Annotated in this window: 35 protein-coding genes; 7 read left to right on the top strand and 28 right to left on the bottom strand. The window is 33.7% G+C overall.

Translation table 11 applies throughout. The annotated features are described in order from the left end of the window. The first annotated feature begins 290 nt into the window (after positions 1 to 290). Genes MVY38_RS01910 through MVY38_RS01895 form a run of 4 tightly spaced genes read left to right on the top strand, consistent with a single transcriptional unit; the run spans position 291 to position 6133 of the window. Positions 291 to 2030, top strand: coding sequence for a TolC family protein (locus MVY38_RS01910; RefSeq protein ID WP_297482961.1), 1740 nt, complete (start codon positions 291 to 293; stop codon positions 2028 to 2030). A gap of 1 nt (position 2031) precedes the next feature. After that, positions 2032 to 2820 (top strand): efflux RND transporter periplasmic adaptor subunit, encoded by a 789-nt coding sequence (locus MVY38_RS01905; protein WP_297482958.1) that lies wholly within the window; start codon positions 2032 to 2034, stop codon positions 2818 to 2820. A gap of 11 nt (positions 2821 to 2831) precedes the next feature. Next, a complete protein-coding gene (locus tag MVY38_RS01900) occupies positions 2832 to 4418 on the top strand; it encodes an efflux RND transporter permease subunit (protein ID WP_297482955.1) in 1587 nt (528 codons plus the stop codon). Then, positions 4418 to 6133: an efflux RND transporter permease subunit gene (locus MVY38_RS01895; protein WP_297482951.1), complete on the top strand. Its 1716-nt coding sequence runs from the start codon at positions 4418 to 4420 to the stop codon at positions 6131 to 6133. Before MVY38_RS01900 ends, MVY38_RS01895 begins: the two co-directional genes overlap by 1 nt. Before the next feature lie 76 nt (positions 6134 to 6209). Here the strand turns inward: MVY38_RS01895 and MVY38_RS01890 are convergent, their stop codons facing one another. The 8 genes from MVY38_RS01890 to pheS form a co-directional block, all read right to left on the bottom strand. Then, positions 6210 to 7205, bottom strand: coding sequence for an IS1595 family transposase (locus MVY38_RS01890; protein ID WP_297482948.1), 996 nt, complete (start codon positions 7203 to 7205; stop codon positions 6210 to 6212). Between the two features lie 252 nt (positions 7206 to 7457). Next, positions 7458 to 9044 carry a phosphoglycerate dehydrogenase gene (gene serA / locus MVY38_RS01885; RefSeq protein ID WP_297482946.1) on the bottom strand — a complete coding sequence of 529 codons (1587 nt, stop codon included), beginning with the start codon at positions 9042 to 9044 and terminating at the stop codon, positions 7458 to 7460. Position 9045: 1 nt separating this feature from the next. Then, a complete protein-coding gene (locus MVY38_RS01880; RefSeq protein ID WP_297482943.1) occupies positions 9046 to 9525 on the bottom strand; it encodes a hypothetical protein in 480 nt (159 codons plus the stop codon). 13 nt (positions 9526 to 9538) lie between these two features. Beyond that, positions 9539 to 11200, bottom strand: coding sequence for a 30S ribosomal protein S1 (locus tag MVY38_RS01875; RefSeq protein WP_297482940.1), 1662 nt, complete (start codon positions 11198 to 11200; stop codon positions 9539 to 9541). Between the two features lie 122 nt (positions 11201 to 11322). Further along, positions 11323 to 12153, bottom strand: a complete 831-nt coding sequence (locus MVY38_RS01870) for a 4-hydroxy-3-methylbut-2-enyl diphosphate reductase (protein ID WP_297482963.1) — start codon at positions 12151 to 12153, stop codon at positions 11323 to 11325. A gap of 131 nt (positions 12154 to 12284) precedes the next feature. Further along, positions 12285 to 13568: a 3-phosphoshikimate 1-carboxyvinyltransferase gene (gene aroA / locus MVY38_RS01865; protein WP_297482937.1), complete on the bottom strand. Its 1284-nt coding sequence runs from the start codon at positions 13566 to 13568 to the stop codon at positions 12285 to 12287. Continuing rightward, positions 13568 to 15904, bottom strand: coding sequence for a phenylalanine--tRNA ligase subunit beta (pheT, locus tag MVY38_RS01860; protein ID WP_297482934.1), 2337 nt, complete (start codon positions 15902 to 15904; stop codon positions 13568 to 13570). Before pheT ends, aroA begins: the two co-directional genes overlap by 1 nt. Then, complete coding sequence (gene pheS, locus MVY38_RS01855; protein ID WP_297482931.1) at positions 15901 to 16893, bottom strand: phenylalanine--tRNA ligase subunit alpha; 993 nt, start codon at positions 16891 to 16893, stop codon at positions 15901 to 15903. The genes pheT and pheS overlap by 4 nt, the downstream gene beginning before the upstream one ends. Positions 16894 to 17004: 111 nt before the next feature. Here pheS and MVY38_RS01850 point away from each other — a divergent pair, with 111 nt between their 5' ends. Next, complete coding sequence (locus MVY38_RS01850) at positions 17005 to 17361, top strand: histidine triad nucleotide-binding protein (protein WP_297482927.1); 357 nt, start codon at positions 17005 to 17007, stop codon at positions 17359 to 17361. A 30-nt stretch (positions 17362 to 17391) separates the two neighbouring features. Here the strand turns inward: MVY38_RS01850 and MVY38_RS01845 are convergent, their stop codons facing one another. The 18 genes from MVY38_RS01845 to MVY38_RS01760 form a co-directional block, all read right to left on the bottom strand. Beyond that, on the bottom strand, positions 17392 to 17856 hold the full coding sequence (locus tag MVY38_RS01845; protein ID WP_297482924.1) for an OsmC family protein: 465 nt from the start codon (positions 17854 to 17856) through the stop codon (positions 17392 to 17394). A gap of 1 nt (position 17857) precedes the next feature. Then, positions 17858 to 19243, bottom strand: a complete 1386-nt coding sequence (argH, locus tag MVY38_RS01840) for an argininosuccinate lyase (protein ID WP_297482921.1) — start codon at positions 19241 to 19243, stop codon at positions 17858 to 17860. A gap of 110 nt (positions 19244 to 19353) precedes the next feature. Beyond that, the gene (locus tag MVY38_RS01835) at positions 19354 to 19689 is read right to left on the bottom strand and encodes a cytochrome C (RefSeq protein ID WP_297482917.1); all 336 of its coding nucleotides are present in this window, start codon (positions 19687 to 19689) and stop codon (positions 19354 to 19356) included. An 87-nt stretch (positions 19690 to 19776) separates the two neighbouring features. Continuing rightward, on the bottom strand, positions 19777 to 21591 hold the full coding sequence (locus MVY38_RS01830; protein WP_297482914.1) for a menaquinone biosynthesis decarboxylase: 1815 nt from the start codon (positions 21589 to 21591) through the stop codon (positions 19777 to 19779). 43 nt (positions 21592 to 21634) lie between these two features. Next, positions 21635 to 22846, bottom strand: a complete 1212-nt coding sequence (locus tag MVY38_RS01825) for an EAL domain-containing protein (RefSeq protein WP_297482911.1) — start codon at positions 22844 to 22846, stop codon at positions 21635 to 21637. Further along, positions 22847 to 23806: a hydroxymethylbilane synthase gene (hemC, locus tag MVY38_RS01820; RefSeq protein WP_297482908.1), complete on the bottom strand. Its 960-nt coding sequence runs from the start codon at positions 23804 to 23806 to the stop codon at positions 22847 to 22849. Further along, positions 23806 to 24639: a thioredoxin domain-containing protein gene (locus MVY38_RS01815; protein WP_297482905.1), complete on the bottom strand. Its 834-nt coding sequence runs from the start codon at positions 24637 to 24639 to the stop codon at positions 23806 to 23808. Before MVY38_RS01815 ends, hemC begins: the two co-directional genes overlap by 1 nt. After that, positions 24593 to 25027: an FxsA family protein gene (locus MVY38_RS01810; RefSeq protein WP_297482903.1), complete on the bottom strand. Its 435-nt coding sequence runs from the start codon at positions 25025 to 25027 to the stop codon at positions 24593 to 24595. Before MVY38_RS01810 ends, MVY38_RS01815 begins: the two co-directional genes overlap by 47 nt. Next, on the bottom strand, positions 25028 to 26731 hold the full coding sequence (locus MVY38_RS01805; RefSeq protein ID WP_297482899.1) for a proline--tRNA ligase: 1704 nt from the start codon (positions 26729 to 26731) through the stop codon (positions 25028 to 25030). A gap of 3 nt (positions 26732 to 26734) precedes the next feature. Next, positions 26735 to 28012, bottom strand: a complete 1278-nt coding sequence (hemA, locus tag MVY38_RS01800) for a glutamyl-tRNA reductase (protein ID WP_297482887.1) — start codon at positions 28010 to 28012, stop codon at positions 26735 to 26737. Beyond that, positions 28012 to 28899: a polyprenyl synthetase family protein gene (locus tag MVY38_RS01795; RefSeq protein WP_297482885.1), complete on the bottom strand. Its 888-nt coding sequence runs from the start codon at positions 28897 to 28899 to the stop codon at positions 28012 to 28014. The genes hemA and MVY38_RS01795 overlap by 1 nt, the downstream gene beginning before the upstream one ends. Before the next feature lie 12 nt (positions 28900 to 28911). Further along, positions 28912 to 29304: a hypothetical protein gene (locus MVY38_RS01790; protein WP_297482882.1), complete on the bottom strand. Its 393-nt coding sequence runs from the start codon at positions 29302 to 29304 to the stop codon at positions 28912 to 28914. Between the two features lie 27 nt (positions 29305 to 29331). Continuing rightward, a complete protein-coding gene (locus MVY38_RS01785; RefSeq protein ID WP_297482880.1) occupies positions 29332 to 29619 on the bottom strand; it encodes a DUF2018 family protein in 288 nt (95 codons plus the stop codon). A gap of 87 nt (positions 29620 to 29706) precedes the next feature. Beyond that, on the bottom strand, positions 29707 to 31155 hold the full coding sequence (locus tag MVY38_RS01780) for a HAMP domain-containing sensor histidine kinase (RefSeq protein ID WP_297482878.1): 1449 nt from the start codon (positions 31153 to 31155) through the stop codon (positions 29707 to 29709). Further along, positions 31145 to 31555 (bottom strand): hypothetical protein, encoded by a 411-nt coding sequence (locus MVY38_RS01775; RefSeq protein ID WP_297482875.1) that lies wholly within the window; start codon positions 31553 to 31555, stop codon positions 31145 to 31147. The genes MVY38_RS01780 and MVY38_RS01775 overlap by 11 nt, the downstream gene beginning before the upstream one ends. After that, positions 31555 to 33444, bottom strand: a complete 1890-nt coding sequence (locus MVY38_RS01770; protein WP_297482872.1) for a hypothetical protein — start codon at positions 33442 to 33444, stop codon at positions 31555 to 31557. The genes MVY38_RS01775 and MVY38_RS01770 overlap by 1 nt, the downstream gene beginning before the upstream one ends. Further along, positions 33445 to 34608: a response regulator gene (locus tag MVY38_RS01765; RefSeq protein WP_297482867.1), complete on the bottom strand. Its 1164-nt coding sequence runs from the start codon at positions 34606 to 34608 to the stop codon at positions 33445 to 33447. It abuts the gene before it with no gap. 79 nt (positions 34609 to 34687) lie between these two features. Then, on the bottom strand, positions 34688 to 36370 hold the full coding sequence (locus MVY38_RS01760) for an EAL domain-containing response regulator (RefSeq protein WP_297482864.1): 1683 nt from the start codon (positions 36368 to 36370) through the stop codon (positions 34688 to 34690). A gap of 240 nt (positions 36371 to 36610) precedes the next feature. Between MVY38_RS01760 and MVY38_RS01755 the strand changes: the two genes are divergently transcribed. Continuing rightward, the gene (locus MVY38_RS01755) at positions 36611 to 37156 is read left to right on the top strand and encodes an HdeD family acid-resistance protein (protein WP_297482861.1); all 546 of its coding nucleotides are present in this window, start codon (positions 36611 to 36613) and stop codon (positions 37154 to 37156) included. A 1-nt stretch (position 37157) separates the two neighbouring features. After that, entirely contained in the window at positions 37158 to 38447 is a 1290-nt protein-coding gene (locus MVY38_RS01750) for an APC family permease (RefSeq protein ID WP_297482858.1), read from the top strand. On the opposite strand, the gene MVY38_RS01745 is transcribed toward MVY38_RS01750, so the two are convergent. Both MVY38_RS01745 and MVY38_RS01740 read right to left on the bottom strand, forming a co-directional pair. Continuing rightward, entirely contained in the window at positions 38430 to 39320 is an 891-nt protein-coding gene (locus tag MVY38_RS01745; protein WP_297482854.1) for a tetraacyldisaccharide 4'-kinase, read from the bottom strand. The genes MVY38_RS01750 and MVY38_RS01745 overlap by 18 nt on opposite strands. Before the next feature lie 6 nt (positions 39321 to 39326). After that, positions 39327 to 40457, bottom strand: coding sequence for a DegT/DnrJ/EryC1/StrS aminotransferase family protein (locus MVY38_RS01740; protein ID WP_297482850.1), 1131 nt, complete (start codon positions 40455 to 40457; stop codon positions 39327 to 39329). Positions 40458 to 40515: the final 58 nt, after the last annotated feature.

Raw genomic sequence — 40515 nt, 5'->3', positions numbered from 1 at the left:
GAGTAGAGGTATGTAATCACTAAAATAGCAACAAAAAGAGCGTTAAAACGAGAAACATTAGAATCTACCTTTGTAAAATTCAATGGACAAGTATTTGACATAAAAAATTCACCTTAAATAAAATAATAATCACATAATAGTATAAAATACTTAAGATTTAAGTATTTTATTTTCTTATATCTTAAAAGAACTTTTTATTTATAAATTTGATATTATTGTAATAACATAAAAAAATTTATATGTTATAATTACAAGTTAAATATTTTAAGAAAAAAACGAAGGGAAAAATGATGATAAAACTTTTAACTACACTATTTTTTCTCACTGCAGTTGTAAACGCAGCCTCAAACAATAGCGAGACTTGTTACACTGTCCAACTACTCAGCAGTTACAAATCACAAGCAAATAGTGGTTTTAGTGAGGAAGAATATCCAAAAGATTGTAAAGTTATGACACTTAATAAAACACAAACGGTAAGATGCGGATGTTATGACAAATATGCACCTGCAGAGGCACGCTTAAAAGAGCTTAAAGGTGAGTATAAAAAAGCACTTGTTGCTATGACATATAAACATAGATTTGATGGTAAAAATATTGCATATTCATTAACACCAGACAGTATTGTTCAAGGTACTGCACCCAAAGACGATCTCTCTCTTGATGATATTCAAGAACAAAACACAACTATAGACACTTCAAAATATACACTCACTAATGATGATTTAACAAGTGGAGAAAATGGTCTTGCACTTGATGCGGCTTTAGAAATTTTAAAAGCACAAAACTTAGAAATAAAAGCGGCAAAAATAGATGTAGAAGCAGCAAAAGCCAATGAGGGTACAGCATCAGGAATGAACTGGGGTAAACTTACATTTCAACAAGATGTAGCTCGTTCAAACGATGCGCTTAGTGTTTTTGGATTTAAACTTAGTTCGCGAGAGGCAACATTTGGAGATTTTGGTTTTTCAGAATTCAGTAATACAAACCCAAATATTTTGAATGTACAACCAAAAGATTTAAACTATCCGGGATATAGAAACTTCTTTCAAAGTAAACTAAAATACGAACTACCACTTTTTACAGGATTTGCAATTTCTAGTTATGAAGACATCATGAAAGAGATGTCCAAAATGAAAAAACTTGACAAAGACAAAATAGAAAATGAAAAAATATACCAACTAAGAAAAAGCTACTATGATGTAGCACTACTTGACACATCAATAGCACATTTAAATATAGTCATGAATAATATTAATATTTTAGAAAACACTACAAAGACAATGATAGAAGTCGGGTATGCAAAAAAAGTTGACCTTTTAGAAGTGCAAGCAAAAAAAGGAAATGTTACAAGACTTTTAGTACAAATGAAAGCAAATAAAGAACTACTTTTGCAATACATTAGCTTTTTACTCAACAAAAAAGTAACTGAAATTAGAACACCTAAAACAGATGTTCCAATGCCTGCTTATACAGATGCACAAATCTTAAAAACTAACTTAGACATTAAAAGGGCGACAGAGGGACTTGCAATAAGAAAATCAATGCAAGGTGCAGCTGAGGGTGCATTTTACCCTACAGTTGGTGCATTTGGAGAGGTTTCAACTGCAGACAATACTTTCTTAGGAGATGCAAGTGACCACAAAGCCTATACAATAGGTGCAAGACTTACATGGAATCTTTTTAATGGTGGAACAGATAACTCTAAACTAGAAAAAGCAAAACTAGACCGCCTAAAAATGAGTTCTCAAGTACAACTCGCAAAAGAAGGAATAGCACTTAAAATTGCAAAAATAAGAACAAAAATCAAAAGTATAAATGTTGAGATAGCTTCACTTGAAAAAGAGCTCGCGCTGGCAAACGCAATTTATGAAAATTATGAATACAGATATAAAGAGAAACTTGTCTCTATGAGTGATGTCATTATCAAACAATCTCTTCAAATAGAGAAAATTTTACAACTGCAACAAGCAAAAAACAAACGCACTGAAGCGGTTTTTGCTTTAGAAAAATTAGCAAACGGAGAAAACTAGAATGAAAAAACTACTAATACTACTGGCACTCAGTGCCTCACTTATCGCAGAGACACTCACTCTTTCTGGAACAGTTATATCTGATAACAAAAAGATGATTACAAGCCGTTTCATGGGCTTTGTAACACAAGTAAATGTTTCAGAAGGTAATTCTGTTAAAAGAGGGCAACTCCTTTACAGTATTGATTCAAAAGAGATAGATGCAGCAAAGTCACAGGTAGAACTTGCAATTTCTCAAGCACAACTCTCTTTGCAAATGTATCAAAACCAATTTACAAATGTAAAATTAAATCTTGAGCGAAATAAAAGACTTCTTGCTAAAGATATGGTTTCAAGATATGAAGTAGAAAATCTTGCACTTGCAGCTAAAAATCTTCGTGATTTAGTTGAAATTTCTCAAAAACAAGTTGAACAAGCAAAAGAGAGACTCAAAGAGGTAAAAAATCAATATAAATACTTAAATGTTACTGCTCCAAATAACGGAGTTATAATCAAGGTTAATATTCGTGTTGGTGAGATGGCAATGCCAGGTATGCCCGCTATTATTCTTTCTGACTTAAGTGATTTAAAAGTTTCTGTGGAAGTTGCTGAAAGTGACTTGCATTTACTCAAACGCGGAAAAAAAGTCGTAATCAATATTCCATCACAACATATTCAAGAGATTGGAAAAGTTACTGCAATTATTCCAAATTCAAACCCAATGACACATACATTTAAAGTAAAAATCTCTTTTAAATCACACCATAGATCTGTGTATCCAGGTATGTATGCAACAGTATCTATAAACTAAGGAAAGTAAATATGAAACATCATAAAATTTATGAACCTGGTGACTCGGCAGGAAAACTTGCCAAGACTTTTTTACGAAATCCCTTAACAATCGTTTTAGGGATATTTTTATTGGTACTTGGGTATCTTTCTCTTGAAATTATGCCCCGTGAAGAGAATCCTCAAATGGTTGTCAGTGGATCAACTGTTATTGTTGCCCTTCCTGGTGCAAGTGCAAAAGAGGTAGAAAAAATCATTGTACAACCTTTGGAGAGAAAACTTAAAGAGATTAAAGGGGTTGAGCATATTTATGGAACTGCTATGGACAATGTTGGTGTGGTAAACGCAGCATTTTTTATTGGACAAAAGAAAGAAGCTTCCAATCTAAAAGTTTATGATAAAATTATGCAAAATTCAGATATGTTTCCTAAGGGAGCTAGAAATCCTATTATCAAACCACTAGATATTGATATTGACATTCCTATTTTAAGTGTTGCATTCTATTCTGATGGAATATTAAATCAGACAGAACTCTATGATAAAGTAAAAGAGATTCAACATAAAATAAATGGTCTTAAAAATGTTGCTGTAACTGCACTTAAAGGTGGGCATAAACATCAATTTAATATAGAAGTTGATCTAAATAAACTCTCTGGTTATAATCTTTCTATGGGACAGGTTATGCAAGCTGTTCAAGCGCTAGCATACAATGTCCCTGCAGTAAAGAATAGAACAAAAGACAATAAAATAGTCATGGTTGGTGTTGAAAATGCGATTGAGAGTGCAAAAGATGTTGGAAATATTATAGTAGCACAGTATATGGGTTCTCCAATATATCTTAAACAAGTAGCAAATGTTAAAGACTCTTATGATATTCAAAACTTCAAATCAGCACTCATTGCAAAAAGAGAAGGCAAAAATAAATTTTCAAAATTTGACAACCAAGTCACCTTAACAGTATCAAAATTACAGGGTACAAACGCAGTAAATATTGCAGATGAAGTGAAAAAAAATCTTGAACAATATAAAGATATTTTAAAGAAGAATGGTATTAGTTATGTAATTACAAGAAATGATGGAGTAAGAGCTGATGATGCAGTAAATGAGCTTGTAATGCATCTTGTACTTTCTATTGTAATTATCGCAATCTTACTTATTTTTGTACTTGGCTGGAGGGAATCGCTCATCGTTACATTTACAGTTCCAGCTATTTTAGCAGTCACTCTTTTTATAGCATATTTAAGTGGGCAGACAATCAATAGAATTACACTTTTTGCATTTTTGCTTGCACTTGGACTATTAGTAGATGCAGCCATTATTGTTATTGAAAACATACATAGACATTACCACTCTGTTGAATCAGCACATCTCAGTGACGATGAGCTTATGATTAAGGCAACAGATGAAATTGGTGCGCCAACAAATATTGCCACTTTAGCAATCATTATGACTATGGTTCCTATGGCATTTGTTGGAGGAATGATGGGTCAATTCATGAAACCAATTCCTGAGAATGTACCTGTAGCACTTATTGCTTCACTTTTTATCGCCTATATTTTCACCCCTTACCTTGCAGTAAGAATACTCAAACGCCCAGACCTTACTAAAGGAGAACATTAATGTTTAAAAAATTTGAAAACCTTGTGCGTGAGGGCATACAGAGCAAAGCAAAAAGAAGACTTATTCTTTTTGGTACGCTTGTTGCCTTTATAATATCTATCCTTATGATTGCTCCAACAGAAATAGTAAAAGTAAAGATGCTCCCTGGTAAAAATAACGATACATTCAACATTTATGTAACACTTGCTAATGGAGACTCTGTTGAGCAGACAAAAAAAGTTACCGAGTGTGTTAGCCGTTATGTAGTACAAGAGAAAGAAGTTCTTAATACTGAAGTATTTTTAGGGATGGGTTCACCACTTGATTTTGCCGGTCTTATTAAGGGAAGTCAGTTTAAAAACTCTGAAAATGTGGCAGAAATTGTTTTAAATCTTACAAAAAAACATGAGAGAGAAGAGCCCTCATTTATGATGGTTCAAAGAATGCGTCCTGTCATTCAAAATGCATGTGAAAAGCTCTATCCAGATACACATATTTCATTTGTAGAACCACCAGCAGGTCCTCCAACTCTTTCAGCTATTGTTGCAGAAATTTATGGTGACAATACACAAGGCATACGAAAATTGGCAGGAAAAGTTGAAAAAGTTTTTAAATCTACAAAAGGTCTCGTAGATATTGACACTATGGAAGATGAGATATACTCTACTTTTGATTTAAAAATTAATACAATAAAAGCATCTAAATCTGGAATCTCTGTAAAACAGCTCAACAATATTATCTATCTTGCCTTTGAAGGTATGGATGTAGCTGTAAAAAATTCAGCAAAATATAATGAACAGATTCCTCTCTTTTTAACATTATCACCAAAATCAAAAAGATTTACTAGAAAAGATTTGGACTCAGTTAGAGCAAAATTAACCTCTCTAAAACTTATGAATAAAAGAGGTATGATGATTCCTGTTACAGAACTTGTAACAATTATTCCAACAAAATCTCATCCTAAAATTATGAGTAAAGATTTGCATCAAATGACAAATGTTATGGCAGAAACTGATATGGTTTCACAAGTTTATCCTCTTCTTAAAGCAAGAGATAAAATCTTAAAAACTTTCACTAATGAGTATGATATTACTAAAACAGGTCTTTTTGATTTATCATTAAAAGATAAAAAAACAGGTGATGTATATAAACTAAAATGGGATGGTGAGATGAAAGTTACACTTGATACATTTAGAGATTTAGGAGGTGCATTTATTGCAGCATTAGTCCTTATCTTTTTACTTATGGTTATTTACTATAAAAGTTATACCATTAGTGGCATCATTCTACTTGGTTCATTCTTATCTATTATTGGTGTGATTTTTGGTCACTGGATAATGAATCTCTTTACTGCAGATACATTTTTTCTAACAGCCACATCACTAATTGGTTTTATTGCCCTTATTGGTATTAGTTCTCGTAACTCATTACTACTCATTGACTTTACAAAATCTCTTATGGATGAAAAAGGTATGCATAAAGCAGAAGCTATTGCTTATGCAAGTGCGACACGTGCAAAACCTATTTTCTTAACTGCAGTTGCAATTATGCTAGCTTCAACACTCCTCGCTAGTGATGCTGTATTTGGTGGACTAGGAGTTGCACTTATTTTTGGTACAGTGACGGCTGTTATCGCTTCACTCGTTGTTGTTCCTGTACTATTGTATATGATAGATTTAGAAACTCACTTTCACTTTCATGAGAAAAAAGCTGTATCGGTAGAAGAGCCTGTTTAGGTCTCTTCTCTTTATAAGTGCCAGAGCATAATAAATGGCACTTATTAACACATAGCATATTCTGTAAACGGGGTAGTTACTTAGCTCCTCCTAGATTTTTATCCCAATCATATCCATAAGTCACATCTTTCTTCATAACAGGATGCGTCCTTATAGCTTGTTCTAAAAGTCGTCGAAAAACAAGTCCTCTGTTCTTTGATAATCTTCGATTAAAACGAAAAGTAAACTCTTCCAAATATGATTGTAAATGCTCTTGTGAAAATGAACCTTGATGTGTACCGAGTAGCCATCTTTTTAATAGAGAAGCTATTCGATGAACTCCAGGCATCACTACATGTGCTTGATCATTAGAGTGAGCCATAACTGTTACATCATGATTATAGCCAAAAGACTCCAATGAGGTATATCCAACCCACCCGTCTGTGCAAACAACACTTTGGGGTTCTATTACATCTTGAATAAAAGCTGTTAAACTTTCACTTGAAGCATCTGGAATATAACGCATCCTAGTCCGTCCAAAACCTTTTGGTTCATGTAACTCTACAGCGATGACAACAAGGCTCTTGCTGGAGCCACGACCTCGTTTACCGCCTACATCAACACCACCAACTTGAGTTTCATCAACTTCTACTATACCTGATAACTTTTCTCTTTCAGTATTAACCATAGCAACTCTATATCGTTGGAGCATTGTCCATGCTGTATTGTATGAAACTCCTAAAGTTTGCTCAATAGTTTTTGCTGACATCCCATTTTTCGCTGTTGTAATATGCCAAGCAGCTTCTAACCAAGTTGTTAATGGTGTTCTTGTCTTATCAAATATTGTTCCTGCCGTAACTGTAGTTTGATAACGACAATGTGGACATACAAGTCTTTTGTGAGTTTGTTCCCATGGGCTGGATGAGGCTTTACATTTCGGACAAATAAAACCATCTTTCCATCGTAATTTATATAAAAATTCTCGACAACTTTTATCATCAGGAAACATAGTCACAAATTCTCTATAAGTGCGAGGATAATCCTCTCCTGCAACTAATATTTCATTTTTATATGTACTTTTTGCTGATTCCATGCATAATTATAGCATAGGAGGAGCTAAGTAACTACCCCGTTTCTGTAAATCTAACTCCTAATACTTTTCCCCTCTCCTACTTTCTTCATCTATTCTTTTTACACAAAACCAATATTACCTCCACAAAAATTCACTGCGTTTTGATAGATAATATATTACTGCGTTTGAGATAAATAGATAAAAAAAAAGGAAGTAAAAAAGGAGAAGACAGACCTCAAAAAAGGTCTGTGTTAAAAAAAGTTTGAAGGTCTCTTATAGACGTGCGTAATTAACGCTATTACAAGCTTCTAAGGCTGCTAATTCATTAAGAGCAGTATCATTTACTGCATTATCAACAAGAATGACAGCAAGAGCTTCTTTGCTCTCATTTCTAGCTAATGAAAAGTCTGCAATATTTACATTGTGATTTGCAAGAATAGTCCCTACACTTCCAATTACACCTGGAACATCACTATTTTTGAAGAGAATCATATCACCTTTAAGTGCTACTTCATTATCAAAGCCATCAATAGAGACAACACGCTGCAAGCCATCTTCTAAAATTGTAGCAGAAATAGATGTTGTACCCTCATTTGTAGTAAGTTTTATAGTAATAAGATTTTTATAAACCTCAGAATCTCCAAGATTAACACTCTCTACTTCAATCCCACTCTCTTTTGCAATAAAGTCTGCGTTTACATAGTTAATTGATTCATTAGAGTGACTCATAGCACCAACAGTTACAAATGTTGCAAGAGAATCAACATAGTTTGCTATTTCACCTTGTCCTTTTACTCTTATAGAAACAATTTTAGACTTGTTTATTTGAGATTCTAAAAATCCTATTTTTTGTCCCATCTCTAAAAATGGTTTTACAAATGCAGGTATTTTAGACTCATCAATTGGTAAATTCATGGCATTTGGATATGCAATTCCTTTTGCAGCAGCAATTGCATTGCCTGCTGCCTGTGTACCAATGTTATATTGAGATTCATAAGTATTCGCTCCAAGGTGAGGAGAGACAACAATATTATCTAAATCAAGAAGTTTGTTATTGATTGCAGGCTCTTTTCCAAAAACATCAATTCCAGCAAAACGGATTTTTCCAGATTTAAGACCGTCATAAAGTGCATCTTCGTTATATAAATCACCTCTTGCACAGTTTACTAAAACAACACCATCTTTCATTTTAGCAATCTCTTCTTTATCTATAATGCCAATTGTCTCTTTATTTTTAGGAGTATGAATTGTAATTACATCACATGCTAAAATATCATCAAAGTTCTTTGTATATGTCATATCAAGATCAGTAACTTTTGAAGGGTTGATATATGGATCAAACGCAACTATATCCATTTCAAATGCTTTTGCGCGTTTTGCAACACGAGAACCAATATTACCAAATCCGATAATACCAAGTTTTTTGCCCTTAAGCTCATAACCATACCACTTCTCGCGCTTCCAAATTCTTTTATTTTTCAGATGATCATGAGAGTATGGAAACATACGCATACATGAGAGCATATGTGTCATTGTAAGCTCAACTGCAGCAATTGTGTTTGCTGTAGGTACATTCATAACGATTATACCTTTTTTAGAACACTCAGGAATATTTACATTATCTACACCAACACCGGCACGAACAATAGCTTTCATATTTGTCGCATGTTCTATAAAAAAGTCATCAACATCCGTTGAACTTCTTGTAATTGCCACATCAGCAGTTGGAATAATCTTTTCAACTAACTCTTTTTTATCTACATCTGCTGCCATAACAAAGTTAATGTTTTCATCATTTTCAAGCATATCTAAACCTGCTTGATGTATATGGTCACAGACTACTACAGTATATTTTTGCATTTTAATAATCCTCTTTATATAACTCAACTTGAGCTTTTATTTTGTAATCTTTTAGTACTTTGACTAAATTATTTAATTTATTAACATTTTGCGAATAAATAAGTAAATATACACCTAGTTTATCTTTTTTTAGAAAATATTTCAACTTATATCGTGCCAGTTCTTCTTTTAAACAAAACAGTTGGTACGGATCTTGAATATTTACAGATAGTTTATAGGTAATAGTTTTAGTTATTTTTTCATCTAAATCCATTTTAAGATAGATTTCGTTTACAGGGTAAGAATAAGCTAATTGTTTACTTTTAGAAAAATGATTCAGCCAACTTTTTTCTACATTTGCTTGCTTCACTTTGTCTTGAAATCGCAGAGGTTCATTGTCCAAAAGAGCCGTTTGCGAGTTAATTGAAATCAAAAAGTAAGTTAGAAAAATGGCAACACCTATTGCAACAATAGGAGCAAGCCATTTTATCAACTTTTGCATTAAAATAAATTACTTATTTATTCAATTTATCTTTAATTAAATCACCCAAAGAGTGTGATTCGTTATCATTTATTTCTTCAAGCATTGCTTGATTTTTAATGTAGTCTAATTTTTTAACAGATAAACGGATACGGTCACGGCGAGTATCAATATTTGCAATTGCAGCTTCTATCTCTTGACCTATTTCTAATTCTTCTTTATTTAATGGAGTTAAATCTTCATCACGGATAAGTGCATCAACGCCATCTTCAAGTGAAACAAATACACCAAAATCTTTAATATCACGAATAGTTCCAGTTACTACAGAGTTCACCTTGTGAGTTGTAGCAAATTTATCTATTGGTGATTCAAGTAAAGTCTTGCGGTTCAATGAGATTTTTTGATCTTCTGCATTGATTTTAGCAATTTTAACTTCAACTTCTTCTCCAGATTTCAACACTTCTCTTGCTTTTGTATTTTTATCCCAAGAGATATCTTGATTGTGTAAAAGACCTTCAACACCATCAATACGAACGAAAGCACCAAAGTCAGTTAAAGAAGTAACGGTACCAGTTACAACATCGCCTTCTCTGTAGTTTTTCAAAAATTCATCAAATGGTTTTGGAAGTAATCTTTTTAAAGAGACACGAAGCTTATGAGTTTTTGAATTAATTTCAATAACTTCAACATCAATCTCTTGACCTACTTCTAAGTAGTCACCTGGATTTTTTACATTTTTATTCCAAGTAATTTCAGAAATATGCAAGAAACCTTCAATATCATTTCCAAGATCAACAAATGCACCATACGCTTCTACATTAGAAACAGTTACAGTAATTGTATCGCCTTCATCAAGTTCTGATTCAACTTCAGCCCATGGGTCTGGTTGTACAGCTTTAATAGAAAGAGATAAATGTCTTTTGTCTTTATCGTAAGAGATAGCTTTTACTGTTACTACATCACCTTCATTATAAAGTTTAGACGGATTAACCGGCCCTTTATAAGAGATTTCGTTATAGTGAACAAGACCATCAACACCACCAACATCTACAAACATTCCGTAGCTAGTGATTTTTTTGATAACACCTTCAACAATAACATCTTCTGCCATAAGTTGATCAATGATCTCTTTTTTCTTTTTACGCTCTTCATTAAAAAGTTTACGACGAGAAAGAATGATTGAGTTCTCTTCTGGATCAATTTTAATAACTTGTGCTTTGATTTTACGACCAACTACATCGTCTGTATCTTTAAACGCAGCTAATGAACGAGGCATAAAAAATGAAACTGTATCAGCCTCTACTACATAACCACCACGATTTTTCTTAGTAATAATACCTTCAACTACTAAATCTTCAAAATCGTCTTTGTTTGCATCAATAAACTCAATAGTTTTTTCTTGCTCTAAAACTTTTTTGTGTGAAATTTTAGGACGCTCATTATAGTATCCCATAACTAGCACTTTGATTTTATCACCAGTAGTAAACTTAAGCTCACCATTTTCATCGCGGATTTCATCAAGGCTTAAAATACCTTCAAGTTTATCACCTACACCTACTAATGCTCTATTCTCATCAGCTTGTATTTCTACTATCTCACCTTCTACTGTGCGACTTTTTTCCTGTTGTTTTTCACTTGCAGCAAACATCTCTGCAAAATTTTCTTCTTCTTCAAATGATTCGTTATCGAACGCCATTACCTATCCTCTGTTACATAAAAATTGTCGTGATTATATCTAATATTTAATTATATTGGTATTAAATTAAAAGAGAAATATGAAAAAAGCTGAAAAAGGGGGAATAGTATTCTGTGAGAGAACTACACAATACTATTTTTTATACTATTTATAACATTTTGAATAATCCAATCAGGAGTAGAAGCACCAGCACTTATACCACAAAGTGTTTTATTTTTAAACCATTCACTCTCTATTTCAGTCTCATCTTCAATATGATAACTCTCACTACAATTCTCTTTTGAAATGCTAAAAAGTTGTTTAGTATTTGATGAGTTTTTCCCACCAATTACAATCATCACATCTGCTTTTTTTGCAAGCCTACGAATGGCTTCTTGATTTTCAAAAGTTGCATTACATATAGTATTAAATATTCTTAGCTCTTTATGTCGAGGAATAAGATAATTTGCAATAGACATATAATCTTCTACTTTTCGCGTTGTTTGTGCGATGAGGGCCACGCGTTCATGCAGTTTAATACCTTTTACATCATCAACAGAACTGACTACAATTGCACCATGCGTTGCATAAGATTTTACCCCTTTAATCTCTGGATGTTTTTCATCTCCAAAAATTACAACACTATAGCCTTTTTCACTCATTTCATGAGCAATCTCTTGTGGTTTTGTAACAAAAGGGCATGTGGCATCAACAACATCTACCCCATTGCGTTTAAGAGCTGCTAACTCCTCTTTCACTATTCCATGCGTACGAACAATGGCTTTATCGCCAGACTTAAAGGTAGTAAAATCTTCTACAAGTCCAACTTTAAAATCTTTGTCGAGTCTCTGTATCTCTTTAGAGTTATGAATAAGTGGTCCATAAGTTGCTGCGTTTGTATTCTCTTCTGCTATTTTAATAGCACGCTTCACACCAAAACAAAATCCATAATTTTCTGCAAGTTCAATTTTCACTATTTCTGTCTCCTTCATAAAGGAAGTAATTCCTTTATAAATTCCTCTCACTTCTGGCCTAAAGGACGATGCAGAAAATAACTAAATTATTTTCTGTAAAGCTACACCTAATGGTGAAAGAAATTTTTCGCTTAATTTTTAAATTCTACATGAGTGAGTTGTTGGAACAACTCAAAAAAGTTTGGAAAAGAGGTATTTATACACTCTAAATCACTCACTTCCATACCACATCGTAAGCCTGCAATAATAAAACTCATAGCTATTCGATGGTCACCATCACTATTTACAGTCGCTTTACTTAAAGTGCCACCACTAATTTTGTATCCATCTTCATACTCATCTACTTCAATAGAACAAGCGCGTAGACCATTTACTACAGTCGAGATTCTATCACTCTCTTTTACCCGTAACTCTTTTGCATTTTTTACTATACTTTCACCATCTGCACAAGCCATGGCGATACTTAACGCAGGAAGTTCATCAATAAGCCATGAAATATTATTTTCTACTACAATTGCATGCAGAGGTGCATATTTTACATAAATATTCCCAACTGGTTCATATTTATTATCGCTAAGTTCATAGCTAATATTTGCACCCATTCGCTCTAATGCTTTAAAAGCTTCAATACGAGTAGGATTGAGTGTAACACCCTCTAAAACAACATCTGAATCAGGAGTAATAGCAGCAGCAACAGCAAAGAAAAATGCAGATGAAGGATCAGCTGGAACTCTAATTTTTAAAGGGGAAAGTAACTTTTTAAGAGGGTCAATAGTAGTTGTAAGACCTTCAACTTTAAGTGTAGCACCCATACCTTGAAGCATTCTCTCAGTATGGTCACGAGAGAGTTCAGGCTCACGGTATTGACAGACACCATCCGCGTTTAAGGCAGCAAGAATCATACAAGATTTCACTTGTGCAGAAGCTATTTTACTCTCATAGCTAAATGCTTTTAGCGATGCACCACGAATAGCAAGAGGTGCAAGATTTCCATCTTCTCGTCCATCAATTTTTGCACCAATAGTTCTAAGAGGTTCAGTAACTCGTTTCATAGGACGACGGCGAAGATATTTATCACCTGTAAGCACAAAGTGTCCATCTGCAGAACTTAATAGACCACAAAAGAGACGAATACCTGTTCCTGAATTACCACAATCTAAGACTTCAAAAGGTTCTTTTATACCAGAAGAGCTGATTTTAATGATTTTTCCATCATCTTCAACTTTTGCACCAAGATTTTTCACAATTTCTAAAGAGTTAAGCGTATCTTCTGCGCGTAAAAAATTCTCTATCTCACTCACGCCATCTGCCAACATTGCAAACATTACGCTTCTATGCGATATAGATTTATCTGATGCTATAGTAGCAATTTTTACAGAAAATTTCTTTGCAGGTGATACAACTACGCTTTTCATTATCTTAAACCAATTCCAAGTTCTGAATCTAACTCTTGTAAAATTTTGTCCATTACGGCTGTAATATCTTCTTCTTCAAGCGTTTTTTCATCCGACTGTAACACAAAACGCAGACTAAGACTCATAGTATCTCCAAGTGTCTCATCTGTATATCGATCTACTGGATAAAAACGGATAAGATTTGGAATTTCACTTGCTTGAATGAGATTTTTTACTTTTTCATACGACATATCTTTTGGCATCAAAAGACTCAAGTCTCTAAAAGATGCTTGATATTTTGATGTTTTTTTCGCAATTTTCAAGCCATAAAATAGTTTAGAAAAATCTAGTTCACATAAAAATGTTCGTTGTAAGCCATACTCTTTTTCTACTTCAGGATGCACACGGAACAACTCTCCAAGCACCACGCCATTTTGCAACACTTGTGCTGTTTGGTATGTGTGTGAAAGCTTATGGGCTGTTTTATACTCTTTTAACTCAACATCACCAACTACATCTGCTATTTTTTGCGTAAAGTATGCAAAATCAACTTCGGCAGGTCTGCCGCCATTTGTTAAGTTTTCATGCTCTTTATTACCACTCATTAAAAAGGCTGCGTTTAAAGACTCCTCTCTTAAGGGAGTAAAGACAGAACCTATTTCAAAAAGAGAAACGCCAGCATATCCATTTTTTACATTTTGTGATGCAGCTTTCAAGAGACCAGTTAGTAGTGTTGGACGCAAGGTATCAAGTGTTTGCACAATAGGATTAAGAAGTTCTAACTCCTCTTTTGTAGTTTCAAAACCATACTTTTGTAAAACTTTCTTCTCATCAAAAATAAAATGTACAGATTCAAAGAAGCCACTTTGTGCTCCACGATGTCTATAAATAGAACGCTTTTTATACTCAAAATAGTTATCTTCAAGTCTATTTTCTTCTTCAAGTAAAAATGGTTTTGATGGAATGTTGTCAATACCAACCATACGCACAATCTCTTCAACAATATCCTGTTTATTTACAATATCATGTCTAAATTGCGGTACATGAATAACAAATACATCTGGAGAAGATTTTGATGTGTCAAAACCAAGGTTTTTCATAATTTTTGTTACAACAGATTTATCAATATTAGCACCGATTATTTCATCAATCTCTTGTTTTGTTACTTTTACAATTTTTTCTTTAAAAGAGTAAAGATGTTCAATGCTACCACCATAAGTAGAAGAAGATGAACAACTCTCAATAAGATCAACACAGTAAGAGAGACCACCTTCTAATTCAGGTTCACTTCCCCTTGATGTTCTGTAAAACATTGCATCAGCTTCTACTTTATTATCTGCCATTTTTTTAGAGATAACATCAGGTGGAATATAACTCGCTTCTAAAAAAAGCGTACTATTTTCATTTTTTACTTTAGAATCATCACTTTGATTGACGCCTATTACGGAAGCAATTTTATTTGTAGATGACTTAATGCAAGCAAATGCTTTGGCATCTTCACTTACAGTAAGTTTTGCTACACTCTCTTTATCAGATGTAAAGAAGTCTCGTGCATAAGCTCTTAAAATCACACCTGTACTTTGCGTAACATAATAAAGAAGAGACTCTACATCGGTATCTCTTTTTTCCTCAATTTGTGCTAATCTTAAAGTTACAAGCATAGGAAGAGTAAGCTCTTTTAAATCAAGTGCTTTGTATCTTAAATTTACGCACAAAGAGTGTTCATGTGTAAGCGCTAAAATCCTGCCTACGCCTCTTTTTTCATCATTGTCTGTAACTACATACTCTTTTACAGGTCTGTCAAACGCAGCGCTCAAATCGCGAGCAACACCACGAATACTAAGACAGTCTCCTCTATTTGCAGTCAGTTCTATTTCTATTAAATCATCATTTAAAATAGTGTTTTCACTTACTTCTTGACCTATTTCATATTTACCAATACTAGCATCAAGTTCCATAATACCTTTGCCCAGATCAGGAAGCCCTATCTCACCAGCAGAACATATCATACCATCAGATGCAATACCACGAAGTTTTACCGGCTTAATAGCAAGACCAGAAGGCATAACCGCACCAACAGTTGCCACTACTACATCTAAACCAGCTCTTACATTTGCAGCACCACAAACAATTTGTCGAACACCTGAGCCAATATCTACTTTACAAACATTCAGTTTATCGGCATCAGGATGTTTTTCACACTCTAAAACTCTCCCAAAAACAATCTTTTTTGGTACTCTATACTCATGCACTCTATCAACTTCCAAGCCGATGGAATTAAATGTCTTTGCAATATCTTCAGTTGAGATACCACTTAAATCAATCCACTCATTTAACCAACTTCTTGTAACTATCATTGAAACTGCTCCAGTAATTTAATATCGCCCTCAAAGAGTGAACGAAGATCTCCAATTTGATGGATAAGCATAGCAAATCGCTCAACGCCAAGACCAAATGCATAACCACTAACATTTTTGTATTTTACTGCTTCAAAAACGTTAGGATCAACTATACCGCATCCCAAAACTTCAAGCCAACCAGTGTGAGAACATACTCTACACCCCTCGCCTTTACAAAATACACAAGAGATGTCAACTTCAGCAGAAGGCTCTGTAAATGGGAAGAATGATGGACGAAAACGTACATCGACATCACCAAACATATACTTCAAAAAGTCTTCTAAAATAAATTTCAAGTTTGCAAAAGAGACTGTTCCCTCTTTATCAACCAAGAGACCTTCAACTTGATGAAACATCGGAGTATGTGTCAAATCGTAATCACGACGAAAGACTGCACCAGGTGCTATCATACGAATAGGCGGTTTACTTTCAAGCATCGTTCTAATCTGAACAGGAGAAGTGTGTGTACGCAAAAGCATCTCATCTTTAAAGTAAAAAGTATCTTGCATATCACGAGCTGGATGGTATTTTGGAAGGTTCAATGCTTCAAAGTTATGAAAATCATCTTCTACAATATTTCCAGTTTTAACACTAAAGTTCATAGATGAAAAATACTCAACAATTCTATCCATAGTCTCCATGACAGGATGTAAAGCTCCTGCTGCACTCTTCGTTGAAAACATAGAGACATCTATTGCCTCTGCTTTCATCGCCTCTTGAAGAGCCTGCGTTTGCAGTACAATTTTCTTTGCAGAAAACTCATTCATCAAGTTTTGCTTGTGTGCATTCAACTCTTTGGCGAATGCTCCTTTTTGCTCATTTGGAACATCTTTCATTTTTGCGAACTGTGCTGCTAAAACACCTTTTTTTCCAAACAGAGCAATGCGTATCTCTTCTAAAGCATCAACAGAATCTGTTTCATTTATTTTATCGTACCACTCTTTCAATTGAGAGTCTCCATAAGTGTAAAATTTTAATTGGATTATAGCGAAATTAATTTATATGTAGCTTCATTAAGGTTTTGGTATGATATAATAAAATAAAAAGAAGGAATGAGAATGTGTCTATTTTGTAAAATCGTAAATAAAGAGATAAATGCCAATATTGAACTAGAAAATGAAAACTTTTTAGCTTTTCACGATATAAATCCAAAGGCGCCTACACACCTTTTAGCAATTCCAAAGATTCATGTAGATAGCTTTAATGAGGTAAGTCCAGAGACAATGACAGGAATGACTGAATTTATTCAAGAACTTGTTAAGCAAGTTGGCATTGATAAAAGTGGATACAGAGTAATAACAAATGTAGGAGATAACGGCGGACAAGAGGTAAAACATTTGCATTTTCACGTTTTAGGTGGAGCAAAATTAACATGGGGACACTTTAGTGATGCAGATCCTAAAGACTATCTCTAACAAGCAGCAGGGACATTATGTCCCTACAATCTAACTACAACAAGCGTCAATTTCACCCAAATCAATATTAGAACCGCCACCGCTAATGACTTGTTCATTTTCACGAACTAATTTTCCATTATGTGTCACAGAGTAAGAGATTTCTGTTGTATCACGAATTGTATTAATAGTTGAGCAGTATGTCTCAATAGAAGCTGCAACCCAGCGAGCTGCTTGAACATCCTCTCCATCAGAATTAAATTTATAATCTAAAAAGAGCTTTGTAAATTTTCTTGGATGATCTTCCGCTCGGGTTGCATCACCCTCTACTTGCAAATCTGTTACAGTAAAACCTTGATTTTTTGGTAAAAGTACAATATCTGTTGCACTACAAGTGATGATGCCTGAGAGAAAATACTCTACAGGTGATATAGTAGGACAATCAATAATAAAACTGCTTTTTGTACTCTTTACTTCAAACTTCATTGCTTCTTTATGTGTTACTGTCATTTTCATTTTATTTGCTCTCTTGTAAATAGTTGTGAATATACTCTAACTGCTCTTTCGTTCTAGTCGTTGCAGTTCCACCCTCAGAAGTTCTTGCATTCATAGAGTGACGCAGTTGTAAAAATTCCATTACATCTTCGTCTATCCGTTCATCTATCTCTTTAAGATATTTAAAATCCATTTTAGATAAATCAACACCCAAATCTTCCCCTTTCGCTACAGCATGACCTGTAATGAAGTGTGCTTCACGAAATGGTATATTGCATTTTTCAACTAAATAATCAGCTAAATCTGTAGCACTCAAATGTCCAATAGCACACGCTTTTTCCATATTTTGTGCTTTTACCTGCATAGTTTTAATGGCTTCTTTTAAAATTTCAAGTGAAATTTCAGCAGTCTCTACAGCATCAAAAACGCCCTCTTTATCCTCTTGCGTATCTTTGTTGTATGCAAGAGGCAGACCTTTCATTACAGTTAAAAGCCCCATTAGTGATCCATAAACTCGTCCCGTTTTTCCTCGTAAAAGCTCTGGAACATCAGGATTCTTCTTTTGAGGCATAATTGAACTTCCTGTTGAATACTCATCTGAGAGTTCAACAAAGCTAAACTCATACGATGACCACATAACAAGTTCTTCAGAGAGGCGTGAAATGTGCATCATCATTGTTGAGATATTAAACAAAATTTCTAAAGCAAAATCTCTGTCACTTACAGTATCAAGACAATTTACGCTTACACTATCAAAACCTAAAAGTTGTGCAGAGTATTCTCTATCTACATTATGAGGCGTACCTGCAAGTGCTGCACACCCAAGAGGGGAGATATTATTGCGTTTATAAGAACTCTCAAATCGTTCAATATCTCGTTTAAACATAGAGAGATAGGCACCTAAATGAAAACCAAAGTTAATTGGTTGTGCATGTTGCAAGTGTGTCATCCCTGGAATAAGCGTTTGTGTATGTTTGTTAGCAACTTCTAAAACAACTTCCATAAGTGCTTTTATTGCTTGGCTAATCTCTAGATTTTTGCGTAGAACATAACGGCGAAAATCCACAGCTACCTGATCATTTCTACTTCTTGCAGTATGAAGTTTTTTTCCAGCATCACCTATAAGCTGAGTAAGGCGTTTTTCTATGCCCATATGTAAATCTTCATCAGAGATATTCCACTCAAATTCGCCTGATTCTATCTCATGCTTTACTTGATTTAAACCCTCAAGAATCTGCTCTAACTCATCTTGCGTGAGAATGCCCTGTTTTGCAAGCATTTTCGCATGAGCTTGTGAGCCCTCAATATCTTCACGATATAATTTTCTATCGTACATAATTGATGCATTAAATTGGTCTAAAAGGTTTGAAGCAGATGCCGAGAAGCGGCCTGACCACATTTTTTCCATTACAGTTCCTTAGATTATAAATATAGTATTTAAAAAGTTTGATATTTTATCTAAAAAGAGGCATTTTACAAAATGAAGAGGGAGTAAAGCATGAGCTTTACTTTGAAAAACTAGTTACAAGCTGGAACATTCCCACTGTCTTTGGCATATTCAACAAGAAATTGTCTGAGATGTTTTGACTTTTTTGCATATCTTTTACTTTTAAAATATTTCCATGATTTTTTTGCTTTTTTGCTTTTTAAGTGCAATTGGGCAAGTGGCTTTCCTTTTTTCTTCATCAATTTTTTCCAATGTCTCATCTTATATTTAGAAACAAAGTTTTGTCCATCTTTGTGACAAGGCAAACATTTTTTAATAAAAACCCTCTGTCCCTTATAAATAGCTGCGTTTGCAGAAGTTAAAGAAAGAATCATAATAGAAAGAAATAGCAACACAAATTTATACATATAGATCAACCTTAATAAAAAGTAAATCCATCTTACACTAGAAATAATTACACTTGGCTTATATCACAAGCTTTTGATAAAATTTTCTTATAATTGAAACTTTTTAAACAATTTATCATCAAAATCCCAAATACCCTTTGCTTTTAAACGCTCAACTACACTAGGCGTACAATCCACATCGTCTGGCCACTCTCTAGTGAAACCATCAAGTTGCGTTTTATTTGTTCCATCAATACCAACCATTAACCCCGCACTATAAACATCTCTGAGTGCATCCATATTATTTGTTACACGCCAAATAAGCATATAAGAATTGCGTATATCATTTTTATACTCATCTACAAATACAACTATCCTTAAATGCGGGCTAAGCTCTACTAATGCATCAAAATACTCTTTTACATTTTTAGTTTTTTGAACACTTATCACAGTTATAGGATTATTTGTGCGTCTCATAAACTGATGTAAATCAACTGCTTGAGGTACCAACTCTTTTACTTTTGCTAAAAGTTCAGCATCACCTAAAAGTTGTGGTGCCTCTACCCTGTTTGCCAAAGTTGCATCTATGCCTAGTTTTCCACCAACAAGTGTTTCGGCAGATGAGTGATCAAGTGCATCTAAAATTCCCTCTGTAATAAACATGGATTTTGGTGTAAATCTATTTAAAACATATGTTGCGAATACTTCATAATTTTCCAATTTAGGAGCATTTTCATCAACAAAAATGGCATGTTTAACAAAACTCATCTGTCCTGCACCCCAAAAAGCGTGCATAAACTGTTTAGCATGTCCTTTATAAAGTGGCTGCATTTTTGCTAGTATTAGATTATGAAAACCTGCATTTTCAGGCATATGATAATCAAGTAAATCAGGTACAGTAGTTTTAAGCAAAGGAAAAAAAATTTTACCTGTTGCCCAGCCCATATATTTGTCTTCTAAAGGAGGTTTGCCTACAACAGTTGCTAAAAATGTTCTATTTTTTTTCATAGTAATTGCACTCACTTCAAGCACAGGGTACGGCTCTTCAAGCGTATAGTAACCAGTATGGTCACCAAAAGGACCTTCAATTTTCATCTCGCTAGGATCAACCCAGCCCTCAATGACATAATCAACATCTTTAGGAATATAAAGCGGTGTTGTCAAAGATTTTACAAGTTGTGCCGGAATTTTTGTGATAAGCCCATACATTAAGAGTTCATTTACACCGTAAGGAAGCGGTGCCGTTGCACACCAAGTGTAGAGTGGATTACCACCTATTGCAATACTTACAGGCATCTTTTTTCCTGCTTTTTGATACTGATCAAAAAAGTGTGAAGAGTCTTTATGAATCTGCCAGTGCATTCCCAAATGGTTTTTATCATACACTTGTAGTCTATACATTCCAAGATTTGCCATCTCTCCATCAAGACTTTGCGTATAGACCTGCCCCATAGTTATAAAAGGTCCGCCATCTTGTTCCCATGTTGTAAGAACAGGAAGTTTATACAAATCAACTTCCTCTTTAAGATATTTAATAGCTTGACACTCTCCCTCCCCTTTGAGGCGTTTTGGAAAAATATTTTTAAGTGAAAAAAGCTCTTTTGCCATATCAATTTTTTGCATAAATCCAGAAGGTGGTTTCATATGTAATAAATTTGTTATCTCATCAGCAACACTCTCAATAGTTCTGCCAAAGAGCAGTTCACAACGCTTATATGAACCAAACACATTCATAAGCACAGGCTCTTCAAATTTTGTATCACTTTTTACATCAATTACATTTGTAAACAGAAGTGCTTTACCACCATCCTCTTTTTTTACTTCAGCATACGCTAAATGAGGAATTTCCAAATATATATCTAAAGCTGCATCTATTATTTGTATCTCATCATGTTTTTTTAAAAGTGCTATTGTTTTTTTCATAATAGTATTTAAACTCCATTGTTGTAAGTTGTTTTGTAAAAATCTAAAGTCGACTCTTGTCTATTTCTATGCCATTCTCTTCAAGTGTAGTGATTAAGTCATTTGCATTAAGTTTATCGAAGTTTGCGAGCATCAGTTTTTTTAAGTACTCTTTTTCTGCCGCTTCTGCCCGCATCAAACTCCCAGCAAAAATACCCTTGCGTTCTAGCACCAAGGAGCGTATGTCTCTGTCCATATCAAGGTGGTTCATCAACTCTCTTATATCTGTTTCAAATATCGAATCTAGCATTGAAAACATACCAGCTAAATAAGCCTTGTTCTTATACTTTGGAGCTGCTTCATCTTCCATACGCTGAGCCCTTTTAAGAGCGAGTTCAAGTATACTTTTTGATGCAGGGTTTGAAGAAGCTTCAGAGTACAGATAAACCAATAGCCATCGTAAAAGTTTTGCTCTTCCCATTAAAGTGATTACTTGTGTTAATGATTCAATCTTTACATCAAATTTTTTCGTATTATTAAAAAAAGCAACCAATTTATAGGATAAATCCGGCTGTTGTCGAATAAAACTCTCAAGAGACTCTGTTGAGTTATCATCTTTAATAATTTTTATAAGCTGTAAAATTATGAATTGCAGCGGCTCTTTTTGTCCGGCTAGTTCAATCGTTTGAGGTTTATCAAGATAATATCCTTGAAAATAGTCCATTTCCATATTGAAGCAGTAATCATAATCTTCTTGGGTTTCAATATTTTGAGCTACAAGTTTTACTCTTGTATTGCGAAATCTTTTTACCAGGTTTTCTAAATTTTGTGCTTGGGAGAGAATAATATCCATCTTAATAATATCAATAAAATTAAATACTCTGGCAAATTTTTTAATCATATCTGCACTAGAATCAAAATGTTCTAAAGATATAGTAAATCCACGCTTTTTATACTGTATTATTTTACTAACAACACGATCATTTAACTCAATATCTTCTAATATATTTAAAATAAATCTCTTATTGTCCAATACATCCAAAATACCTTTTGTCAAAGTCACATCATCGACATTAATAAAAACCTTGCTTGTATGCCCTATTAATTTATTAAGTTCTTCATTAGAGATGGCATGGATAATAAGCTGTGATGCCTCTTTAAGATGAGAAGTAAGCCCACTTAAACTATCAGAGTTCTCTTGAAATGCGAGTTCATAAGCAAAAACTCTTTTTTTATTATCAAAAATCTTCTGTTTAGTAAGTGTAAGAGTATTCATTTACAATCGTTGTGGCATTTCATCTTTAAACGCAGCGTTTTGTGCATCTTCAAGTAGTTTTAAAGCACCGTTTTCTATCATCTCTTTTGCAATTTTTGTACCTAAACCTTCTGCTTGGCTAACATTAACTATAACTCTCTCTTGCATAATATGTGTTCCATCGGCATACCCAAGCATCACTCTAAATGTAATCTCTCCTGCGTTTATAACGGCATTACACGCGACAGGCGCAGAGCAACCTGCTCCAATAGCAGAAATAAATTCACGCTCTAACTTTGTACAGATAAAGGTCTCTTCATCGTTAAGAGTAAGAGCGATTTCTCTTACCTTTTCGTTATTACTGACTATTTCAATACCAAGAGCAGCTTGACCCATTGGAGGTATCATCATATCTAGTGAAAGTTTTTGTGTAAATGGAATATCTTTTAACAAATCAAGTCTATGCAGTCCTATCCATGCAAGAATAATAGCATCATACTGACCCTCTTTTAGTTTTCTAAGTCTTGTATTTACATTACCTCTTAAATCTTTCACTTTCAAATCTGGACGCTTTTGTAAGAGCTGCATGCGTCTTCTCAGACTTGTTGTTCCTACAACAGCACCCTGCGGTAAATCTTCTAAACTAGCATAAGTGTGTGATAAAAAGACATCACTCTGATCTTGTCTTTGTGTCACAGCAACAAGCTCTAAACCCTCTGGCATATATGTAGGCACATCTTTAAGACTATGCACTGCAAGCTCAGCATTTCCTGCAAGCATCTCATCTTCAAGCTCTTTTGTAAAGTGTCCTTTACCGCCTATGAGTGCAAGTGGTTTATCTAAAACTTTATCACCGTTACTGACAATTTTATTAAGTACCACTTCTATATTAGGGTAACTTTTTTCAATTCTTTTCTTTATATGATACGCTTGCCAAAGAGCTAAATCTGATACACGGGTTGCTATTGTAAGTTTTTGCATTATTTTACTTTCAAATATTTTTTCTTAGTGTTGTCTATTTTGCCATCAAGATAAACAGTAGGAGTTCCTGCAACCATTAAATCACGCGCAACATCAACATCATTCTTTGTCTGCTTTTTAACAGCCTCTGAATTAATATCTGCAATGGTAATGTTTGTTCCTTCTACTTTATTAAACGCAGCAAGAATTTTATTTACATCTTTTTCTCGTGGATTAATTTTCACTGTATAGAGTCTTAAAATGACATCTTTCACACCTTGTAATTCAGCCGCAACAGCAGCTTTTACTAATGTTCCTGAAGCAGGATGTAAACGCAGTAGTGGGAAATGATAGTAATAAACTGCAAATTTATTTGGCTCTTTTTTCAAGTTTTGTAATGCACCGGGAACAAAACCTTTACAAAATGGGCATAATGGATCCGAAAATATAACTATTTTATGTGCGGCATCTTTATTTCCATAAATAAGGTTTTCAGGTCTATAGTATGCATCTTTAAATTGTGGTTTTACTACTTCTAGTAAATTTTGTCCTGATTTTAAATCAACTAAATCTTTTGTAATAACATCACCGTTAGAGAACCAAATCATCTTTTGATTAATAATTTTTTTAGGTCTCTGTTTAAGCACTGCTTTCACATCAACAATATAAGCATTCCAACCTTTCACCTCTTTTATAGGCACAACACTATCCACTTCAACATCAACACTTTTAAGTCTTTCATTTGAGCTAAATTGGTCTTCTAAAAAATCTACTACATTATCACTAGCACTCTGTGCGTATGCTAAACTACTTAGTAGTAGAGTCGTCGCTAATAATTTCCACATCAATGACATCTGAATCCTTTTGTTTATTAATTTTTTCATTATAAGAAGCCTTACAATTATTATTGGATTTTACATTATAACGGTTAACAATCATACTCGTAATGACACTAAACTGCATTAAAGCACCTACAATATCGGTCAAAAATCCGGGAATAATAAGTAAAATAGCACCAATAAGCGTAAAAAGATTTAATCTTTGAAACTCTTCAAGGTCAATACAACTAAACGAAACAGCTCTCATATTTTCCATAAGAGTTGTTCTAAAATTTACTAAAATTGACATCCCTATAAACGCAGTGAACAGTATCTCTAAAAATGTAGCAAGTCCACCAATCTCTGAAGAGATATTTACAGAGACAAGAACTTCTAAAAAAAGATAAAGTAAAAAATAGAGCATCTAAATAAGTTCCATCAATTTATCAAAAATAGCCGCAACACTCATACTCTCTTTTGTCTTTGTAGCTCTATCAAAGAGTTGCACATTTCCATCAACAAGCTCTTTTCCAACAATCACAGTATATGGAAAACCAATAAGCTCTGCATCTTTCATTTTAAATCCAAAACGCTCTTTTCTATCATCAAGCATTACTTCGACATTTGCGTTTTGTAGTTGTTCATAAAGTGTTTCACCAGCCTCTACTTGTGCTTCATCTTTAATGTTACTTATCATAATATTTACCATATAAGGTGCTGTCTCTTTTGTCCAGATACAACCACTTTCATCATGATGTTGCTCAATTACAGAAGCCACTAAACGAGAAATACCCATACCGTATGTTCCCATAATAAAAGGCTGACTTTTCCCATTTTCATCTAAAAATTCTGCTTTAAGTGGTTTTGAGTAAGTTGTTCCTAGTTTAAATATATGCCCAACTTCTATACCTTTTGTAAATGAAAGTTCTCCATCACAGTAAGGACAAATATCGCCCTCATTTACCTCTGCAATATCAGCAAAGTAAGCAACATCATCCAAAATAGACATATTAACACCTATAAAATGGTAACCATCTTCATTCGCACCACAAATCATATTTGTAGCACCTTTTAAGTCACTGTCTATGACATGTTTTGCTTTTGCTTGATCAAGTGGACCAATAAATCCAGGTTCTAAACCTATCTCTTTAAGCTCTTCCTCTGTAACATCTACAATATCAAGTGCTTCTGTTGCGTTTAGGGCTTTTACTTCTTGTAAATTATCGCATCCTCGTACAAAGAAAAGAACAATTTCACTCTCATCTTCATAGACTACCCTTTTAGCAACACATTTAACAGTGTAATAGGGATCAACTTTAAAAAATTCAGCCAATTCATCTATTGTCTTTGTGTCTGGTGTTAAAAATTTATTAAAATCAGCTTCAGGAGCTTCGGGAATTGAACCCCTTGCACTTCTTGAAGCAGCTTCAATATTTGCACCATATTCACATTTTGAACAGATTGCAATAGTATCTTCACCACTATCTGCTATAACCATAAGCTCTTTAGAGCCACTTCCACCAATAGCCCCACTATCTGCCTCAACAACTCTAAAATCAAGACCTAAACGAGTGAGTATTTTCTTATAAGCTGCTTCCATAGCCTCAAATTCACGATCTAAATCTTCAGTAGAGGCATGAAAAGAGTAAGCATCTTTCATAATAAATTCACGGCCACGCATCAATCCAAAACGAGGACGCGCTTCATCACGAAATTTTGTCTTTATTTGGTAGAGATTTAGTGGTAAGTTTTTATAGGAAGTAACACGATTGCGAACTAAATCTACCATCATCTCTTCATGTGTTGGTCCAAGAACAAAAAGATTATTTTTTCTATCTTTAAAACGCAGCAGCTCTTTTCCAAATTTTTCTATTCGTCCACTCTCTGCCCACAAATCAGCAGGTGTTACAAATGAGAGTTCTACCTCTTGTGCGCCTACCTTTGCCATCTCTTCATTTACAATGTTCTCTATTTTTCTAATGACACGCTTTGCTAAAGGAAGATAGTTATAAAGTCCTGCCGCAACTTGTGTAATAAAACCTGCACGAGCTAAAAATATATGGCTTGGTAGCGTTGCATCAGATGGTGCCTCTTTTGTCGTTGGAATAAATGCTCTACTTCTTCTCAAACTCTAATCCTTTATATGGTGTTTATATTGATCTGGAATATTATCGTGTGCATCATTAAGCATATACTGCATGGCACCCGTAACCGTATCACTTTTAGCTTCGTGAGAAGCCTCTCTCATTTTTTTTGTCATATCATGTAAAAATCTTTTTATAGCCTGCTGTGCCATTTTTTTTGCTTCATACTCACAATCTTTTGGTATAAAACCTTTTTTCAATGCTCGCTGCGTTTCAACCTCTACTGCATCATCTGCTTTTTGATATATCTCTTTTATGAGTGGTTCTACATTGAGTGCATCGAGCCATTCAAAAAATTCTACAACACCTCGTCCTACAATTCCATGCGCTTGTCTAACATACTGTTCTCGATCAGCTCTGTTTGCATCAACAATATTTTTAATATCATCAACAACAAAAAGTTCAATATTATCCTGTTTTTTAATATCAATATCACGAGGAATTGCCATATCAAACCAAAAACGCTTAAACGCAGTCTCTTCTACAAGGTCACTGGTAATAATTGGATATGGAGCACTTGTAGCAGTAAAGATTATGTCAAATTCATTAATTGCCTTGTCCAAACTACCAAATTCATATACTTTTGTCTGACACTCATTTGCTAGAGTTTCTGCTTTTTTTCTAGTTCTATTTGTTATATAAGTCTCAACACCATCAGAGACAAGATGTTTTGCACAAATCTCACTCATTTCACCAACGCCAATAACAAGTGCCTTTTTATTTTTCAAATCACCCACTTTTTCTTTTATTTGACTAATAGCAACAGAAGCAACCGAAACTGGTTTAGAAGATATATCTGTATGATTTCTTACTTTTGCTGCACATTTAAAAGCATGAGAAAGTGCTCGAGACATCTTTTTACCACAATATTTTCTATCATGTGCAAATTTATAGGCATCTTTTAATTGACCAGCAATTTGCGTCTCACCAACAACCATAGAGTCAATAGAACTCGCCACCGCAAAAAGATGGTGAATAGCACTACTGTCATCAACTATTTCCGCTGTTTTTTTGATGTACTCCGGAGAGATACCACCTTTATATGTTAGAAGCGTCATCATATGTTGCAGGGCATCATCAACATTACTACAGCAGACATATATTTCCATACGATTACATGTTGCTAAAAGTATCGCTTCGCTTATTGAAGGTGCTTGTATAAGTCTTTTAAGACACCCCTCTTTCTCTTCATCTGTATAGGTAAACTTTTCTCTAAGTTCTATATCACTGTTTTTATGTGAAAAACTAACTGTTAAATAGTGCATTAATAACTTCTTTTTATCATAGTATCTAGTATATTGACCAAGTCTTCATCATTTGAGAGTGCCTCTTTTGCCTCATCAGAGAGCTTCTGTGCTACAGCAAAAGATTTTTCTATCGTTTTATATTCACTCATTTTATCTTGTATCCACTGCGTTTCACTTTTATCTATTTTCTTTGCATGAGATGAGAGTAGCCTCTCTTTCTCATCATCAGAAAGCAGTTCGTAAAGATATATATACGGAAGCGTACATTTTCCCTCTACAAAATCATTCATAGCAGGTTTACCAAGACTCTCTTCATCAGCAGTAATATCTAAAATATCGTCTATGATTTGAAAAGAGAGTCCAAGATTTCTACCATACAACGCGTGAGCTTCGGCATCTTTTGCAACTAAAAGAGCAGCAGCTTTCGCAGCCGCTTCGATGAGTGTTGCTGTTTTAAGATAGAGCATATCAAGATATTTCTCTTCATCAACATTAAACTCTTCAGCCATCTTAACATCCATCATTTCACCCTTGGAGAGTGCCGTAACAGACGCGGCTATGGTTTGTGCGACATCTTTGTCAAACGCAACGAGTTCGGTAAAAGCTTTTGAGTATAAAATATCTCCAAGCATAACAGCAGTTTTACTACCATCAGTTGCGTTTACAGATGCCATGCCTCTGCGTGTATCAGCTTCATCTATTACATCATCATGCAGTAGTGAGGCTGCGTGAATGAGTTCAACAATTGCTGCCAAAAGAGGAGCATCTTTATGTTCTGCTGCAATTTTTAAGATTAACTTAGCACGGAGTCTTTTTCCACCACTTAGCATATTAAACAGTCGTGTCACCTCATCGTAGTCGCACTCTGTTATTAGTCTTTGTATCTCTTTTTCTACTCGTTGCATTCATCTCATCTTTTATCTATTTTTCAAAAACTTCCACTTAATTTCACTGTTTTTATCGTGTAAGAACAGTTGAAACACCGCTTCGTTTTTTTGAGCATTAAACTCTTTAAATTTAACTAGCACATAGGGTGGTTCATAGTAATTTGCACCACGCGTTACAAGTTCAAGCTTGAAACTCTGATTTTTTCCATTCAAATATAAAATATTTTGCGCCACAATTTTATCGTACGAACGATGCATAACTAAGCCACCATTTATATATAAAGTCCAACTAAATTTAAAAAGTTTCTCTTTAGAATCGTATTTTACAAGAATTTTCTTTTGCTCATCCTTTTTTAGCGAAATTTCTTTCGTATAGACATAATTATTTGCAAAAATGGCACTGCTAAAAAATAACAGTACCAATAAAATTCTACTTAGCGTACGCAATGACTATTCACTTTGAGAGAGAACAGTCCCCATTAGTTCAACATAAAGACTTTTTGCTTTTGTACTTGCATCATCAAGATGTGTAGCTCTATAACTATCTACCGCTCTATCAATATCTTCACCAACATGCTCTTCTAACATAAGTTCCATTACCGCAACTTTTTCTATAAAGTTCTCTAGTTCTTGTCGTACAATGTCATTGTTTGCATTAAAAACTACATCCATAAATTTTGATTTTGGTGAACCACCAAAAATATCATCTTCATCTTCAAATAAAGCCGCATAGCTCATATTAAACCTCTTTTTCTCAATTTTAATTTTTAGGATTATATCAACTTTTACTTAATGTCTAACTTTTGCACTTTAATTAAATAAAAACTATGGACTAGGCAGTACAACACAAAAAACTGCACCTTCTGCATCGTTTGTTACACTAATCGTTCCTCCACAATGATTTTCAACGATTGTCTTACTCATATAAAGTCCAAGACCTGTTCCATTTAAGGTTTTTGTTGAAAAGTAAGGATCAAATATCTTCTCAATAATATCTTCAGGAACTCCCCCACCATTATCACGAACGATGAGACGATTTTCTACTGCTTCTATCTTAATAAAGGCATCTTTTATCTTTTTCTCTTCTAAGACATCTTCTGCATTTTTTATAAGATTTAACAACACCTGCTTTAACTCATTTGCGTAAGTATGAAAAACTATATCGCTTTGTATATCTGTTACAATAGTAATATTTTTATTTCCAACAGAGACTCCAACAATATCTAGCGTAGATTGAATTAAATCTCCATAGGTCGTATCTTGTTTCTCTTTTGTATCTTTAAAGAAATTTCTAAAATCATCAATGGTTTTACTCAAATGTTGTATCAGTTCTCCTATTTTATCTGCAATTTCTATGGTACTTTTTGGATCTAATCTATCCATTTGTGCTTTCATATTTAGGGTAATACTTGCTGCACTAATGGCATTAATAGGCTGTCTCCATTGATGTGCAATCATCCCTATCATCTCCCCCATCTGTGCTAAACGAGACTGCTCCAAAATCTGTTTATCTTTTTCTCTATTTTTTGCAACCTCTTCATCTATCTTATTTTGAAGAGTAATGTTAAAATTTTGAATCTCTTGTGCCTGCTTTTTAAGTAAATAAACCCGTTTTTTATCTATAGTTGTAAAAATAAGAACAACAATAAAAATAAAGAGCAATAGGCTCATGAAAATCTTGACACTAAAAGAGAGATCATCTAGTGTACTATGCATATAGTTATACTCATTGAGTGAAAAATCTATAGCAATAATTCCAACAACTTTATTGTGTTGTACAATAGGTTTGAGATAAGTTAACCATAAGCTTTTAATACTTTGATGTTTAAAGTAGCGTGGCTTTTTCGTTTTGTAGACCTCCAACCATTCTTGAATATTAAGAGGTTGAAAAATTTCTAAAAAGCCACTTTTATCCTTTTTTGCTCCATCAAGTAAAAAGCGAAACTTCTCTGTGTTTGGCAACTTTTGTACGACATAAATATATCTATACCGCTTCGTTCTAAACATCTTTAAATTTTCTTCCAAATTTTTTCTTAACGCCTTACTCTTTTTTAAAGTATCTACAAGTTGCATATCTGTTTTTTTATTTATTAACTCGACAAGATTATTTGTGATATTGTTAATGTATTCAATATTAGAGTGAAGTGTTAATTTCTCTATATCACTACTCGTTTTATCAAATGTTTTAAAGATATAAAAAGCACCCACAATAAGGACAATAACTGTCACATAAAAAATATAAAAACTCTTTTTTGAAAAAAAATTATCCTGCATCTATAAACCTTTGTAAATTATGAGACAAATGGAGATGAAACATTTTTAAACCTCTCTCTCTAAAATGAATTTGTGGGCGTCCTTTTCTCCAGTAAAATGCTCCAAAAGCATTTAAGATACGCATATAATCTCTATGTGTTGTCGTAAATATTGGTATATTTCCACACTCCTGTTTTGAACTCGAATCATCTCCAATAACGGCTACAGAAGCATTTTTACAAGTTGTAACCACATCAAATATTTTACTATTTTCTAGTGTAGCCTTTGCATCACCTGTAACAAAAACAACAATTGGTCTCTCTTTAAAAATTGAGCCTAAAATAGTCTCATATAACTTTTGTGTATAGACATCTGCATATACTGAGACAAAAAGTATTAGCAACAAAAATAAAAATTTCATTAGAAAACCCACTTTGCACTAATTTGTATTTCTCTATCAATTGGCGATATATTAAGCTCTTTTTCTGCTTGAAATGTTATAGGATTTATTCGTGCATAGTTAGTTGTTCTTGCATCATCAAAAAGATTTACTCCTTTTATAGAAAAAGTAAAACTATCACTGTAGTTATACTTCACCCCGGCACTATAATTGTAAAAATTTTTATTTGAAACATTATTTCTATCGTAAATCAACTCATTAAAAATATCAAATTTATCAAAAGTATTAATATTTCTAACAACTGCTCTATATTGTTTAAGAGTACTAAAATACTCTTTAGGAGTATTGTAGATAACTCTATACCCTCCTTGCATAAAAAGCTTATCACAACCATGATAAAAATGCGTCCATCGTGCTTCAACTCCACCCATTTTCAATGTTTTGTCATAGTTGACTATTCTCCCTTTATCTAAAGGAATATAATAATCTTTGCCTTCTGTATAATCAAGAATTAACTCATACTTATTATTTTTTTTCTCATATAATATATCTTCTACAAGCGTATCATTTTGTGAAGGTTTATAGTAAGAGAGAGGATGTGCTGTAAATGTAAATGACTTAACAAGGTATGGTTCTAGCGTAGAGAGTGTATGTGAGTAAAAAGTTTTCACTGTCCAATTATCTGTTGTATAAGTATGCCCTACTCTATACATGAGAAGATTATCGTTTTGAACTGTATCTCTATTTTCTACTCGCTCATACTCTGCCCCTATGGTAACAATAGAGTTTTTTTGCAGTGCATATTGATTTTCCATATATGCAGTTGCTATATTTTGTACTCGTGTATCATCATGTGCTGCCATATTAATACCATTAAGGAGTGCTTTGTCCCATTTCGCTCTTTTGGTTCTATATTTGAGACCACTTAAAAGAGTATTCTTTTCTTTATGATATTTATATTTTACTTCCCCAGTTAAAACATAAGAGTGTGTATTTGTTTGCGTATATTTTATTGGAAATGTCGGAGTTATAGGCGTTACATCATCTAACATCTCAGCTTTTGTTTTTGAGTAACTTGCAGTAAAAAGGTAAGAAAAATTATTTATCTTAGAATCAATTCCAATATGTAAATATTTCGCATTAAGTTGTGATTTTTCAGGTGTAGCATCTAAACTTGCATTCATAAAACCATTTCTATCTTGAGAGAATGCATTTAAGAGTATGTTTGTGTTCCCCTTATGTAGAGTCGCCACTACACTATTTATCTTTTTATCTCGTGATAACTTTGTTGCAAAGCTATAATGTTTTTCTCTTTTATCATTTGAGGCAAGTCCAAATACAAAATAGGACCAATCACTTATATAACCGGCATTATAAGCATCTAAAGTAGCAGCCCCATAACTTCCACCCGCAACTTTTAACATACTTCCCTCATCTTTGGCTACACTTTTTGTATAGAGTTTTATAAGTGTCACCGTTGATTCTGTTGCATATTCGTATGTTGGATTTTCTGTATATATCTCTATATGATCGACCCAGTCAATATTTGCATCACCCATAAGAAAAATACCACTTCCATATAATCCTGTTGTTATTTCTTGATTGTCAATATAGAGGCGAATAGTAGAGCTTAAAAAAGGTTGATTTGCATTATATGTAAGTGGGTCAACTAAACCATACCTATTTTCATCATATCCAAAAGGATAGACTGTATTTAAAACCTGTTTAAGAGTTGTGATTTGCATTCTATCTAAATCATCACGCGTCCATACAAAAGAGACACCACTATTTGCAAGCTTTGTCTTCTCTGAAAGGTCACTCTTTTTTTGTATTATTCCTAGTAAATTATCTATATTGTCTGCATAAAGAGCAATGTTCAAAAGGCAAAAAAGAAAGAGTAATTTTATCATCTACTTTTCTCCATTTTTTAAATAAATATAAGTAACATCATCCTCTTGCTCTTCAATTCTATTTACTCTTTTTGCTTCAAACTCTTTTAAATTTGCACTCTCGAAAAAATCATTATTTAAAAACTTTGCATAGGTATCTTTAGACTCTTTAAGCATATTTTCATTAACACCATCACTAAAAAATAGAAATTTATCTATATTACTCAGTAATATTTTATTGCTATTTACACTATTTGTACAAGCAGACAAAGGAGGGTTGTTTGATTTAAGCTTATGAACACTTTTATCTTCCTTACTTACATAAAGCATAGCAGGCATAGAAAACATTGCGTATTCCAGCTCGTTTTTTTCTCCATCAAAAAGTAAAAAAGATGCAGAAACAACTTCATACTCTAACAAATTTGGTGCTAAAAACTTTATAACTCTTTGAATTAACAAAGAGAGAGAAAAGAGCTCTTTTGTGAGCATAATTTCATTTACAATATGATTGGTATAAGCACAACACATCATAGCAGTTACAGAAGCAGAAATTCCCTTACCCATACCATCTACAATAAAAGCAAAGTACCTCTCTTCATCAACCTTTCGTATGCTATAACTATCGCCACTTAAAGTATCTCGTGGTTGAAAAAAAACTTCACAATCAAAATTTAAAAATCTCTCTTCTACAACATCATTTTTTATGATTTTTGTCTCTTTTTCATAAGTTAAATTCTCTTGGTATTCACCATAAAGCAGTTTCTCTTTTTGTAATTGCACTAAAAGTCTCTCTGCTAAAACTGATTTTGCTACAAACTCTAAAGTATCAAAGATACTTTGTGAAGAGATTGGCTTTTTTATAAAGCTTGTTATACGAATATCTATGGCATCTCGTAACATATTAATATTTTCAATAGCTGTGATCATAATAATAGGAATAGTAGCATCAATTTCTCGTATCTGCCTACTCATTTCAAGACCATCCATAATAGGCATAGAGTAATCTGTAAGTACCATATCTATTTTCTCTTTTTGAAAAATTTTCAATCCTTCTTTTCCATTTTCAGCCAAATAGATATTTTTAAATACAAGAGAGAACATAGCATCGTAAACAGTACGAATACTCTCATCATCTTCCACACATAAAATATTTAAACTTTCATAAATTTTTAAATTATACGCCATCTTAAACCACATACTCCTTCATAGTAATGCTAAACTCCACAGCAGCATCATTAATATTTTTTGAATAACCAACGCTTTTTCAATCTAACTCTCTTTTAGGTCTAGAAAAATAGTATCCCTGTGAATACTCTATACCAAGCTCCTCCACTCTTTTTTGTGTCTCTTTATCATGTACATACTCTGCAATTACCTTTGCCCCTATACTCTTTGAAAATTCACTTATCGTCTTCACTATAGAGTAACTTTTTTCATCTGTTGCCATATTTTTGACAAATCCACCATCAATCTTAATAAAGTCAACATTCATATTGTTAACTCTTTCAAAATTTGAATTTTGCGTTCCAAAATCATCTATGGCAATAGTAAATCCAAATGATTTTAATCTTTTGAGCTGTTGGAGTGAATTAGTAAGACCATGCGCACTTACTCCTTCTAAAACTTCCAATATAACACGAGAAACATCAATATTATACTCCTGTAACTTCTCTTTAAAATAGTCATAAAGATATTCATCATTGAGATCAACTTCTGTTATATTAATAGAAAACTCATAATCATTACCACTAAACATTTTAAAAGATTTATCTATCATTATTTTTGTAATTTCAGAAACAAGCCCTATCATTCTTGCGACATCTATAAAATAGTAAGGAGAGTAAACCTGATCACCATCTTCTATTCTTGCTAGACACTCATATTTTGTAATTTTATGGCTAGAATTATCAATAATAGGCTGAAAGTAAGGTACAATATTTCCAGACTCAATAGCCTGACGAATAATAGGACTATACTCCTGAATTTGACGCTGTAATTTTTCAACATTTAACTCTTTTGCATAAAATTCTATACGATTTTTCCCTTTGTTTTTTGCCTCTTTAAGTGCTATATGCGCATATTTTAAAAGGTTCTCTCTGCCTTGTGCTATGGATATAGTAACAGTACCTTTTAGCTTATTACCATCAAGCTCCACAAACGAATTTGCAACAACTTCTTGTAGATCTTGTGCATAAATTTTGATTTTATTTCTATCCATCTCTTGAGCAACAATACAAAATTCATCACTTCCTACATAATATAATTCTGAATTACTTGGCATATTTTTAGCAATGAGTTTTGCCAAAGATTGTATAACTTTATTTCCATTATCATAGCCATAAATTGTATTTATACTATCAAAATTATCAATATTTACCAAAACAAGACTCATCTCTTGTTCTAAACTATCAAGCATAGTGTTAAGCGCAAAACGATTTTGAAGAGTAGTAAGTTTATCTGTAAGAGCCTGTTTCTTAATGATTTGTGTCTTTTTCTGAACTTCGTCTTGTAACTGTTGATTATAATCTCTCATAAATTGTGCAGCCACAACGCCATCTGCTAATTTCTTAATACTTATCATCATTTTATTCATATTTATAGGCTTTAAAATAAATCCATCTGCACCTAATTCTATGGCTTCTAAGAGATAATCAGCAGTATTATATGCTGAAATAATGGCAACCTTTTGCATAGGATTTTGCTCTTTAATATGACGAGTAAGCTCAAGCCCACCCATACGAGGCATACTTATGTCAGTAAAAACAATATCATAACTACTTTTTTGATACTTCTGCCATCCGTCTTCACCATCAAACGCAGAATCAATAGAAGTAAATAGCATCTCCAAAATCATTAAAGTCTGCTCTCTTACACTCTCTTCATCTTCAACATAGAGAACTCTTATATCTTTTGTTTGTTGTACCAACTCTTTAATATTAATAATCATTTAGCATCCCTTTCTGAAAAATAGTATATTTTGTAATAATTTTATTTCCACAACTCTTACTAATATTTAATTTATCCGTCATTTTACATCCAAAAAGCTTAAACAACTACACCAACAATAAAATCCACTTAGACTTAAATGTAAAAGCCGAGTTGATGAATAGGAGAAATGTTACATAAGTTACACTTTGAAGACTATCATTATGTTACAATGCTTTCAAATTATTTTAAAGGAAAAACAATGTGGAAATATCCAAATGCTGAACATCTATTTGAGAAGTTTACTAAATACTCAAAAATAGCGGGTGTTATTTTTATTATTTTAGGGCTTGCTGGTATATTTGAGCCAGTTTATATGACAGTTGCAACAGTTGCATTTGTGGCATGGATTATGATGTTTGCAGGATTTATGGCTGCTTACTTTACATATATTACAGACAAAGAAGATTACCTTGGTTGGTTAAAAAGTTTTGTACTTATCGGTATTTCGCTACTAATGATTTTTTATCCAATGACAGGTGTTGGTACAGTAGGTCTTTTACTTGCTATCTACTTTTTTGTGGATTCTTTTGCAAGCTTTTCTATGGCATTTACTATGAAACCTGCAAAAGGTTGGGTATGGTGGCTTGTAAATGCTATTTTTTCACTACTGATTGGTATTTTATTTATAGTAGGCTGGCCGTTTACCTCTCTTTATCTTATAGGACTTTTAGTGGGCTTTAGTCTCTTCTTTGATGGCATTGCACTTCTTGCAACTGGTTCTATCTTTAAAAAATTAAATAGCTAAGATGCAAGAGAGTAAAAAAGCCTTTGGCTTGTGGAGTGCTGTCTTTTTAGGCATCGGCTCCATGGTTGGTGCGGGTATCTTCATTGTCATTGGTCAAGCTGGAGCTATGGCGGGTAACATCGTCTGGCTCTCTTTTGTATTTGGTGGTATTATTGCACTCTTTAGCGGTTATTCTCTTGCAAAACTTGCTGTACGCTACCAGTCTCGTGGAGGTATTGTTGAGTATTTAGTGCAGGGATTTGGAGAAAACATATTCTCTGGTTCTATGAGTGTTATGTTTTACTTCTCCCAGCTCATTGCCATCGCTGCCGTTGCCAAATCTTTTGGTACATACAGTGCTACTTTTATGGCTCATGGCGATACACTATGGATTAATATTTTTGCAATTGGCATTATAGTTCTTTTTACACTTATCAATCTTATTGGTGCTTCTATTGTTGCAAAATCTGAAAATTTTATTGTTATAGTCAAACTCTCTGTTCTTATAGTATTTACCATTGCCGCACTCTTTACTATAAAACCTGAACTTTTAAGTCTGCATGATATGCCACCTATTAGTGGTATGGTTTTTGCCATTGGTATCACTTTTTTTGCTTATCAGGGTTTTAGTGTCATTACAAATACTGTTGAAGATATGGACAATCCAAAAGTCACCATGATGAAAGCTATGTTTATCTCGCTCCTTTTTGTAGCAGCTCTATATATTCTTACAAGTATTTCTGTTCTTGGAAATTTATCGTTAGAAAAAGTTATAGAGACAAAAGATTATGCTTTAGCGGAGGCTGCTAAACCTATTTTTGGAGAGTGGGGATTTAAAATTATGGCAGCTACTGCTCTTTTAGCAACTGCTTCAGCCATAAACGCAACGCTTTATGCTGTTTCAGATATTGGTTACACAATGGCAAAAGATGGAAATCTTCCAGAAGTTTATGAGTATCATATTTACCAATCTTTTGATGGTTTAATTGTAAGTGCATTACTTATTATTCCCATGATACTCTTTTTTAATCTTACCCAGATTACCACTGTCGCTGCCATTGTTATGCTAATAGTACAAGGAACTACGCACATCGCGCATCTTAATCTCATCAAAGAGACAGGAGCAAAACACTCACTCGTTGTTTTGGCGATATTAGCAATGTTTGGAGTTGCAGCACTTACACTCTACTCTACTTACAAAACTATGCCAGAGATTGCATACTATCTTATAGCTACTTTTGCTATTGCATTTACTGCAGAGTTTTTACTGCGTTACTTCAAAGAACGTGTTATTTCAAAACAAACGGTCTAAAACATTTGTATCTACTTTCACTTCCAAATCAAGAAGTGAGAGTGGAAGTCCAAAACTTTCAATTTTTACATAATCTTTAAAAGTAACAAGCAAAGAGGTAGCGTTGTCTGCTTCTAAAATTGCTTGAAGCTCCTCTTTTGTAAAACTATGATGGTCTTCAAAGTAGTGTTTGCCTACCACTTTAGGAAGATATTTATTAAGACGCGAAGGTCTTGCTATTGCCGTTACAAGTGACATTCGCTGCGTTTGTGCTTCGAGTGTTACAACTCTTGTAAAGTCCACATCCTCTTGAAGTACAACTGCCTCTTTAAAACTCCATAAACGCTCTCTATAGGGTCCACTTGGCAGACAAAAGTTATTTTTTGTTGCTACATCTATGAGTACATCAAGCTTTTTTATGTCGTGTTTGGAGTATGCATCATCGAGCAGAACTATTTCACATCCCATCTCTTTAGCTTTTTTGATGGCAGGTTTTCTATCTTCACTCACAATGACTACTGCGTTTGGTAGCTTTTTGGCATATATCATCGCTTCATCCCCACTCACACTTACATCACACAAAATCTCTTTTGCATCTTTAACGACTACAAGCCCTTTTGAGTTGCGTCCATAACCGCGTAAAATGATGGCAGGATTCTTAAAGGCAGCTCCAAACGCAGTGACAAGTGGTGTTTTTCCACTTCCACCAACTGTTAAATTTCCAACACTAATGATTTTTATTTTAAAATCTTCGGCTCTCTTTGAACGAAAACGCAGATACATCACAAAACAGTAGAGCCAACTTAAAGGGAGTAGAAAAAAAGAGAGCAGTTTTTGTAACAAAGATGGGTTGTAGAAGTACTCTTCAACCCAAAATACAAGAGATTTTTTCAAATCTTTTTATACTCTTGTCTTTGCAATTTTTTTCACTGCTTTTATAACAGTTTTGACCTCATCATCACTCATACTTGCATAAATTGGAAGTGATAACACTTGCTGAAAAGTACGAAGAGCTACAGGAAAATCATTAACACGCAATGAATATTTTGTTTTATAGTAAGTTAAAAGATGCAGTGGAATATAATGAAGCCCGCTACCAATTCCTTCCTCTTGAAGAGCTGTTGCAAAAGAGTCTCTATTTTTATCTATTTTAATAATATAGAGTGAAAATGAGTTCTCTTCATTATCCATACTTGGTATTTGAACATGTTCTACATTAGCCAGTTCTTTAGAGTACATTTGCGCTATTTCACGCTCTCTTTTTACATTAGCATCCTGCTCTTTTACCTGCGCACGAATATAAGCTGCGTTTAGCTGTGATAAAGAGTAGTCATTACCAATATCAACAACATCATAAATATACTCTAAAGCATCTTCATCACGAACCATAGCATGATGCGCTAACAATCTAGCACGCTCTATTACCTCTTCATCTTCTGTTACAAGCATTCCCCCATTACAAATATTCTTTTTTAAGTGTGGAGAAAAATTAAAGGTAACAATATCGGCACCAGTTGCACCTATTTTATTCCCCTTATAAGTTGCACCAAGCGCTTCACTTGCATCTTCAACAATTCTAACATTGTAAAGTTTTGCCATACTATAAACTCGCTCGAGGTCAACACTTTCACCACCCAAATGCGTTAAAATAACAGCTTTAAGTTTTTTTGACTTATGCTCTTGTAAATATGCTTCAAGTTTGTCCAAATCAATGTTATAACTATTTTTAGCAATATCAATAAAAACAGGTTCAGCATCAAAATGACGCACAACTTCTGGAACATTTGGATGTGCATTTACACTACAAACTACTTTGTCACCGCGTTTAAGATCAAACGCAAGCATAGCAAGATGAAGAGCGGAAGTACCATGTGAAGTTGCAATTGCATATTTTGCACCTACATATTCACAAAACTCACGCTCAAGTTCTTCTATTTGATTTGTATCTTCTCCATCAAGTGAATCACTTACATTTGAGTGCGCACTTCTTGAACTCTCGTATCTACTAAAAGGTATTTTTAAATCTTTCATATCTTTTTCCCTGCCTTTATAAAGTTATATCTCTAGGATAATTAAAATCATGTCCTAG

It is taken from the genome of Sulfurimonas sp. (assembly GCF_027056685.1).
In the GTDB taxonomy this organism is placed as follows: Bacteria; Campylobacterota; Campylobacteria; order Campylobacterales; family Sulfurimonadaceae; genus Sulfurimonas.
The sequence above is the reverse complement of the archived record's forward strand: the minus strand, read 5'-3'. Positions and strand labels throughout refer to the sequence as shown.

What these genes read in the sequence shown, in the direction of transcription:
- MVY38_RS01780 (WP_297482878.1), bottom strand. Translation starts at nt 31,155, where the DNA reads ATGCAGGATAATTTTTTTTCAAAAAAGAGTTTTTATATTTTTTATGTG.
- MVY38_RS01910 (WP_297482961.1), top strand. Translation starts at nt 291, where the DNA reads ATGATAAAACTTTTAACTACACTATTTTTTCTCACTGCAGTTGTAAAC.
- MVY38_RS01815 (WP_297482905.1), bottom strand. Translation starts at nt 24,639, where the DNA reads ATGTCATTGATGTGGAAATTATTAGCGACGACTCTACTACTAAGTAGT.
- MVY38_RS01830 (WP_297482914.1), bottom strand. Translation starts at nt 21,591, where the DNA reads ATGAAAAAAACAATAGCACTTTTAAAAAAACATGATGAGATACAAATA.
- argH (WP_297482921.1), bottom strand. Translation starts at nt 19,243, where the DNA reads ATGGAAAAAATGTGGTCAGGCCGCTTCTCGGCATCTGCTTCAAACCTT.
- MVY38_RS01875 (WP_297482940.1), bottom strand. Translation starts at nt 11,200, where the DNA reads ATGGCGTTCGATAACGAATCATTTGAAGAAGAAGAAAATTTTGCAGAG.
- MVY38_RS01900 (WP_297482955.1), top strand. Translation starts at nt 2,832, where the DNA reads ATGAAACATCATAAAATTTATGAACCTGGTGACTCGGCAGGAAAACTT.
- MVY38_RS01845 (WP_297482924.1), bottom strand. Translation starts at nt 17,856, where the DNA reads ATGAAAATGACAGTAACACATAAAGAAGCAATGAAGTTTGAAGTAAAG.
- MVY38_RS01785 (WP_297482880.1), bottom strand. Translation starts at nt 29,619, where the DNA reads ATGAGCTATGCGGCTTTATTTGAAGATGAAGATGATATTTTTGGTGGT.
- MVY38_RS01835 (WP_297482917.1), bottom strand. Translation starts at nt 19,689, where the DNA reads ATGTATAAATTTGTGTTGCTATTTCTTTCTATTATGATTCTTTCTTTA.
- MVY38_RS01760 (WP_297482864.1), bottom strand. Translation starts at nt 36,370, where the DNA reads ATGATTATTAATATTAAAGAGTTGGTACAACAAACAAAAGATATAAGA.
- hemC (WP_297482908.1), bottom strand. Translation starts at nt 23,806, where the DNA reads ATGCAAAAACTTACAATAGCAACCCGTGTATCAGATTTAGCTCTTTGG.
- MVY38_RS01880 (WP_297482943.1), bottom strand. Translation starts at nt 9,525, where the DNA reads ATGCAAAAGTTGATAAAATGGCTTGCTCCTATTGTTGCAATAGGTGTT.
- MVY38_RS01755 (WP_297482861.1), top strand. Translation starts at nt 36,611, where the DNA reads ATGTGGAAATATCCAAATGCTGAACATCTATTTGAGAAGTTTACTAAA.
- MVY38_RS01905 (WP_297482958.1), top strand. Translation starts at nt 2,032, where the DNA reads ATGAAAAAACTACTAATACTACTGGCACTCAGTGCCTCACTTATCGCA.
- hemA (WP_297482887.1), bottom strand. Translation starts at nt 28,012, where the DNA reads ATGCACTATTTAACAGTTAGTTTTTCACATAAAAACAGTGATATAGAA.
- MVY38_RS01795 (WP_297482885.1), bottom strand. Translation starts at nt 28,899, where the DNA reads ATGCAACGAGTAGAAAAAGAGATACAAAGACTAATAACAGAGTGCGAC.
- MVY38_RS01765 (WP_297482867.1), bottom strand. Translation starts at nt 34,608, where the DNA reads ATGGCGTATAATTTAAAAATTTATGAAAGTTTAAATATTTTATGTGTG.
- pheT (WP_297482934.1), bottom strand. Translation starts at nt 15,904, where the DNA reads ATGATAGTTACAAGAAGTTGGTTAAATGAGTGGATTGATTTAAGTGGT.
- MVY38_RS01775 (WP_297482875.1), bottom strand. Translation starts at nt 31,555, where the DNA reads ATGAAATTTTTATTTTTGTTGCTAATACTTTTTGTCTCAGTATATGCA.
- serA (WP_297482946.1), bottom strand. Translation starts at nt 9,044, where the DNA reads ATGCAAAAATATACTGTAGTAGTCTGTGACCATATACATCAAGCAGGT.
- MVY38_RS01890 (WP_297482948.1), bottom strand. Translation starts at nt 7,205, where the DNA reads ATGGAATCAGCAAAAAGTACATATAAAAATGAAATATTAGTTGCAGGA.
- aroA (WP_297482937.1), bottom strand. Translation starts at nt 13,568, where the DNA reads ATGAAAAGCGTAGTTGTATCACCTGCAAAGAAATTTTCTGTAAAAATT.
- MVY38_RS01825 (WP_297482911.1), bottom strand. Translation starts at nt 22,846, where the DNA reads ATGAATACTCTTACACTTACTAAACAGAAGATTTTTGATAATAAAAAA.
- MVY38_RS01740 (WP_297482850.1), bottom strand. Translation starts at nt 40,457, where the DNA reads ATGAAAGATTTAAAAATACCTTTTAGTAGATACGAGAGTTCAAGAAGT.
- MVY38_RS01750 (WP_297482858.1), top strand. Translation starts at nt 37,158, where the DNA reads ATGCAAGAGAGTAAAAAAGCCTTTGGCTTGTGGAGTGCTGTCTTTTTA.
- MVY38_RS01850 (WP_297482927.1), top strand. Translation starts at nt 17,005, where the DNA reads ATGTGTCTATTTTGTAAAATCGTAAATAAAGAGATAAATGCCAATATT.
- MVY38_RS01810 (WP_297482903.1), bottom strand. Translation starts at nt 25,027, where the DNA reads ATGCTCTATTTTTTACTTTATCTTTTTTTAGAAGTTCTTGTCTCTGTA.
- MVY38_RS01770 (WP_297482872.1), bottom strand. Translation starts at nt 33,444, where the DNA reads ATGATAAAATTACTCTTTCTTTTTTGCCTTTTGAACATTGCTCTTTAT.
- MVY38_RS01895 (WP_297482951.1), top strand. Translation starts at nt 4,418, where the DNA reads ATGTTTAAAAAATTTGAAAACCTTGTGCGTGAGGGCATACAGAGCAAA.